General features: G+C 56.7%; 55 protein-coding genes and 2 pseudogenes (1 of these 57 only partly in view). 39 read left to right on the top strand and 18 right to left on the bottom strand.

The window, feature by feature from the left end:
* Positions 1 to 386, bottom strand: the 5' portion of a protein-coding gene (gene colR / locus J2Y56_RS05890) for a two-component system response regulator ColR (RefSeq protein WP_007948597.1). It extends 298 nt beyond the left edge of the window; 386 of the gene's 684 nt are visible here — the first part of the coding sequence; it begins with the start codon at positions 384 to 386; the stop codon falls past the left edge of the window.
* Between the two features lie 219 nt (positions 387 to 605).
* On the opposite strand from colR, the gene J2Y56_RS05885 reads away from it, so the two are divergent.
* Positions 606 to 1,349, top strand: coding sequence for a phosphatase PAP2 family protein (locus tag J2Y56_RS05885; protein ID WP_007948595.1), 744 nt, complete (start codon positions 606 to 608; stop codon positions 1,347 to 1,349).
* 344 nt (positions 1,350 to 1,693) lie between these two features.
* On the opposite strand, the gene groL is transcribed toward J2Y56_RS05885, so the two are convergent.
* The 4 genes from groL to J2Y56_RS05865 form a co-directional block, all read right to left on the bottom strand.
* Entirely contained in the window at positions 1,694 to 3,334 is a 1,641-nt protein-coding gene (groL, locus tag J2Y56_RS05880; protein ID WP_310337240.1) for a chaperonin GroEL, read from the bottom strand.
* Positions 3,335 to 3,383: 49 nt separating this feature from the next.
* Positions 3,384 to 3,677, bottom strand: coding sequence for a co-chaperone GroES (locus J2Y56_RS05875; protein WP_019827816.1), 294 nt, complete (start codon positions 3,675 to 3,677; stop codon positions 3,384 to 3,386).
* Between the two features lie 247 nt (positions 3,678 to 3,924).
* The gene (locus J2Y56_RS05870) at positions 3,925 to 4,401 is read right to left on the bottom strand and encodes an FxsA family protein (protein WP_150779438.1); all 477 of its coding nucleotides are present in this window, start codon (positions 4,399 to 4,401) and stop codon (positions 3,925 to 3,927) included.
* A 66-nt stretch (positions 4,402 to 4,467) separates the two neighbouring features.
* Positions 4,468 to 5,199 carry a HugZ family protein gene (locus J2Y56_RS05865; protein ID WP_007948591.1) on the bottom strand — a complete coding sequence of 244 codons (732 nt, stop codon included), beginning with the start codon at positions 5,197 to 5,199 and terminating at the stop codon, positions 4,468 to 4,470.
* Positions 5,200 to 5,365: 166 nt separating this feature from the next.
* On the opposite strand from J2Y56_RS05865, the gene J2Y56_RS05860 reads away from it, so the two are divergent.
* Positions 5,366 to 6,124 (top strand): SDR family oxidoreductase, encoded by a 759-nt coding sequence (locus J2Y56_RS05860; protein ID WP_033049695.1) that lies wholly within the window; start codon positions 5,366 to 5,368, stop codon positions 6,122 to 6,124.
* A 135-nt stretch (positions 6,125 to 6,259) separates the two neighbouring features.
* Here the strand turns inward: J2Y56_RS05860 and apbC are convergent, their stop codons facing one another.
* The gene (apbC, locus tag J2Y56_RS05855; RefSeq protein ID WP_310349189.1) at positions 6,260 to 7,354 is read right to left on the bottom strand and encodes an iron-sulfur cluster carrier protein ApbC; all 1,095 of its coding nucleotides are present in this window, start codon (positions 7,352 to 7,354) and stop codon (positions 6,260 to 6,262) included.
* 331 nt (positions 7,355 to 7,685) lie between these two features.
* Here apbC and metG point away from each other — a divergent pair, with 331 nt between their 5' ends.
* From metG to J2Y56_RS05815, 8 genes are all read left to right on the top strand, one after another.
* Positions 7,686 to 9,737: a methionine--tRNA ligase gene (metG, locus tag J2Y56_RS05850; RefSeq protein ID WP_007943583.1), complete on the top strand. Its 2,052-nt coding sequence runs from the start codon at positions 7,686 to 7,688 to the stop codon at positions 9,735 to 9,737.
* Between the two features lie 143 nt (positions 9,738 to 9,880).
* On the top strand, positions 9,881 to 10,450 hold the full coding sequence (locus J2Y56_RS05845; RefSeq protein WP_310349186.1) for an Rnf-Nqr domain containing protein: 570 nt from the start codon (positions 9,881 to 9,883) through the stop codon (positions 10,448 to 10,450).
* On the top strand, positions 10,447 to 11,661 hold the full coding sequence (gene rsxB, locus J2Y56_RS05840) for an electron transport complex subunit RsxB (protein ID WP_310349183.1): 1,215 nt from the start codon (positions 10,447 to 10,449) through the stop codon (positions 11,659 to 11,661). Before J2Y56_RS05845 ends, rsxB begins: the two co-directional genes overlap by 4 nt.
* Positions 11,648 to 12,634, top strand: a complete 987-nt coding sequence (locus tag J2Y56_RS05835; protein WP_310349180.1) for an RnfABCDGE type electron transport complex subunit D — start codon at positions 11,648 to 11,650, stop codon at positions 12,632 to 12,634. The genes rsxB and J2Y56_RS05835 overlap by 14 nt, the downstream gene beginning before the upstream one ends.
* On the top strand, positions 12,631 to 13,242 hold the full coding sequence (locus tag J2Y56_RS05830) for an RnfABCDGE type electron transport complex subunit G (protein WP_310349178.1): 612 nt from the start codon (positions 12,631 to 12,633) through the stop codon (positions 13,240 to 13,242). Before J2Y56_RS05835 ends, J2Y56_RS05830 begins: the two co-directional genes overlap by 4 nt.
* Positions 13,235 to 13,744, top strand: a complete 510-nt coding sequence (locus tag J2Y56_RS05825; RefSeq protein WP_310349175.1) for an Rnf-Nqr domain containing protein — start codon at positions 13,235 to 13,237, stop codon at positions 13,742 to 13,744. The genes J2Y56_RS05830 and J2Y56_RS05825 overlap by 8 nt, the downstream gene beginning before the upstream one ends.
* Before the next feature lie 29 nt (positions 13,745 to 13,773).
* Positions 13,774 to 14,412: an endonuclease III gene (gene nth, locus J2Y56_RS05820; RefSeq protein WP_007943576.1), complete on the top strand. Its 639-nt coding sequence runs from the start codon at positions 13,774 to 13,776 to the stop codon at positions 14,410 to 14,412.
* Between the two features lie 107 nt (positions 14,413 to 14,519).
* Positions 14,520 to 14,699 (top strand): PA3496 family putative envelope integrity protein, encoded by a 180-nt coding sequence (locus tag J2Y56_RS05815; RefSeq protein ID WP_007898493.1) that lies wholly within the window; start codon positions 14,520 to 14,522, stop codon positions 14,697 to 14,699.
* Between the two features lie 82 nt (positions 14,700 to 14,781).
* Here J2Y56_RS05815 and J2Y56_RS05810 read toward each other — a convergent pair whose 3' ends face one another.
* Positions 14,782 to 15,408: a response regulator transcription factor gene (locus tag J2Y56_RS05810; protein ID WP_007943575.1), complete on the bottom strand. Its 627-nt coding sequence runs from the start codon at positions 15,406 to 15,408 to the stop codon at positions 14,782 to 14,784.
* Positions 15,409 to 15,916: 508 nt separating this feature from the next.
* Here J2Y56_RS05810 and J2Y56_RS05805 point away from each other — a divergent pair.
* Entirely contained in the window at positions 15,917 to 16,498 is a 582-nt protein-coding gene (locus tag J2Y56_RS05805; RefSeq protein WP_310337253.1) for a hypothetical protein, read from the top strand.
* Positions 16,499 to 16,676: 178 nt separating this feature from the next.
* Here the strand turns inward: J2Y56_RS05805 and J2Y56_RS05800 are convergent, their stop codons facing one another.
* Together J2Y56_RS05800 and J2Y56_RS05795 are read right to left on the bottom strand one after the other, a co-directional pair.
* Positions 16,677 to 17,894, bottom strand: coding sequence for an argininosuccinate synthase (locus J2Y56_RS05800; protein WP_007943572.1), 1,218 nt, complete (start codon positions 17,892 to 17,894; stop codon positions 16,677 to 16,679).
* A 129-nt stretch (positions 17,895 to 18,023) separates the two neighbouring features.
* Entirely contained in the window at positions 18,024 to 18,929 is a 906-nt protein-coding gene (locus J2Y56_RS05795) for an OmpA family protein (RefSeq protein WP_310349172.1), read from the bottom strand.
* Between the two features lie 159 nt (positions 18,930 to 19,088).
* Here J2Y56_RS05795 and pyrC point away from each other — a divergent pair, with 159 nt between their 5' ends.
* Positions 19,089 to 20,135, top strand: coding sequence for a dihydroorotase (gene pyrC / locus J2Y56_RS05790; protein ID WP_310337256.1), 1,047 nt, complete (start codon positions 19,089 to 19,091; stop codon positions 20,133 to 20,135).
* Positions 20,132 to 20,806, top strand: a complete 675-nt coding sequence (rnt, locus tag J2Y56_RS05785; RefSeq protein ID WP_310349169.1) for a ribonuclease T — start codon at positions 20,132 to 20,134, stop codon at positions 20,804 to 20,806. Before pyrC ends, rnt begins: the two co-directional genes overlap by 4 nt.
* 74 nt (positions 20,807 to 20,880) lie before the next feature.
* On the opposite strand, the gene J2Y56_RS05780 is transcribed toward rnt, so the two are convergent.
* Complete coding sequence (locus J2Y56_RS05780; protein ID WP_007943568.1) at positions 20,881 to 21,483, bottom strand: peroxiredoxin; 603 nt, start codon at positions 21,481 to 21,483, stop codon at positions 20,881 to 20,883.
* Between the two features lie 313 nt (positions 21,484 to 21,796).
* On the opposite strand from J2Y56_RS05780, the gene J2Y56_RS05775 reads away from it, so the two are divergent.
* Both J2Y56_RS05775 and bfr read left to right on the top strand, forming a co-directional pair.
* The gene (locus J2Y56_RS05775) at positions 21,797 to 22,018 is read left to right on the top strand and encodes a bacterioferritin-associated ferredoxin (protein WP_310349166.1); all 222 of its coding nucleotides are present in this window, start codon (positions 21,797 to 21,799) and stop codon (positions 22,016 to 22,018) included.
* A 198-nt stretch (positions 22,019 to 22,216) separates the two neighbouring features.
* Positions 22,217 to 22,690 (top strand): bacterioferritin, encoded by a 474-nt coding sequence (gene bfr, locus J2Y56_RS05770; protein WP_007943566.1) that lies wholly within the window; start codon positions 22,217 to 22,219, stop codon positions 22,688 to 22,690.
* Between the two features lie 192 nt (positions 22,691 to 22,882).
* Here bfr and grxD read toward each other — a convergent pair whose 3' ends face one another.
* The 3 genes from grxD to J2Y56_RS05755 form a co-directional block, all read right to left on the bottom strand.
* Positions 22,883 to 23,224 (bottom strand): Grx4 family monothiol glutaredoxin, encoded by a 342-nt coding sequence (gene grxD / locus J2Y56_RS05765; protein WP_007943565.1) that lies wholly within the window; start codon positions 23,222 to 23,224, stop codon positions 22,883 to 22,885.
* Between the two features lie 97 nt (positions 23,225 to 23,321).
* A complete protein-coding gene (locus J2Y56_RS05760) occupies positions 23,322 to 25,427 on the bottom strand; it encodes a molybdopterin oxidoreductase family protein (RefSeq protein WP_007943563.1) in 2,106 nt (701 codons plus the stop codon).
* Positions 25,428 to 25,569: 142 nt separating this feature from the next.
* A complete protein-coding gene (locus J2Y56_RS05755) occupies positions 25,570 to 25,776 on the bottom strand; it encodes a hypothetical protein (RefSeq protein WP_007943562.1) in 207 nt (68 codons plus the stop codon).
* Between the two features lie 512 nt (positions 25,777 to 26,288).
* On the opposite strand from J2Y56_RS05755, the gene argF reads away from it, so the two are divergent.
* Entirely contained in the window at positions 26,289 to 27,209 is a 921-nt protein-coding gene (argF, locus tag J2Y56_RS05750) for an ornithine carbamoyltransferase (RefSeq protein WP_310337283.1), read from the top strand.
* Positions 27,206 to 28,315, top strand: coding sequence for an ABC transporter ATP-binding protein (locus tag J2Y56_RS05745; protein ID WP_310337264.1), 1,110 nt, complete (start codon positions 27,206 to 27,208; stop codon positions 28,313 to 28,315). The genes argF and J2Y56_RS05745 overlap by 4 nt, the downstream gene beginning before the upstream one ends.
* 132 nt (positions 28,316 to 28,447) lie before the next feature.
* Here J2Y56_RS05745 and ybaK read toward each other — a convergent pair whose 3' ends face one another.
* Complete coding sequence (ybaK, locus tag J2Y56_RS05740; RefSeq protein ID WP_007943558.1) at positions 28,448 to 28,918, bottom strand: Cys-tRNA(Pro) deacylase; 471 nt, start codon at positions 28,916 to 28,918, stop codon at positions 28,448 to 28,450.
* A gap of 59 nt (positions 28,919 to 28,977) precedes the next feature.
* Here ybaK and J2Y56_RS28430 point away from each other — a divergent pair.
* The 19 genes and pseudogenes from J2Y56_RS28430 to J2Y56_RS05645 form a co-directional block, all read left to right on the top strand.
* Positions 28,978 to 29,278: pseudogene (locus tag J2Y56_RS28430) on the top strand (hypothetical protein); the annotation flags it as partial.
* A 68-nt stretch (positions 29,279 to 29,346) separates the two neighbouring features.
* A complete protein-coding gene (glpK, locus tag J2Y56_RS05730; protein WP_310349163.1) occupies positions 29,347 to 30,852 on the top strand; it encodes a glycerol kinase GlpK in 1,506 nt (501 codons plus the stop codon).
* A 95-nt stretch (positions 30,853 to 30,947) separates the two neighbouring features.
* Positions 30,948 to 31,703 carry a DeoR family transcriptional regulator gene (locus J2Y56_RS05725; protein WP_007943555.1) on the top strand — a complete coding sequence of 252 codons (756 nt, stop codon included), beginning with the start codon at positions 30,948 to 30,950 and terminating at the stop codon, positions 31,701 to 31,703.
* A gap of 281 nt (positions 31,704 to 31,984) precedes the next feature.
* Positions 31,985 to 33,523, top strand: coding sequence for a glycerol-3-phosphate dehydrogenase (gene glpD / locus J2Y56_RS05720; protein WP_310349161.1), 1,539 nt, complete (start codon positions 31,985 to 31,987; stop codon positions 33,521 to 33,523).
* 445 nt (positions 33,524 to 33,968) lie between these two features.
* Positions 33,969 to 34,883, top strand: a complete 915-nt coding sequence (locus tag J2Y56_RS05715) for a glutamate/aspartate ABC transporter substrate-binding protein (RefSeq protein ID WP_007943551.1) — start codon at positions 33,969 to 33,971, stop codon at positions 34,881 to 34,883.
* A 194-nt stretch (positions 34,884 to 35,077) separates the two neighbouring features.
* The gene (locus tag J2Y56_RS05710) at positions 35,078 to 35,824 is read left to right on the top strand and encodes an amino acid ABC transporter permease (RefSeq protein WP_007943550.1); all 747 of its coding nucleotides are present in this window, start codon (positions 35,078 to 35,080) and stop codon (positions 35,822 to 35,824) included.
* Entirely contained in the window at positions 35,824 to 36,495 is a 672-nt protein-coding gene (locus tag J2Y56_RS05705) for an amino acid ABC transporter permease (protein WP_033048849.1), read from the top strand. The genes J2Y56_RS05710 and J2Y56_RS05705 overlap by 1 nt, the downstream gene beginning before the upstream one ends.
* The gene (locus tag J2Y56_RS05700) at positions 36,492 to 37,226 is read left to right on the top strand and encodes an amino acid ABC transporter ATP-binding protein (RefSeq protein ID WP_007943546.1); all 735 of its coding nucleotides are present in this window, start codon (positions 36,492 to 36,494) and stop codon (positions 37,224 to 37,226) included. Before J2Y56_RS05705 ends, J2Y56_RS05700 begins: the two co-directional genes overlap by 4 nt.
* A 161-nt stretch (positions 37,227 to 37,387) precedes the next feature.
* Positions 37,388 to 39,289: a sensor histidine kinase gene (locus tag J2Y56_RS05695; RefSeq protein WP_310349157.1), complete on the top strand. Its 1,902-nt coding sequence runs from the start codon at positions 37,388 to 37,390 to the stop codon at positions 39,287 to 39,289.
* Positions 39,286 to 40,614 carry a sigma-54 dependent transcriptional regulator gene (locus J2Y56_RS05690; protein ID WP_310337272.1) on the top strand — a complete coding sequence of 443 codons (1,329 nt, stop codon included), beginning with the start codon at positions 39,286 to 39,288 and terminating at the stop codon, positions 40,612 to 40,614. The genes J2Y56_RS05695 and J2Y56_RS05690 overlap by 4 nt, the downstream gene beginning before the upstream one ends.
* An 8-nt stretch (positions 40,615 to 40,622) precedes the next feature.
* Entirely contained in the window at positions 40,623 to 40,952 is a 330-nt protein-coding gene (locus J2Y56_RS05685; protein WP_177323446.1) for a GlpM family protein, read from the top strand.
* Between the two features lie 241 nt (positions 40,953 to 41,193).
* Positions 41,194 to 43,266 (top strand): type VI secretion system tip protein VgrG, encoded by a 2,073-nt coding sequence (locus tag J2Y56_RS05680; RefSeq protein WP_310349154.1) that lies wholly within the window; start codon positions 41,194 to 41,196, stop codon positions 43,264 to 43,266.
* The gene (locus tag J2Y56_RS05675; RefSeq protein ID WP_310349151.1) at positions 43,263 to 44,117 is read left to right on the top strand and encodes a DUF4123 domain-containing protein; all 855 of its coding nucleotides are present in this window, start codon (positions 43,263 to 43,265) and stop codon (positions 44,115 to 44,117) included. Before J2Y56_RS05680 ends, J2Y56_RS05675 begins: the two co-directional genes overlap by 4 nt.
* The gene (locus J2Y56_RS05670; RefSeq protein ID WP_310349149.1) at positions 44,114 to 44,887 is read left to right on the top strand and encodes a hypothetical protein; all 774 of its coding nucleotides are present in this window, start codon (positions 44,114 to 44,116) and stop codon (positions 44,885 to 44,887) included. The genes J2Y56_RS05675 and J2Y56_RS05670 overlap by 4 nt, the downstream gene beginning before the upstream one ends.
* Before the next feature lie 10 nt (positions 44,888 to 44,897).
* Positions 44,898 to 45,692 carry a hypothetical protein gene (locus tag J2Y56_RS05665; protein WP_310349147.1) on the top strand — a complete coding sequence of 265 codons (795 nt, stop codon included), beginning with the start codon at positions 44,898 to 44,900 and terminating at the stop codon, positions 45,690 to 45,692.
* A gap of 10 nt (positions 45,693 to 45,702) precedes the next feature.
* On the top strand, positions 45,703 to 46,497 hold the full coding sequence (locus J2Y56_RS05660) for a hypothetical protein (protein ID WP_310349197.1): 795 nt from the start codon (positions 45,703 to 45,705) through the stop codon (positions 46,495 to 46,497).
* Between the two features lie 12 nt (positions 46,498 to 46,509).
* The gene (locus J2Y56_RS05655) at positions 46,510 to 47,304 is read left to right on the top strand and encodes a hypothetical protein (protein WP_405046843.1); all 795 of its coding nucleotides are present in this window, start codon (positions 46,510 to 46,512) and stop codon (positions 47,302 to 47,304) included.
* Positions 47,305 to 47,316: 12 nt separating this feature from the next.
* Positions 47,317 to 49,179 (top strand): annotated as a pseudogene (locus tag J2Y56_RS05650) (lipase family protein); the annotation flags it as partial.
* A 351-nt stretch (positions 49,180 to 49,530) separates the two neighbouring features.
* On the top strand, positions 49,531 to 49,740 hold the full coding sequence (locus J2Y56_RS05645) for a hypothetical protein (protein WP_060543699.1): 210 nt from the start codon (positions 49,531 to 49,533) through the stop codon (positions 49,738 to 49,740).
* A 353-nt stretch (positions 49,741 to 50,093) separates the two neighbouring features.
* Here J2Y56_RS05645 and istB read toward each other — a convergent pair whose 3' ends face one another.
* The 3 genes from istB to J2Y56_RS05630 form a co-directional block, all read right to left on the bottom strand.
* On the bottom strand, positions 50,094 to 50,837 hold the full coding sequence (gene istB / locus J2Y56_RS05640; protein WP_060543700.1) for an IS21-like element helper ATPase IstB: 744 nt from the start codon (positions 50,835 to 50,837) through the stop codon (positions 50,094 to 50,096).
* A complete protein-coding gene (gene istA, locus J2Y56_RS05635) occupies positions 50,834 to 52,384 on the bottom strand; it encodes an IS21 family transposase (RefSeq protein ID WP_060543701.1) in 1,551 nt (516 codons plus the stop codon). Before istA ends, istB begins: the two co-directional genes overlap by 4 nt.
* Before the next feature lie 259 nt (positions 52,385 to 52,643).
* Entirely contained in the window at positions 52,644 to 52,931 is a 288-nt protein-coding gene (locus tag J2Y56_RS05630; RefSeq protein WP_060543702.1) for a hypothetical protein, read from the bottom strand.
* A gap of 112 nt (positions 52,932 to 53,043) precedes the next feature.
* Between J2Y56_RS05630 and J2Y56_RS05625 the strand changes: the two genes are divergently transcribed.
* Entirely contained in the window at positions 53,044 to 54,084 is a 1,041-nt protein-coding gene (locus tag J2Y56_RS05625) for a hypothetical protein (protein WP_060543703.1), read from the top strand.
* A 345-nt stretch (positions 54,085 to 54,429) separates the two neighbouring features.
* Here J2Y56_RS05625 and J2Y56_RS05620 read toward each other — a convergent pair whose 3' ends face one another.
* Positions 54,430 to 54,660 carry a helix-turn-helix domain-containing protein gene (locus J2Y56_RS05620; RefSeq protein ID WP_082457623.1) on the bottom strand — a complete coding sequence of 77 codons (231 nt, stop codon included), beginning with the start codon at positions 54,658 to 54,660 and terminating at the stop codon, positions 54,430 to 54,432.
* Positions 54,661 to 54,768: 108 nt separating this feature from the next.
* On the opposite strand from J2Y56_RS05620, the gene J2Y56_RS05615 reads away from it, so the two are divergent.
* The gene (locus tag J2Y56_RS05615; RefSeq protein ID WP_060543704.1) at positions 54,769 to 55,353 is read left to right on the top strand and encodes a hypothetical protein; all 585 of its coding nucleotides are present in this window, start codon (positions 54,769 to 54,771) and stop codon (positions 55,351 to 55,353) included.
* Positions 55,353 to 56,738, top strand: coding sequence for a DEAD/DEAH box helicase (locus J2Y56_RS05610; RefSeq protein WP_060543869.1), 1,386 nt, complete (start codon positions 55,353 to 55,355; stop codon positions 56,736 to 56,738). Before J2Y56_RS05615 ends, J2Y56_RS05610 begins: the two co-directional genes overlap by 1 nt.
* The last annotated feature ends 1 nt before the right edge of the window (position 56,739 follow it).

The following is a 56,739-nucleotide window of genomic DNA, read 5'->3' as shown; positions in this document are numbered from 1 at the left end:
TGCAACGTGCGACGACCGCCACCTTGAGTGCGGCGCATCACCGCCTCGATCCGCGCAGCCAATTCAGACAGGGCAAAAGGTTTGATCAGGTAATCATCAGCACCGGACTTGAAACCCTGCAGCCGGTCATCCAGTTGATCGCGGGCGGTGAGCATGATGACCGGCGTATCGCGGCGGGCGTCTTCGCGCAGGCGTTTGCACAGGGTGTAACCGTCGATGCCAGGCAGCATGATGTCGAGCACGATCAAGTCGTAATGCTCGGTGGCCGCAAGGTGCAGGCCGGACAGACCGTCTTGTGCACAATCCACGGTATAGCCTTTGAGGCCCAGATAATCAGCCAGGTTGGCCAGGATATCGCGGTTGTCTTCAACCAATAGAATTCGCATGGGCACTCCTCGGTACACAGTAACGGCCGTCTTGGCCCGCGCAGCTTAAGGCCAAGTGTGGCTCAGGGATAGGGCTGTATGCAGCGGTCAAACCGCGAAAAAAGCCTATGAAAGCTTTAACATCTTTTTCACCATTGATTCACACACTGGCGACAGCAGCGGGAGCAGACTCCGCGCGGATGCGCCTTCATGAATGACTTCACCGACCAAGGAAATGCCATGGCTTCGACCGCTGCCCGCCCCGCCTCCAGACCGCTCAACTTCTGGGTGTGCCTGGGTGTCCCCGCCGTCGCGGCGATCATTCTGGTGCTGCTCGAACTGACATCCCTGGACATGGACCTCGCCAAGCTGTTCTACGATCCAGTGGCAGGAGATTTCATCGGACGCCACAGTTACTTCCTGGAAGACATCCTGCATGACCGCGCCAAGCAGTTAGTCATCGCGTTCTCGGTATTTGCCGTCCTCGGCTTCGCCGGCTCGTTTTTCGTGACCCGACTCAAGCCGTTCAAACGGGAGCTGGGCTGCCTGGTGCTTTCGCTGGGCCTGGCAACCTCCTTTGTCACCCCCATGAAAGCCGTGACAGCCGTGCAATGCCCATGGAGCCTTGAGCAATTCGGTGGCCACGAGACCTACAGCGAATTGTTGAGCCCTCGCCCCCACACGGATAAACCTGGCCGTTGCTGGCCTGGCGGTCACGCCGCCACCGGTTTCACGCTGTTCGCCCTGTTCTTCGTGTTGCGTGACCGCCGCCCGCGCATGGCTCGCGCGGCGTTAGTCTTCGCCTTCGCCCTGGGCTCGGTGTTCTCGATTGGCCGGATGATGCAGGGGGCGCACTTCTTTTCGCACAACGTCTGGACCGCGATTTTTTGCTGGCTGATTTGTCTGGGGTCTTATTACTACGTTCTTTACCGACCTGCGACCAAAGCTGAATCAGTGGTCAAGGCAAAACAGGTTAGCGCCTGAAACACATATTTACTGTGGGAGCGAGCCTGCTCGCGATAGCGGTCTGCCATTCAACCATGACGTCGGCTCACAAGACGCCATCGTCGGAACGCCGCCCGGAGCCGGCTCACTCCTACACGATCCAGAGTCGCTTCATCGTTTGAGTCATGCCCTGAAGCAGTTGGCGCCTGAACTGACGCCATCACGGGCAAGCCCGGCTCCCAAAGGTTTAACCCGGTCAACTGCGGGAGCGTGGCTTGCCCGCGATGGCAGCGACTCGGTCTCCTGACTTACCCGAATGAGGGCAATAAAAAACCCCGCCTGCATTCGCAGGCGGGGTTTTTTAGTACAGGGGTAAGGCTCGCTTACATCATGCCGCCCATGCCGCCCATACCGCCCATGTCTGGCATGCCGCCAGCTGGAGCGTCTTCCTTGATCTCGGCGATCATGGCTTCGGTGGTGATCATCAGGCTGGCAATCGACGAAGCCGCTTGCAGAGCCGAACGAGTCACTTTAGCCGGGTCCAGGATACCCATTTCGATCATGTCGCCGTACTCGCCGGTGGCAGCGTTGTAACCGAAGTTACCCGAACCCTGCTTGACCTTGTCGACGACAACGCTTGGCTCGTCGCCGGAGTTGGCAACGATCTGACGCAGTGGCGCTTCAACCGCGCGACGTAGCAACTGGATGCCAACGTTCTGGTCATCGTTGTCGCCTTTCAGCTCGGAGATTGCCTGCAGAGCGCGAACCAGTGCCACGCCGCCGCCAGGTACCACGCCTTCTTCAACGGCTGCACGGGTAGCGTGCAGGGCGTCTTCAACGCGGGCTTTCTTCTCTTTCATTTCAACTTCGGAACCGGCGCCAACCTTGATCACTGCAACGCCGCCGGACAGTTTTGCCAGACGCTCTTGCAGTTTTTCACGGTCGTAGTCGGACGAAGTGTCGGCCACTTGCTGACGGATTTGCAGAACGCGAGCCTGGATATCAGCTTCAACGCCGGCGCCGTCGATCACGGTGGTGTTTTCTTTCGACAGGATGACGCGCTTGGCATTACCCAGGTGTTCCAGGGTAGTGCTTTCCAGGCTCAGACCGATCTCTTCGGAGATAACGGTACCGCCAGTCAGAACAGCGATGTCCTGCAGCATGGCCTTGCGACGGTCGCCGAAGCCCGGAGCCTTGACGGCTGCGACTTTAACGATGCCACGCATGTTGTTCACAACCAGAGTCGCCAGGGCTTCGCCTTCAACGTCTTCGGCCACGATCAGCAGTGGACGGCCGGCTTTGGCAACGGCTTCCAGTACTGGCAGCATTTCGCGGATGTTCGAGATCTTTTTGTCGACCAGCAGGATCAGCGGACCGTCCAGCTCGGCAGTCATGGTCTCTGGCTTGTTGACGAAGTACGGGGACAGGTAGCCACGGTCGAACTGCATGCCTTCAACAACCGACAGTTCGTTTTCCAGGCCCGAGCCTTCTTCAACGGTGATCACGCCTTCTTTACCGACTTTTTCCATGGCTTCGGCAATGATGTCGCCGATGGAGCTGTCGGAGTTGGCCGAGATGGTGCCGACCTGAGCGATAGCCTTGGTGTCAGCGCAAGGCTTGGACAGGGCTTTGAGCTCTTTGACAATAGCGATGGTCGCTTTGTCGATGCCGCGCTTCAGGTCCATCGGGTTCATGCCGGCAGCGACGGCTTTCAGGCCTTCGTTGACGATCGATTGAGCCAGAACGGTAGCGGTGGTGGTGCCGTCGCCTGCGTCATCGTTGGCACGGGAGGCAACGTCTTTGACCAGCTGCGCGCCCATGTTTTCGAAGCGATCTTTCAGCTCGATTTCTTTGGCAACGGACACGCCGTCCTTGGTGATGGTCGGAGCGCCGAAGCTCTTCTCGATGATCACGTTACGGCCTTTAGGGCCCAGGGTCGCTTTTACCGCGTCAGCCAGGACGTTTACACCGGCGAGCATTTTCTTGCGGGCGGAATCGCCGAATTTAACTTCTTTAGCAGCCATGATCGATATTCCTTAAATACTTTGTAGTAGCGGGAAAATGAGCGGGGAATCAGCCTTCGATAACAGCGAGAATCTCGTTCTCAGCCATTACCAGCAGGTCTTCGCCATCAACTTTCACGGTGTTGCTGCCGGAGTAAGGACCGAACACAACCTTGTCGCCCACTTTAACGGCCAGTGCACGCACTTCACCGTTGTCCAGCACGCGGCCAGTGCCGACTGCCAGAATTTCACCGCTGTTGGCTTTTTCAGCAGCCGAACCTGGCAGGACGATACCGCCAGCGGTTTTCTTTTCTTCTTCGCTGCGACGGATGACGACGCGGTCATGCAGAGGACGAAGCTTCATTGTCGATCTCTCCTAATTGTGGTTTTCATCGGCCGGTGTGGTCCCGGCGGGTTTAACAAATCCGGCGGTGCCGGTTGCGGCTCGACAAGCGAGACGCGGAAGTCTGTCTGGCATGATTGCCAGAAACCTTGCGGTGACCGTTACATAAGGGCGCACAAGCTTATTACAAGGGCGGGGATCGAATTTTTTTACATCGATGCCCCAAAAACAAACACGGCACCCGAAGGTGCCGTGCAGGTGAAACGATTTACTTGGAGTCGCGGTGCTCGAACTCGCCTTCGATCACATTGGGTTCACGGCCCAGCGGCTCGCGCGGAACGGGCCCGCCACGCGATTGCAGGTCCTCGGCGAATGCACGCTGACGGATCGCGGCCTCTTCGGCACGCTGGCGCATTTTATTGGCCAGCAGTCGGCGAGAGATCGGCAGCAGCATGATCAGGCCCAGCACATCACTGACGAAGCCCGGCAGGATCAACAGCCCCCCCGCCAGGGCTAGCATCAGGCCTTCCAGCATGGTCTGGGCCGGCAGCTCGCCGCGGTTCAGACTTTCACGGGCACGCAGCGCAGTGGCCAGACCGGCGATACGCAGCACGAACACGCCGAACATCGAGCCGAGAATAATCAGTAGCAGGGCCGGGAAAAAACCGATGCTCCCACTGACTTTGACGAATACGAACAGTTCCAACACCGGGAACAGTAAAAAGAGCAACAAAAAAGGGCGCATCAAATGGTTCCTCAACGCAAGAGTGCCTTGCCAGTCTTCCCTAAATGACGTCGCCGTTTCGAGAATTCAAGCGTCGGCGACTTCATTTATGGGCCAATGCTCGGCGTGAGCCAGAGAAACCAAGGCTTCCCGGACTTGTGTCGGCGTATTACAAGCAGCTTGAAAGGGCAGCCAGTATAGCGCCTGGCCGATACGCAAATGCATGCCTTCGGTGTCGATGCCGGCCAGTTGCGCCGGTTCGGTTTTCGGCAGTCCCGCCAGTTCGACGTAGTGCGCGATGGCTTTGGCGTGATCGGCATTCATGTGCTCGACCATGCTCGCTTCAGCCTTGCCGGCAAACGGGTTGGCCAATGTCAGATGATCGACCCAGTGAATCGCGCCGAAGCCGCCGATATAGCGGTGACGTACGGGTTTGAGTACCCAGAAATCGAAATCGTGAGCCTTGTGGTAGCTCTGCGAATCAGGGAAATAGCGGTAGTAACGCTGTGCCGCCGCGTCGATGGCGGCCTCGTCCACGAGCTGTTCTGCTTCGGCAAGGTAAGTCAGGCGACCAACGGCTTGTACATCGTCGGCCTCGCGTTCGCCCACGAACAGAGAGCATTTCGAATCTTTTTGCAGGTTGTGGGTGTGCTGAGCGATGCGGCTGATAAGGATCAGCGGCCGGCCCTGTTCATCCAGACAGTAAGGGACCACAGAGCCAAACGGGTAACCCGGCATCGACTTGGAATGGGTCGAGAGCACCCCTCGGTATTCCTTGAGAAGCAATTTTCGGGCATTCTTCGCCGCTTCTACGCTCAATTTATGACTCCTTAAATAGAATCCGTCGAAAAAACGGACAGGCGGCTGGGGATAAGTATTCAGCGCGCCATTCGGGCAGTTCTCATGTGCAGCCAGGCTCCATCCGGCGCAGATCGAGAGGCCCTCTCCAAGGAAAACCACTCTGACCTGCTATTGGGGCATGCGAATGCAACTCACTGACAAAGTAATCATTATCACTGGCGGTTGCCAGGGTTTAGGCCGATCCATGGCCGAGTATTTCGCCGCCAAAGGCGCGAAACTGGCACTGGTGGACCTGAACCAGGAAAAGCTCGACGACGCCGTCGCGGCTTGCAAGGCCAAGGGCGCCGAGGCGCGCAGCTACCTGTGCAACGTCGCCAATGAAGAGCAAGTGACCCACATGGTCGCCCAGGTCGCCGAAGATTTCGGCGCGATCCATGGCCTGATCAACAACGCCGGTATCCTGCGCGACGGTCTGCTGTTGAAGGTCAAGGACGGCGAAATGACCAAGATGACCCTGGCCCAATGGCAGGCGGTCATCGACGTCAACCTGACCGGCGTGTTCCTGTGCACCCGTGAAGTGGCCGCCAAAATGGTCGAGCTGGAAAATCACGGCGCGATCATCAATATCTCCTCGATCTCCCGCGCTGGCAACGTCGGTCAGACCAACTACTCGGCCGCCAAGGCCGGTGTCGCTGCGGCCACCGTAACCTGGGCCAAGGAACTGGCGCGTTACGGCATCCGTGTGGCGGGCATTGCACCGGGCTTTATCGAAACCGAGATGACACTGGGGATGAAGCCTGAAGCACTGGACAAGATGACGGCCGGTATTCCGCTCAAGCGCATGGGTAAACCGGAAGAGATCGCCCATTCGGCGGCGTACATTTTCGAGAACGACTACTACACCGGCCGGATCCTGGAGATGGATGGCGGGTTGAGGATCTAAGAAACACCCAAAACCCTGTAGCAGCTGCCGAGGCACGAGGCTGCGTTGCGTGTCCGCAGGACCGCCCTCGGGGGCTGCTGCGCAGCCCAACGCAGCCTCGTGCCTCGGCAGCTGCTACAACATCTATTCAGCGCATCAATCGTCGCTGATGGTGATGTTCGGCATCGCCGGCGACACCGCCTCCTGCAACACGATCCGCGCGCCAACATGGCGGGCCAGTTCCTGGTACACCATCGCAATCTGGCTGTCCGGCTCGGCGATCACCGTTGGCTTGCCGCCATCGGCCTGCTCGCGGATGATCATCGACAGTGGCAACGAAGCCAACAGTTCGACGCCATACTGGTTGGCCAGCTTCACCCCACCGCCTTCACCGAACAAATGCTCGGCATGCCCGCAGTTGGAGCAGATGTGCACGGCCATGTTTTCCACCACGCCCAGCACCGGGATGTTGACCTTGCGGAACATCTCCACGCCCTTGCGCGCGTCCAGCAATGCCAGATCTTGCGGGGTCGTCACGATCACCGCGCCGGCCACCGGGACTTTCTGTGCCAGTGTCAGCTGAATGTCACCGGTGCCTGGCGGCATGTCGATGACCAGGTAATCCAGATCGCCCCAGGCGGTTTGGGTCACGAGTTGCAACAGTGCACCGGACACCATCGGCCCGCGCCAAACCATCGGGGTATTGTCGTCGGTCAGGAAGGCCATCGACATCACTTCAACGCCATGGGACTCGATCGGCACGAACCACTTCTGATCCTTGACCTTTGGTCGGGTGCCTTCCGGGATGCCAAACATGATGCCCTGGCTCGGACCGTAGATGTCCGCGTCGAGAATCCCGACCTTGGCACCTTCACGGGCCAGCGCCAGCGCCAGGTTCGCGGCGGTGGTGGACTTGCCTACGCCGCCCTTGCCGGATGCCACGGCCACCACGTTTTTCACGTTCGCCAGCCCCTGGATTTGCGCCTGAGCCTTGTGCGCGGCAATCACGCTGGTGATGTCGACGCGGGCGGTCGTCACGCCGTCCAGGCCTTCAATGGCCATTTGCAGCATTTGTGACCAGCCGCTTTTGAACAGACCGGCGGCGTACCCCAGCTCCAGCTGGACGCTGACGCGATCGCCCTGGATCTGGATATCGCGCACGCATCCGGCGCTGACCGGGTCCTGGTTCAGGTAAGGGTCGGTGTATTGGCGAAGGACGGCTTCCACCGCTGCGCGATTGACGGCGCTCATGGGCAACTCCGATAGCAAGACAGGAAAATCAGGCGGGTATCCTAACCGTTCTATGGCGTGTTCGGCATGCTTTCAGAATGTGACAAACACCCCATGGTTGAATGCGACCTGTAGCAGCTGGCGAAGCCTGCGTTCGGCTGCGAAGCAGTCGCCAATCCGGTCATCTCGCATTCACTTGAAACACCGCAGTGTCCGGATTCACGACGGCTTCGCCGCCGAACGCAGCCTTCGGCAGCTGCTACAAGGGTCCGCGGTGCCGGCCTTGGGGGTGAAAAATATGCGCCAGCGCTTTATAGTGGCCGACCTCCGTTTCATCAAGTAGCCGAGCCCCATGTCCGAGCCACGCAAGATCCTCGTCACCAGCGCCCTGCCCTATGCCAATGGTTCGATCCATCTTGGCCACATGCTGGAATACATCCAGACCGATATGTGGGTGCGCTTCCAGAAGCACCGCGGCAATCAATGCATTTATGTCTGCGCCGACGACGCCCACGGTTCGGCGATCATGCTGCGCGCGGAAAAGGAAGGCATCACCCCGGAACAACTGATCGCCAACGTCCAGGCTGAACACAGCGCCGACTTTGCCGAGTTCCTGGTGGACTTCGATAACTTCCACTCCACTCACGCCGAAGAAAACCGTGAGCTGTCGAGCCAGATCTACCTGAAGCTGCGCGACGCCGGGCACATTGCCCAGCGCTCGATCACGCAGTACTTCGACCCGGAAAAGAAAATGTTCCTGGCCGACCGCTTCATCAAGGGCACCTGCCCGAAATGTGGCACCGAAGACCAGTACGGCGACAACTGCGAAAAATGCGGTGCGACCTATGCCCCAACCGATCTGAAGGATCCGAAGTCGGCGATCTCTGGCGCCACGCCGGTGCTCAAGGATTCCCAGCACTTCTTCTTCAAACTGCCGGACTTCCAGGAGATGCTGCAAACCTGGACCCGCAGCGGCACCCTGCAAGACGCCGTGGCCAACAAGATCGCCGAATGGCTGGATGCCGGCTTGCAACAGTGGGACATCTCCCGCGATGCGCCGTACTTCGGTTTCGAGATTCCAGACGAGCCAGGCAAATATTTCTATGTGTGGCTGGATGCGCCAATCGGCTACATGGCCAGCTTCAAGAACCTGTGCGACCGCACCCCGGAGCTGGACTTCGACGCGTTCTGGGGCAAGGATTCCACGGCCGAGCTGTACCATTTCATCGGCAAGGACATCGTCAACTTCCACGCCCTGTTCTGGCCAGCCATGCTCGAAGGCGCCGGTTTCCGTAAACCGACCGGCATCAACGTACACGGCTACCTGACCGTCAACGGTCAGAAAATGTCCAAGTCGCGCGGCACCTTCATCAAGGCCCGGACGTATCTGGATCACCTGTCGCCGGAATACCTGCGCTACTACTACGCGGCCAAACTGAGCCGTGGCGTCGACGACCTCGATCTGAACCTCGAAGACTTCGTGCAGAAGGTCAACTCGGACCTGGTCGGCAAAGTCGTCAACATTGCCAGTCGCTGCGCCGGTTTCATCCATAAAGGCAACGCCGGTGTGCTGGTGGCGGGGAATGCCGCGCCAGAGCTGACCGATGCGTTCCTCGCTGCTGCGCCAAGCATCGCCGAGGCTTACGAAGCTCGCGACTTCGCCCGCGCCATGCGTGAAATCATGGGCCTGGCCGACCGTGCCAACGCCTGGATCGCCGACAAGGCACCGTGGTCGCTGAACAAACAGGAAGGCAAGCAGGATGAAGTCCAGGCTATCTGCGCCCTGGGCGTCAACCTGTTCCGCCAGCTGGTGATCTTCCTCAAGCCCGTGCTGCCGCTACTGGCCGCCGACGCCGAGGCGTTCCTGAACGTCGCGCCGCTGACCTGGAATGACCACGCGACCTTGCTCAGCAACCATCAGCTGAACGAGTTCAAGCCGTTGATGACTCGTATCGACCCGGTAAAAGTACAAGCCATGAGCGACGCATCCAAAGAAGACCTGACCGCCAGCGCAACCGACACCGGCGAAGCCGCACCGGCCGGCAACGGCGAACTGGCCAAGGATCCCCTGTCGCCAGAAATCGAGTTCGACGCCTTTGCTGCGGTCGACCTGCGCGTCGCGCTGATTCTCAAGGCCGAGCACGTGGAAGGCGCTGACAAGCTGCTGCGCCTGACCCTGGACATCGGTGACGAGCAACGCAACGTGTTCTCCGGGATCAAGAGCGCTTATCCGGATCCGTCCAAGCTCGATGGTCGCCTGACCATGATGATCGCCAACCTCAAGCCGCGGAAAATGAAATTTGGCATCTCCGAAGGCATGGTGATGGCGGCTGGCCCTGGTGGTGAAGAAATCTACTTGCTGAGCCCTGATAGCGGCGCCAAGCCGGGTCAGCGTATCAAGTAAGTTTGTGCGGTAAATCGATCCCACAGTCGTGCCAGACGCGACTGTGGGATTTTCATATCTGGCCCACCCTCCGTCCTTGCCGGATAATGCCTAAGCTTTTTAGACCGCTGCGTTAAAAAGCCCCTGTTCTTGCCGGCACGATCATGACCGAGATGCTTCTTACGCTTATCAGCGCTGCCCTGATCAACAACGTCGTGTTGTACTGGCCGCTGGCCGCCGATTCGCTGCTGGGTAACGAACATCGTCAAGTCCATGCCTTGGGTATCGCGACGACGTGCCTGATGTGGATGGTCGGCACGTTGGGTTACGCGGCTGACCATTGGCTGCTGGCCCCTCTGGAATTGACGTCGCTGCGTCTGTTCGTGTTCTTGCCATTAAGCGTCTTGTTGATTGCGCCGTTGTTGAAAGGGCTGTCGCAGGCACTGCCAACGCTTAAGTTCGACGGTCTCTGGCCACTGCTTTTGGGCAACGCGGGTGTGCTCGGGTTGACGCTGCTCAACGCTCAGGACGACAAAGGATTCTTTCACGCCACCTTCCTGAGCCTCGGCGCCGGGCTAGGGTTTTGGCTGGTGCTGAGCCTGTTCAGCGATTTGCGCCAACGCACACTCGATAACGATATCCCCCTGCCCTTTCGTGGCCTGCCGATCGAGTTGATCGGTGCCGGATTGATCGCGGTGGCATTTCTCGGATTTAGCGGACTGATCAAAACATGAGTCTGATTCAACGCATCGACGCCCTCTTGCCGCAGACTCAATGCGGCAAATGTGGCCATCCCGGATGCAAGCCCTACGCCGAAGGCATCGCCAGCGGCGAGCCGATCAACAAGTGCCCGCCCGGCGGCAGCGAAACCATCGCGGCCCTGGCCGATCTGCTGAAAGTGCCGGTGCTCGAACTGGACATCAGTCGCGGCTCGGCCCCGGCGCAAATCGCTTACATTCGCGAAGCCGAATGCATCGGTTGCACCAAATGCATCCAGGCCTGCCCGGTGGATGCCATCGTCGGTGCTGCCAAGTTGATGCACACGGTGATCATCGACGAATGCACCGGTTGTGATCTTTGTGTCGCGCCCTGCCCGGTGGACTGCATCGAGATGCGACCGCTACCGCTGACCACGGTGCTGCCAATTGTCGGAGGCCTGGCCTTCAGCCTTGAGGAGCAGCGGGCTCGCGCCGCCAAACGCAACCATGCCCGGCGCCGATTTGAACAGCGCAATGCCCGCTTGCAGCGTGAGGAACAACAGAAACTCGCTGAGCGCCAGGCTCGCGCCCAACGCAGCGTAGTGCCCGCTGAAATGGCTACGCTCGACCCGGTACAGGCAGCGCTTGAACGCGTGCGTGCACAAAAAGCGGCGAGCGCCGATGCGGCGTTGAAAAAGGCCAAGATCGATCTGGCGATGAGTCGGGCGCAACTGAACAAGTCGCTAAAGGCCTTCGGGCATCCACCGACCTTCGAGCAGCAGTCGCAACTGATCGTACTTCAGCAACAATTTGAAGCCGCCGAACAGACCTTGGCGCAATTGGAAAGCAGTTCATCGCCAGCCCCGACACCGGTTGCACCGGCGAAGGACGCCGAATTGAAACGGGCGAAGATCCAGTTGGCGATGCGCCGCGCCGAACTCAAGAAAGCCCAGACCAACGACGCACCGGCCGAACAGATCGAAGCCCTGCAACGCGCACTCAACGAGTCGGAACAAGCCTTGCACGTCGCTGAGGCGGCGAGTGAACAGCCACTGCCGGACCTGACACGAGTGGAAAAGCGCCCCATCGACAGCCAGCTTCGACAGCTAAAAACCGAATTGGCCTACGCCCGTGCCGACGTCAGCAAACTTGAACGAGGTGCAGACACCCCAGGCGAATTGATCGACAAGGCCCGCGCGCGCTTGCTGGAAGCCCAGCGCCAGGTGGATGCCTATGTCGCCCCTTGAGCCGGTGGACGAACGCCTCCAGCAGGCCATGAAACTGGTGTTGCTGGCCACCGTGCCGGGAATGCTGACGCTCTTCTGGCTGTATGGCTGGGGCGTATTGATCAACCTGCTGCTGGCGACCGTTACCGCGCTGGCGGTTGAAGGCGCTGTGTTGCGACTGCGCCAGTGCCCGCTCCAACCGACGTTGAGTGACGGCAGTGCACTGGTCAGTGCGACGTTACTGGCACTGGCGTTGCCACCCTACTGCCCATGGTGGCTGACGGTCTGTGCAGCGGCGTTCGCGCTGCTCGGCAAACAACTGTACGGCGGCGTTGGCAAGAATCCGTTCAACCCGGCGATGCTCGGTTTCGCCCTGGTGCTGGTGGCCTTTCCCCAACCAATGACGCACTGGCCGTCCTCCCACGGCATGGACTTGCTCGGTGGCCTGCAACAGGTTTTTGGATTCAACCTCGGCGCTACACCAGATGCCTGGGCACAGGCCACCGCGCTGGACAGCCTGCGAATCAACAAAAGCCTGACCATGGATGAACTCTTTGCTGGCAACCCGGCGTTCGGCCATTTTGGTGGACGCCGCGTGGAGTGGGTCAACCTGGCCTTTCTGGCCGGTGGCGCATTTCTCCTGCAACAGCGAGTGTTCAGCTGGCATGCGCCGGTCGGCTTGCTTGCCAGTCTGTTTGTCATGAGCCTGCTGTGCTGGAACGGCTCGGGCTCCGACTCCCATGGCTCCCCCCTGTTTCATCTGCTGACCGGCGCCACCATGCTGGGGGCTTTTTTCATTGTCACGGAACCGGTGTCCGGTGCGAAAAGTGCTGGCGCCCGGTTGCTCTTTGGTATTGGTGTGGGCGTGTTGACTTACTTGATACGGACATGGGGCGGCTATCCGGATGGTTTGGCATTTGCCGTGCTGCTGATGAACCTTTGTGTGCCAGCACTGGAGCGCTTTGTCGCGTCCAGGCAAGAAGTGACCCCATGAGCCGAGCCTCAAGCGTGGTGATTCTGGTGCTGTTGGCCGGGCTGGGAATCGGCGCGACCTACCTCGTGCAACGCATCAGCGCCCCCCGCATTGCGGCTGAACAACGGCTGATCGACAGCCGCAACCTGCTGGACCTGCTACCACCGGCAACTTACGACAATCAACCGCTGGAACAGCCACTCGCCCTCGCCAACATCACCTTGCCCAACAGCACGCTGCCGGGCGGCTACCTGGCGACCAAGGCCGGCCAACCGAGCGCGGTATTGCTGCGCAGCCAGACCATGGGCTACGAAGGCTCAATCGAACTGCTGATTGCCATCGATCCCAACGGCAAGTTGTTGGGCGTCAAAACCCTCAAGCAATCGGAAACTCCGGGACTGGGTGGCAAAATCGCCGAATGGCCCAATACCTGGCTCCAGGGATTTGCCGGCAAGTCTCGAAGCGACCCCGGCGACTCAGGCTGGGCTCTGAAAAAGGATCAGGGGCAATTCGATCAGGTGGCGGGTGCAACCAGCACTTCAAGGGCGGTGATCAGTGCCATTCACGACGCGTTACGCTACTTCGATGAACACCGGCAACAATTGATCGGGAGTAGCACCCATGACTAGGTCCCAGGCCCTGCAAAATTCGCTGATGCTTGCGCCCCTGATTGGCGCGACGACCTCCTGGGTGGCGGCGCTGGGAATGTGGCTGATGTTCATCGTGGTGATCAGTGCTTATGGCGCTGGCATGTGGGCCTTGCGATCCCGGCTGGTTCCGTCCGCCCGCTTGCTCGCCTGCCTCCTGCTGGCCGCCACACTCACCAGCTGCGCGCAAATGGCCGCACAAGTCTGGTCCCTTCAATGGCACCAACCGGTAGCGCTTTACGCAGGGTTGATCGCCCTGCAATGCGTTGTGCTGGAGTACAACGGTTTCTTTCAGAGCCCACGCCTGGACCGCTTGCGCCTGTGCGCCCTGTTTGGCGCGTTGATGGTCGGCCTGGGCCTGCTGCGCGAACTGGCTGGCAACGGTGGCTTGCACTTCGCCACGCTGGCCCCCGGCGGGTTCATTCTGCTGGGATTATTGATCGCGGCACGACAGGCCTGGGCCCGTTCGACGCCCTCACAATGATTGACTGTTTTTCAGGAAACGCATCGCCCATGAATGCCGCAAAACGCTTGGAAATTTTCCGCCGGTTTCACGAAGACAACCCGGAACCGAAGACTGAACTGGCCTATTCATCGCCATTCGAATTGCTGATTGCCGTGATTCTTTCCGCCCAGTCGACCGATGTCGGCGTCAACAAGGCCACCGCCAAACTCTATCCCGTGGCCAATACACCGGCGGCGATCCATGCGCTGGGTGTCGAGGGGCTGTCGGAATACATCAAGACAATCGGCCTGTTTAACAGCAAAGCGAAAAACGTGATCGAAACCTGTCGCCTGTTGGTGGAGCGCCATGGCGGCGAAGTCCCGCAAACCCGCGAAGAACTGGAAGCGCTACCCGGCGTCGGCCGCAAGACAGCGAACGTGGTGCTCAATACCGCCTTTCGCCAACTGACCATGGCGGTGGACACCCATATTTTCCGGGTCAGCAACCGTACCGGTATTGCTCCCGGCAAAAATGTGGTCGAGGTGGAGCAAAAACTGATGAAGTTTGTACCCAAGCAATACTTGCTCGACTCCCATCACTGGCTGATCCTTCATGGGCGCTATGTGTGCCTGGCTCGCAAGCCCCGCTGCGGCAGTTGCCGGATCGAGGATTTGTGCGAATACAAGCAAAAGACCTCCGACGATTGAGGCTCTATTAGATTTAACGATCCATCGATTGAAAAAATCTTTTTTACCCGCCGGTCGATTGTCGATATAAGGAGCGCCAAAGGCAGTCTTAGCCTGGAGTTGACCTTATGAGCACTGGCAAAGAGCAATTGGACGTAGAAGACGACTTCACACCCGTTGAGGCCGATGACGCTGAACCGGTGGTTGAAGTGGCAAAGACCAACCTGAGCAAACGCCGCACCATCGACAATCTGCTGGAGGAGCGCCGACTGCAAAAGCAATTGGCCGATTACGATTTTGACCTTTAACACCTGAAAGCCTCCCGAAACGGAGGCTTTTTACTAAGTGCCGATTCCTGATGAACGCCGCCACATTAGCCAGCAGTGGCACTTATACCAGACCATTGCGTTGAGCCAGTTCGATCAGATCGACCAGTGAGCGAGCATTGAGCTTCAACAACAGGCGCGTTTTGTAAGTGCTGACGGTTTTATTGCTGAGGAACATTCCATCGGCAATTTCCTTATTGGTCTTTCCTCTGGCCAGCTGCTGTAACACCATCATTTCACGTCCGGACAGACGATCCACCATATCGGCTTCACTGGCATTGCCAAGACTCGACCGTACGGTATGCAAGGCTTGATTAGGAAAGTAACTGTAGCCTGATAGAACGGCTTTTATCGCACTGAGCAGCTCAGTGAGATCCTGCTGTTTGCAAACATACCCTGCTGCCCCTGACTGCATGCAACGCATGGAAAAATGTCCGGGGGCTTGTGATGTCAGTATTAACACTTTAAGTGGCATCGCCGTCGATGTCAGTCGCGCTATGACCTCCAGCCCATCCAGCTTCGGTATTCCAATATCCAGAATGACGATATCGGGCATAAGTTCGCGAGCCAGTTGTAATGCGTCCACGCCGTTATCTGTTTCAGCAATGACTTCGTAGCCATGGCGCTCCATTAGCATACGTACCGCAAGACGAATGACGGGGTGATCATCCACGATCAGCACTTTATTCATGGGCAAGTCCAATTTTCGCTGTTCGAATTTTTAGAGCCCGCACAATAGCCTAGTCGTTTCATCCATGGCATGCCGCCCCCCTCAACGACCCACACCGAGAGACATACCCTACAAACAAGAAGGATAATTCTTACAAGAATTGCACAAATACTGTGTGTCTTAAATTTTACCTGCCCATCAACGCGTCGCTCTTTGAGTTTTTTGTATCTGCATCCTAAAAACACGGGGGCAGAACGGTGAACGGGCAACCCGACAATCACCAGCGATTGAGCTACGCTTAAAAATCAACATCGAGCAACACTCCTGCATTAAAAACCAACAGAACTTTTCTTAAACATGAACAACAGTCATACCTGCTCTTTCATTAATCCGGCTACTATCACACTCACTGGCAATCAAACTAAAAGGAAACCTGAAAAACCATCAACCCAACATAAGAAAACTAAAAAATACGCGGACAACCTCAACTAACCAATCGAGAAAAGATATTCTTTCATGAGCAGAAAACATGATAAAACTCAAATCAAGAATCACCAACCCCATGACAATCATTGCGGCATTTGCAGCACTATCTGAAACCTCAGCGGCTATTTCGCTTCCCTTTCTCGATAATGACGAGCGCAAGATTTACATCTGGTTCCTTATCAGCTTCCCCTTTTATTTGCTTTTTTTATTCTTCGCCACACTCAACTTCAACTACCGATCGCTGTACGCGCCCTCTGATTTTGAGAAGGGAAAACATTTCATAAAGGTGATGGCCAACGCTGATCAATCGGATAGTTGCGCACCGGCCGAATCTAACGGGTACGGAGTGGAACATCAGATACGATTGCCGCCATTGCTAAAGGATCTGCACATCGTCGATGTACGAAGGATGAGCAAAAAAATCGAGTTCAACACCTTGATCGAGAAATTCCGGTCAACTCATGCACCTTCTGCCCGGTTGATCGTATTTCTGACGTGTACCGATTCAGAGGCACTACTGAAAGAAAGCGCGCTCAAGCATTCAAGGCTCGCAAGGAAACGCAGCAACACAGCGTTCTGGGTCGCCTATAACGTGAGCTCACAAGGTGTGACGACTATGGCTTGAATTCCCGATAGCCGAAGAGGACTACTCTCCAGGTTTCACAAGAGAGCAAAAAATCAGAAGGACTCGTACGAGTTACAAGAAGTACGCTGAAAACAACGCGCGACAGGAAAAACTTCCCTTTTCAGATGTGTGGCCTTGTCACCGACAAGGCCACACCTCTATGACTGCTTCAACGGGCTCAGAACAACTTCCGGCCTTTGTTCGCAGCAATGCGCATACGCAAAGCGTTGAGCTTGATGAAGCCCGCCGCGTCGGCCTGATTGTAAGCGCCGCCGTCTTCTTCGAAGGTTGCGATGTTGGCATCAAACAACGATTCGTCGGACTTGCGACCCGTAACGATCACATTGCCCTTGTACAGCTTCAGGCGAACAACGCCGTTCACGTGGGCCTGGGACGCGTCGATCATTTGTTGCAGCATCAGACGCTCAGGGCTCCACCAGTAACCGGTGTAGATCAGGCTGGCGTATTTCGGCATCAGCTCGTCTTTGAGATGAGCTACTTCGCGGTCCAGCGTGATCGATTCGATCGCACGGTGAGCGCGCAGCATGATGGTGCCGCCTGGTGTTTCGTAGCAGCCACGGGACTTCATGCCCACGTAACGGTTCTCGACGATGTCGAGACGACCGATACCGTGTTCACCACCGATACGGTTCAGGGTCGCCAGCACGGTGGCCGGGGTCATTTCGACGCCGTCCAGTGCAACGATGTCGCCGTTACGGTAGGTCAATTCCAGGTATTGCGGCTTGTCTGGAGCGTTCTCCGGGGAGACGGTCCATTTCCACATGTCTTCTTCGTGCTCGGTCCAGGTGTCTTCCAGCACGCCGCCTTCATAGGAGATGTGCAGCAGGTTGGCATCCATCGAGTACGGGGATTTTTTCTTGCCGTGACGCTCGATCGGGATGTTGTGCTTTTCAGCGTAATCCATCAGCTTTTCACGGGACAGCAGGTCCCATTCGCGCCACGGTGCGATCACTTTCACACCTGGTTTCAAGGCATACGCGCCCAGTTCGAAACGAACCTGGTCGTTGCCCTTGCCGGTGGCGCCGTGGGAAATGGCGTCAGCGCCGGTTTCGTTGGCGATTTCGATGAGGCGTTTGGCGATCAACGGACGAGCGATGGAAGTACCCAGCAGGTACTCGCCTTCGTAAACGGTGTTGGCGCGGAACATTGGGTAAACGAAATCACGCACGAATTCTTCGCGCAAGTCGTCGATGTAGATCTCTTTGACGCCCATGGCCTGCGCCTTGGCGCGCGCAGGTTCGACCTCTTCGCCCTGACCCAGGTCAGCGGTGAACGTCACCACTTCACAGTTATATGTATCCTGCAGCCACTTGAGGATCACCGAAGTGTCCAGGCCGCCGGAATACGCCAGAACGACCTTGTTTACGTCCGCCATGCCATCACTCCACGGGGTTCTACGGAAAGCCGGGAAGTCTACCGGTCCAACGCGATAATTTACAGAGGCGCGACAGCTTATGACGACGAAGCGACAGAATCTGTCGAGAGCGCGACGATGACCGGCGAGTCAGGAAGTTGCCGGGGCACTGCCCGTAGCGATTTGAGGCGCAACTTGCTCGGTCGGCGCCACACGCTCCAGTCGCACCGCCACCCGACGATTTTTCGCGCGATTGCCAGCATTGGTATTCGGCGCCACGGGGTAGCGCTCACCATGAAAGCGCAGGGTGATCTGCGACTCCTGAATGCCGTTAGCCTTGAAGTAGTCCATCACCGCCAAGGCACGGCGACGTGACAGCTCGCGGTTGGTCAGGCGATTGCCGCTGTTGTCGGAGTGCCCGTCGAGCTCGATATGATTCACCGACGGGTCAGCCTTCATGAACTCCAGCATCACGTGTAACTGAGCCTTGGCCTGCGGGTCAAGATCAATGCTTTCACCCGGGAAGCCGATTTCGGACTTTTTAACCTGTTCGAAATTCTTCGGCAGCAGTTTCGCCACGCAGCTCTGATAGTCGCTGAAGGCCTTGTTGAACTTGACCGGCAACAGACGTACTTCCGACACCCGGCCATCGCCGGACGTATGCCGGATCACCGGGCTGCGGCCATCGATCAATCCGCTGATCAAGCGCCCGGCCTGAGCTTGCGAACTGTTGAACAGCACATTGCCGCTGCCGATCCTGATGGAACCCAGGTTGATATCACCCCTTCCCGGCTGCCACGGTGCGGCGGCGGCCAGCAAAGTCGCCGAACCACCACCGATCATCGCGTTATAGGCATTGAGCCGAAACGTCGCCTGCTCCCCGGCACGGCGCACAAACTCACCAGAGCCGAAATCGGTAACCGGCTGAGTCAGGCGGCATTCGAACTTGTCACCTGCGACCGTCCACTCGATGCTCTCCAGAGGTGTCTGGAAAGTGAGCGCCATCGCAGGAAGGCTGGCAAACACACTGAGCAAGGCTAAATAACGCTGGCGCACGGGAGGCTCCACTGGCTTCTACGACAAAAAGACCGACACACGCATGTTTACGGCATACCTCATACATATCGGTACGTTCCCGCAAAACTTGATAGCGAGTGCCTGCCAGTGTCTTTTCCGGTAGCATTCCCCCTAGTTTGACCCGCCTGGAATTCCCTCATGTCCGACCGCCTGACCCTGCTGCGTCCCGACGACTGGCACATTCATCTTCGCGATGGTGCCGTGTTGACCAATACCGTTGCGGATGTTGCGCGCACCTTTGGTCGCGCCATCATCATGCCCAACCTGGTACCTCCGGTGCGTAACGCCGCTGAAGCCGACGGCTATCGCCAGCGGATTCTCGCTGCACGCCCGGCTGGCAGTCGCTTCGAACCGTTGATGGTGCTGTACCTGACCGACCGTACCCAGCCTGAAGAAATTCGCGAGGCCAAGGCCAGCGGCTTCGTGTACGCCGCCAAGCTGTACCCGGCCGGCGCGACCACCAACTCGGATTCTGGCGTCACCAGCATCGACAAAATCTTCCCCGCGCTTGAGGCCATGGCTGACGTCGGGATGCCATTGCTGGTTCACGGTGAAGTCACCCGTGGTGATGTCGATGTGTTCGACCGCGAAAAAATCTTCATCGATGAGCACATGCGTCGTGTGGTCGAGCGTTTCCCGACGCTCAAAGTGGTGTTCGAGCACATCACCACCGCCGATGCCGTGCAGTTCGTCAACGAGGCTTCGGCCAACGTCGGCGCGACCATCACTGCGCATCACCTGCTGTACAACCGCAACCACATGCTGGTGGGCGGGATTCGGCCGCACTTCTATTGCCTGCCGATTCTCAAGCGCAATACGCACCAGGAAGCCTTGCTCGACGCTGCCACCAGCGGCAGCGAAAAATTCTTCCTGGGCACCGACTCGGCCCCCCACGCCCAGCACGCCAAGGAAGCCGCGTGCGGCTGCGCTGGTTGCTACACCGCTTATGCGGCCATCGAGATGTATGCCGAAGCGTTCGAGCAACGCAACGCGCTGGACAAGCTCGAAGCGTTCGCCAGCCTCAACGGCCCGCGCTTCTATGGCCTGCCAGCGAACACCGACCGCATTACCCTGGTCCGCGATGAGTGGACCGCCCCAACCAGCCTGCCGTTTGGCGAGCTGACCGTTATCCCGCTGCGCGCCGGTGAAAAACTGCGCTGGCGCCTGCTGGAGGAACACGCGTGAGTGAAGACCATTTCGACGACGAACAGGACGGTCAAGGCGGAGGCGGTCCTCGTCATCCAATGGCTGCCAGATTCCGTGGCTACCTGCCGGTTGTCGTCGACGTAGAAACCGGTGGTTTCAACTCGGCCACCGATGCCCTGCTGGAAATTGCGGCGACCACCATCGCAATGGACGAGAAAGGGTTTGTGTACCCCGATCACACCTACTTCTTCCGTGTAGAGCCTTTTGAAGGCGCGAACATCGAAGCGGCTGCGCTGGAATTCACCGGGATCAAACTCGATCACCCGCTGCGCATGGCGGTGAGCGAAGAAGCGGCCCTGACCGATATTTTCCGTGGCATCCGCAAAGCCCTGAAAGCCAACAGTTGCAAACGGGCGATTCTGGTCGGCCACAACAGCAGCTTCGACCTGGGCTTCCTCAATGCAGCGGTCGCACGCCTGGACATGAAACGTAACCCGTTTCATCCGTTCTCCAGCTTCGACACCGCGACCCTTGCCGGCCTGGCTTACGGTCAAACCGTGCTGGCCAAGGCCTGTCAGGCCGCCGATATCGACTTCGACGGTCGCGAGGCTCACTCGGCTCGTTATGACACCGAGAAGACGGCCGAGCTGTTCTGCGGCATCGTCAATCGCTGGAAACAAATGGGCGGCTGGGAAGACTTCAACGACTGATCCTGTTGATTTATCCCGCCCATAAAAAAACCGGCCTCATCAGAGGCCGGTTTTTTATTGCCTGACGCCTGGGCTTACAGCGCCGCAGCGTTCTCGGTCAGGTAAGCCGCAACGCCTTCAGTCGAAGCGGTCATGCCTTTGTCGCCTTTTTTCCAGTTGGCAGGGCAAACTTCACCGTGCTCTTCGTGGAATTGCAGAGCGTCGACCAGACGGACCAGCTCTTCAATGTTACGGCCCAGCGGCAGGTCGTTGATGATCTGCGAACGGACAACGCCTTTGTCGTCGATCAGGAACGCGCCACGGAAAGCCACGCCGCCTTCGGACTCAACGTCGTAGGCCTTGGCGATTTCGTGCTTGATGTCGGCAGCCATGGTGTAACGAACTTCGCCGATACCACCATTGTTTACCGGGGTGTTACGCCAGGCGTTGTGGGTGAAGTGCGAGTCGATCGAAACGGCGATCACTTCAACGTTGCGCGACTTGAAGTCAGACATGCGGTTGTCCAGAGCGATCAGCTCGGACGGGCAAACGAAGGTGAAGTCCAGTGGGTAGAAGAACACCAGGCCGTATTTGCCTTTGATGGCCGACGACAGGGTGAAGCTGTCTACGATTTCGCCATTGCCCAGCACAGCTGGAACGGTGAAGTCCGGGGCTTGTTTGCCTACGAGTACGCTCATTGGATATCTCCTGGTCTATTAACGTGAAGAACTGGATACGCATCAGCCTGCCACCCTCAGGCGACAGCCCTGTGACACGATCCGCTTCGAAGGACCGACCATCATACACGGCGTTTTTGAGCTGTCCTCAACGGTTTTTTGCAGGAGGGTTAAATTTACCGTCATGACCATTACTGGCAGATTGCCCGGATGAAAACCGTTCGTCGGTCACGTCCGCTTATAACGCGAAGCTTTCAGAAAGCACTTTGACAATCATTCTCGTTAACATTAAGATCCATCGCAATTGAGTCACCACCAGCGACGGTTTTCTCTTATGTATGTCTGCCTCTGCACTGGCGTCACCGACGGTCAAATCCGCGATGCAATCATCTATGAAGGTTGCTGCAGCTATAAGGAAGTCCGTCAGGCCACCGGCGTAGCCAGCCAATGCGGCAAATGCGCCTGTCTTGCAAAGGAAGTGGTTCGCGAAACCCTGACCAAATTGCAATCGGCCCAGGCAGCCATTCCGTTCCCTGTAGAATTTACTGCCGCTTAATTACCCTGTTTCAAAGAACCGGACTTGATGTCCGGTTTTTTTATGCCTGAAAATCAACTGCTTACGCTCTAGACGCGGAACACAAACATTCTTATTCCGATTAATTTTCATATAAGTTTCAATAACTTAGGTTTGACACTATTACATACGCGGCTCAAACTCAGCGTTATAGACAGCTACTTAGGGCAGGACCCCATCATGAAAGGCGACGTTACAGTCATCCAGCATCTCAACAAGATCCTTGCCAATGAGCTGGTCGCGATCAATCAATACTTTCTGCATGCCCGCATGTATGAAGATTGGGGCCTGAACAAGCTCGGCAAGCACGAGTACCACGAATCTATCGACGAGATGAAGCACGCCGACAAGCTGATCAAGCGCATCCTGTTCCTTGAAGGCCTGCCGAACGTCCAGGACCTGGGCAAGCTGCAGATCGGCGAACACACCCAGGAAATGCTTGAGTGCGACCTGCGTATCGAGCGCACCGGCCATGCCGATCTGAAAGTCGCTATCGCTCATTGCGAAACGGTCGGCGACTTCGGTAGCCGTGACCTGCTCGAAGACATTCTTGAGTCCGAAGAAGAACATATCGACTGGCTGGAAACCCAACTGGGCCTGATCGATAAAGTCGGTCTTGAGAACTATCTGCAATCGCAGATGGGCGAAGAGTAGGAGCTGTGTAGGAGCTGTCGAGTGCAACGAGGCTGCGATCCGGCGATAGCCGCGTCGACATCGCACCAACTTACACAAGCGCAACAAAAAGCCCCGCCCCTCTATATCAAGGGGCGGGGCTTTTTATTTGCTGGAGATCAAAAGATCGCAGCCTCGTTTCACTCGACAGCTCCTACAGGGGAGCCGATCGACTTACGCTTCAGTCTTGTTTGCAGCAGCCGCTTCAACAGCCGCTTTGATCGTGGTCTGCAACGAACCGTCAGCAGCCATCTCGGTCATGATGTCGCTACCGCCGACCAGCTCACCACCGACCCACAGTTGCGGGAAGGTTGGCCAGTTAGCGTATTTTGGCAGGTTGGCGCGGATTTCCGGGTTCTGGAGGATGTCCACGTACGCAAACTTTTCACCACATGCCATCACGGCCTGCGCGGCTTTCGCAGAGAAGCCACACTGCGGGGCATTCGGCGAACCTTTCATGTAAAGCAGAATGGTGTTGTTAGCAATCTGCTCTTTAATCGTTTCGATGATATCCATGGAGCACCTCGGCTGAACTTTCCGACTCAGAGGTCGGCTCGGTGGCGCATTGTAACGGAAACCCGAGCGCCATGCTCGGTCTGCCCGACAGACACGATCACGCCGCCACTACCGTCACCGGCACGCCGTTCAACGCCGCATTCCCCGACAACTCGTCAAGCTGACACTCGTCCGTCAGGTCGTTGGCGCTGGAACCCGGCTGGCCACTGGCAATCGTCATCTGCACACCCGGCCGCGCATGACCCCAACCGTGCGGCAGACTGACCACGCCTTTCATCATGTCCAGGCTGGCGAGCACTTCCACTTCGATCATGCCAACCCGCGAACTCACCCGCACTCGCTGGCCATCGTTGAGTCCGCGACTGGCGAGGTCGTCCGGGTGCATCAGCAATTGATGGCGCGGCTTGCCCTTCACCAGACGGTGATAGTTGTGCATCCACGAGTTGTTGCTGCGCACATGACGGCGGCCAATCATCAGCAACTGATCTGCGGCCGGTGCCTCTAGAGCAGCGAAGCGCGCAAGGTCGGCAATAATCTCCGGCGGTGCAGCCTGCACGTGCTGATTGGCGGTTTTGAGGCGCGGCGCGAGGTTGGATTTCAGTGCGCCCAGGTCGACACCATGAGGATGATCGAACAAGGTTGCCAACGACAGTCTGTGTTCCGAAGCGTCGCCGTAGAGCCCCATCCGCAAGCCAAGATCGATCATTTGCGCCGGCGCGATGGTCGGCTTCAATTCCTTGCCGGTCCTGGCGGCAAACGCCTTGGCCAGGCCGACGAAGATCTCCCAGTCATGCAGGGCACCTTCAGGCTTGGCCAGAATTGCACGGTTGAAGCGTGTCACGTTACGCACGGCGAACATGTTGAACGTGGTGTCGTAGTGATCGTTTTCCAGTGCCGAAGTCGACGGCAGAATCAGGTCGGCATAGCGCGTGGTTTCGTTGATGTACAGGTCGACGCTGACCATGAACTCCAGGCCATCCAGCGCCTGCTCCAGTTGCCGGCCATTGGGTGTGGATAACACCGGATTGCCGGCTACGGTGATCAGTGCGCGCACCTGCCCTTCCCCTTCCGTGAGCATCTCTTCGGCCAAGGCCGACACCGGCAACTCACCGCCGTATTCCGGACGACCGGACACGCGGCTTTGCCAGCGATTGAAATGCCCACCCGAGGTGGACGCCACCAAGTCCACTGCCGGTTCGGTGCACAGCGCGCCACCGACCTGATCAAGGTTGCCTGTGACCAGATTGATCAGTTGCACCAGCCAATGGCACAGCGTACCGAACGCTTGGGTCGAGACGCCCATGCGGCCATAACACACCGCTGTCGGCGCAGCCGCGAAATCCCGGGCCAGTTGGCGGATCTGTTCGGCCGGCACCGCGCACAACGGGCTCATGGCTTCGGCGGTGAACGTGGCGATGGCCTGACGCACATCATCCAGACCGTCAACCGGCAGATGGCTGTCACGGGTCAGGTTTTCAGCCAACAAGGTATTGAGCAGCCCGAACAACAACGCCGCATCGCCACCGGGGCGTACGAACAGATGTTGATCGGCCATCGCCGCGGTTTCGCTGCGGCGCGGATCGACCACCACCACTTTGCCGCCCCGGGCCTGAATCGCTTTCAAGCGTTTTTCCACATCCGGCACGGTCATGATGCTGCCGTTGGACGCCAGCGGGTTACCACCCAGGATCAGCATGAAATCGGTGTGATCGATGTCCGGGATCGGCAACAAAAAACCATGGCCGTACATCAGATGACTGGTCAGGTGATGCGGCAGCTGGTCAACCGAAGTCGCGGAAAAGCGGTTGCGGGTTTTCAGCAGGCCGAGGAAGTAATTGCTGTGGGTCATCAACCCGTAGTTATGCACGCTGGGATTGCCTTGGTACACCGCCACCGCGTTCTGCCCGTTCCGCTCCTGAATCGCCGCCAGGCGTTCGGCGACAAGGTTGAAGGCGTCTTCCCACGCGATTGGCTGCCATTCGCTGCCCACTCGCAACATGGGCTGACGCAGACGATCCGGATCGTTCTGAATATCTTGCAGCGCCACCGCCTTGGGGCAGATGTGCCCGCGGCTGAACGTATCCAGCGAATCGCCCTTGATCGAGGTGATTTGCACAGCACCGTCGACCTCGGAGGTTTCGATGGTCAGGCCGCAAATGGCTTCACACAAGTGGCAGGCACGGTGATGGAGAGTCTTGGTCATGGCCAGTCTCTGTCTTGTTCTGGGCGGGCATTAGCGGCCGCGGGAACAAAACTATGGCGCCAGACCCGCTGCTGCGCCAGCGACGTTCGTCTTGTGAATCGGCGACCATCAGGCCAGCCGATGGCTGCGAAACTGGGTCGAATCAATCTGCACTCGTATCTTCCTTGAAATTCTTCACGCCGATAAAAGCACCGACGATGGCCCCCACCACTGCGCTAGGGAGCCCGGGATAAATTCTGCTGGCGATAATCGCGAAGCCCATGACCGTGGAAAGCACCGCCATATCAAAAGCCGGAGAAACTCGACGAAGACGCGTCAGGCCTGCATATCCGTTTTTTTCGATCGACATACAGGGATCCCTCCTTGGGGTGTTTGGACTTGATTCAGTCGACACCACGCAATGAGGCAGAGGATACCTGAGCATGGCCAGATACCGGTTTGTAAACCGTAACAGCAAACAACGCCAACCTCGAATAACCAGGACTTTTCGGCCCGCAGCCCCCGAACAGACGCGCGCGCTATGTTCGTGCCTGAACCCAGCCTTTATTGCAAACCAGCTCGGTCACAGTGTACAAATGCTGCTCTCGACCTTCGCGGAATGGATCATTTCCACCTTTGATTGAGCCGAGTTTAACCCGCTGTAATTTCACTGTTTTGGCCCATGTTTGGCCCACACGTCTGACAGAAGACGAGAAAAGCCTTACGAAACAAGCCTCCTATTGGTAAGACGCGACATTTAATTATAAGATCGCGCCTTTCCCTATTTCGTCGCCCCGTGCGGCTTACGCCGCAGGTCTCGCCCGTTGTTCCGTTAAACAAGGCTTTGAGCATCTGCGGTTTGTAGCAAAAAGGTAGTCAATGATGAGCGCAAGGCACTTTCTCTCCCTGATGGATTGCACGCCCGAAGAGCTGGTCAGCGTGATCCGTCGAGGCGTTGAGCTCAAGGACCTGCGTAACCGCGGCGTACTGTTCGAGCCTCTGAAAAACCGCGTACTGGGGATGATTTTCGATAAGTCCTCGACCCGCACCCGGATCTCCTTCGAAGCCGGCATGATCCAGCTCGGCGGCCAGGCGATCTTCCTGTCGTCGCGCGACACGCAACTGGGCCGTGGCGAGCCGATCGGCGACAGCGCGATCGTCATGTCGAGCATGCTCGATGCGGTGATGATCCGAACCTTTGCCCACAGCACCCTGACCGAATTCGCCGCCAACTCCCGTGTGCCAGTGATCAACGGCCTGTCCGACGACCTGCACCCGTGCCAGTTGCTGGCCGACATGCAAACCTTCCTCGAACATCGCGGTTCGATCCAGGGCAAGACCGTGGCCTGGATCGGCGACGGCAACAACATGTGCAACAGCTATATAGAAGCGGCGATCCAGTTCGACTTCCAGCTGCGCGTTGCCTGTCCTGAAGGTTATGAACCCAACCCCGAGTTCGTGGCCAGAGCCGAAGATCGGGTGACCATCGTCCGCGATCCAAAGGACGCTGTGCGCGGCGCCCACCTGGTGAGCACCGATGTCTGGACCTCCATGGGCCAGGAAGAAGAAACCGCCAAGCGCTTGAAGCTGTTCGCGCCCTACCAGGTCAATCGCGCGCTGCTGGACCTGGCTGCAGATGATGTGCTGTTCATGCACTGCCTGCCCGCCCATCGCGGTGAAGAAATCAGCGTCGATCTACTCGACGACAAACGCTCAGTCGCTTGGGATCAAGCCGAAAACCGGCTTCATGCACAAAAGGCCCTGCTCGAATTTCTCGTCCCGCCTTCGTATCACCACGCATGAGCCAGCCATTACTGCTGAACCTGCGCAACCTCGCCTGCGGCTATCAAGACCAGCGGGTCGTACAAAACCTCAACCTGCATTTGAATGCCGGTGATATCGGTTGCCTGCTCGGCTCCTCGGGTTGCGGCAAGACCACAACGCTACGGGCGATTGCCGGTTTCGAACCGGTGCACGAAGGTGAAATCACCTTGGCGGGCGAGACGCTTTCCCGCGCCGGTTTCACCCTTGCCCCGGAGAAACGCCGGATCGGCATGGTGTTCCAGGACTACGCGCTGTTTCCGCATTTGAGCGTGGCCGACAACATCGCCTTCGGCATCCGCAAGCACCCGCAAAAAGATCGCGTGATCGAAGAGCTGCTGGAACTGGTCAACCTGAAAAACCTCGGCAAGCGCTTCCCGCATGAACTGTCCGGCGGTCAGCAGCAACGTGTGGCCCTGGCCCGTGCCCTGGCACCGGAACCGCAACTGCTGCTGCTCGACGAACCGTTTTCCAACCTCGATGGCGAGTTGCGGCGCAAGCTCAGCCATGAAGTACGCGACATTCTCAAGGCCCGTGGCACCAGCGCGATTCTGGTGACCCACGACCAGGAAGAAGCCTTCGCGGTCAGCGACCATGTAGGGGTGTTCAAGGAAGGTCGCCTGGAACAGTGGGATACGCCCTACAACCTGTATCACGAACCGCTGACACCGTTTGTAGCCAGCTTCATCGGCCAGGGCTATTTCATCCGTGGCCAGTTGAGCAGCCCGGAGTCGGTGCAGACCGAGTTGGGCGAGTTGCGCGGCAATCGTGCCTACACCTGGCCGGTCGGTAGTGCAGTGGATGTGTTGCTGCGTCCGGACGATATCGTTTATGCACCGGACAGTGCATTGAAGGCGCGGATTGTCGGCAAGTCGTTCCAGGGCGCATCGACGTTGTACCGGTTGCAGATGCCGACCGGGGCGCAACTGGAGTCGATTTTCCCGAGCCATGTGGATCGGCAGGTCGGTGCTGACGTCGGCATTCGTGTAGCGGCTGAACACCTGGTGTTGTTTCAGGCATCAGGAAGCACTGCCGCGCAGATTCCTGCCGTCGAGTCCGGCGTGCGCCGCTACAGCACTGCCAACTGATACACGCGGACCAAATGTGGGAGTGAGACCGGCTTGCCGGTCTCACTCCTACAGTGGTTTTGCGCCAGCCGAACATCAGCGTTCCGCTTGCAACGAGCGGCGCACTCCCGTCAATCTTTCCCCGCCTCTAATTCAAGCGCGGCCAATGTCGGCGAACTTGGCCTGCGTGTGTTCAGCCAAAACCGCCGGCGCCAATTCCACTTCCAGACCACGCCGACCGGCACTGACAAAAATGCTGGCAAAAGGCTGAGCCGAATGGTCGATAAAAGTGCGCAAACGCTTTTTCTGCCCCAGCGGGCTAATGCCGCCCAACAAATAGCCGGTGGATCGTTGCGCGGCGGCCGGATCGGCCATTTCGACTTTTTTCACACCCGCCGCATGAGCCAGGTGCTTCAAGTCCAGAGTTCCGCCAACCGGTACCACCGCCACCAGTAATTCGCCTTTTTCGCTGGCCGCCAACAACGTCTTGAACACTTGAGCCGGGTCGAGCCCCAGTTTCTCGGCAGCCTCCAATCCATAGGACGCGGCCTTGGGATCATGTTCGTAACTGTGCACGCGATGTTCGGCTCGAACTTTTTTCAACAAATCCAATGCGGGGGTCATGACAGCTCCAGACTGGGCGGCGGTAGAAAAATCTTGCGCTCGATTCTAGGCCATTCCTCGCCCAAGTGGCGGGCGCGTTCTGTGACGCGTTTTTGGTTTACACGCAGTACAGCAATCTATTCTTCGACTTCGAACAAACTCATCATATGTTGATTGCGGTGATTGGCAGCTCTATGGGGCCGCTGACCGGTTTAGCGAGGAACCCGGCACGAGATTTCGGGCCGAAGCTGATGACTTTCTTCGCCGGCTGAAATGAAACTTCGTTCTCTGGCGGGGTTGATTGCCCGTCATCTGCCCAGCGCCACACCTGCTACAAAGGACGTAACACCGGCCATTGTCGGCAAACCAAGAACTTCTTGATACCGTAGGCGCGTGATCCTGTGGTGCGCGCCTGACTTCACTTCCTTATTTCGTCCAAGGCAATCGACATGACCGATACTCAGAAGAAGAACTACATCGTTGCCCTCGATCAGGGTACGACCAGCTCCCGCGCAATCGTTTTCGATCGCGACGCGAATGTGGTCAGCACCGCCCAGCGCGAATTCGCCCAGCATTACCCGCAAGCCGGCTGGGTTGAACATGACCCGATGGAAATCTTCGCTACCCAAAGCGCCGTGATGGTCGAGGCCCTGGCGCAAGCCGGCCTGCATCACGACCAGGTCGCGGCCATCGGCATCACCAACCAGCGCGAAACCACCGTCGTCTGGGACAAGACTACCGGCCGCCCGATCTACAACGCGATCGTCTGGCAGTGCCGCCGCAGCACCGAGATCTGTGAGCAGCTCAAGCGCGACGGTCACGAGCAATACATCAGCGACACCACGGGGCTGGTCACCGACCCGTATTTCTCCGGCACCAAGCTCAAGTGGATCCTCGACAACGTCGAAGGCAGTCGCGAGCGTGCGCGCAACGGCGAAATCCTGTTCGGCACCGTCGACAGCTGGCTGATCTGGAAATATACCGGCGGCAAAGTCCACATCACCGATTACACCAACGCCTCGCGCACCATGCTCTTCAACATCCACACCCTGGAGTGGGACGCGAAGATGCTGGAGATCCTGGATATTCCACGCGAGATGCTGCCGCAAGTGAAGTCGTCGTCGGAAATCTACGGCCACACCAAAAGCGGCATCGCCATCGGCGGTATCGCCGGTGACCAGCAGGCTGCCCTGTTCGGCCAGATGTGCGTCGAGCCCGGCCAGGCGAAAAACACCTACGGCACCGGCTGCTTCCTGCTGATGAACACCGGCAACAAAGCGGTGAAGTCCAGGCACGGCATGCTGACCACCATCGCGTGCGGCCCGCGCGGCGAAGTGGCCTACGCCCTGGAAGGCGCGGTGTTCAACGGCGGCTCCACGGTTCAATGGCTGCGTGACGAACTGAAGATCATCAACGACGCCCATGACACCGAATATTTCGCCAACAAAGTGAAGGACAGCAACGGCGTGTACCTGGTGCCGGCCTTCACTGGCCTGGGGGCTCCGTACTGGGACCCGTATGCACGTGGCGCGCTGTTCGGCCTGACTCGCGGCGTACGCGTGGATCACATCATTCGTGCCGCGCTGGAATCGATTGCCTACCAGACTCGCGATGTGCTCGACGCCATGCAACAGGATTCCGGCGAACGCCTGAAATCCCTGCGCGTGGATGGCGGCGCGGTGGCGAACAACTTCCTGATGCAGTTCCAGGCCGACATCCTCGGCACTCGGGTCGAGCGCCCGCAAATGCGTGAAACCACCGCACTCGGCGCCGCGTACCTGGCGGGCCTGGCGTGCGGCTTCTGGGGCAGCCTGGAAGAACTGCGTGGCAAAGCGGTGATCGAGCGCGAATTCGAACCGACTCTGGACGAAACCGCCAAGGAAAAACTCTACGCAGGCTGGAAAAAAGCGGTCAGCCGCACCCGCGACTGGGAACCCCATGAAGGCGCTGAATAAGCCGACAACAGGTTGCGAATAGGGTTGTAACTGGTCGGGAGCAGATTCCTGCGGCATCATGGGCAAATTTTGCACGGCAGCCCAAAGGAAGCCCCATGAATCTGCCTCCCCGTCAGCAGCAAATCCTCGAACTGGTTCGCGAACGCGGCTACGTCAGTATCGAAGAAATGGCCACGCTGTTCGTCGTTACCCCGCAGACCATCCGCCGCGATATCAATCAGCTCGCGGAAGCCAATCTATTGCGTCGTTACCACGGCGGCGCGGCTTACGACTCCAGTGTCGAAAACACCGCCTACGCCATGCGTGCCGACCAGATGCGCGATGAGAAACAGCGTATCGGTGAAGCCATTGCCGCACAGATCCCCGATCACGCCTCGCTGTTCATCAATATCGGCACCACCACCGAATCGATTGCCCGGGCGCTGCTCAATCACAATCACCTGAAAATCATCACCAACAACCTGCACGTAGCTTCGATGCTCAGCGCCAAGGACGACTTCGACGTGCTGCTGACTGGCGGCAACGTGCGACGTGATGGTGGTGTGGTCGGTCAGGCTAGCGTCGATTTTATCAACCAGTTCAAAGTCGACTTCGCACTGGTGGGCATCAGTGGCATCGATGAAGACGGCAGCCTGCTGGACTTCGATTATCAGGAAGTACGCGTATCGCAGGCAATCATTGCCAACGCACGGCAAGTGATTCTGGCGGCGGACTCCAGCAAATTCGGGCGCAACGCCATGATTCGCCTGGGGCCGATCAGCCTGATCGACTGTTTGGTCACCGATCAGCCACCTGTGCCAGCGTTGGCGCAGTTGTTGAGTCAGCACAAGATCAGACTCGAAGTCGTTTAAGCCCCCTCCGCACAGATCGTTCCCACGCTCTGCGTGGGAATGCCGCCAGGGACGCTCCGCGTCCCGTCTCAAAGCCTACGCAGAGCGTCTATTGATGCATTCCCACGCGGAGCGTGGGAACGATCTGTGCGCGAATGTTCGTAAATTTTCCTTTAACCACCCTTCGATGAGTTTTTTTAATCGAAGTTAACTGGCTGCGGGCGTATTTATGGGCTACCATTTTCGAAAATGAACATTAATGTTCGAATTCAAATACATAAAATAAGCACCGAGGCTAGCCGATGCCCACTTCCACCTTGCGTACGCCCCCTCTCGCTGAGGTTTACGATATCGCCGTCATCGGTGGCGGGATCAATGGCGTGGGGATCGCAGCAGATGCCGCCGGCCGCGGTCTTTCGGTGTTCCTTTGTGAAAAGGATGACCTGGCCAGCCACACGTCTTCGGCCAGCAGCAAGCTGATCCACGGTGGCCTGCGCTACCTCGAACATTACGAATTCCGCTTGGTGCGCGAAGCCTTGGCCGAGCGCGAAGTGCTGTTGGCCAAGGCGCCGCACATCGTCAAGCAAATGCGCTTCGTCCTGCCGCACCGCCCGCACCTGCGTCCGGCGTGGATGATCCGCGCCGGCCTGTTTCTGTATGACAACCTCGGCAAACGGGAAAAACTGGCAGGCTCAAAAAGCCTGAAGTTCGGCCCGGACAGTGCGCTGAAAAGCGAAATCACCAAAGGCTTCGAATACTCCGATTGCTGGGTCGATGACGCGCGCCTTGTAGTCTTGAATGCCATGGCCGCCCGCGAAAAAGGCGCCCATGTTCACACCCAGACCCACTGCGTCTGCGCTCGTCGCACCAAGGGTTTGTGGCACCTGCACCTGGAACGCGCCGATGGCAGCCTGTTTTCGATCCGCGCCAAGGCACTGGTCAACGCGGCCGGCCCATGGGTCGCCAAGTTCATTCGTGACGACCTGAGGATGGAATCGCCGTACGGCATTCGCCTGATCCAGGGCAGCCACCTGATCGTGCCGAAGCTGTACGAAGGTGAACACGCGCACATTCTGCAAAACGAAGATCAGCGTATTGTCTTCACCATTCCGTACCTGAACCACTTCACCTTGATCGGCACCACGGACCGCGAGTACACCGGCGATCCGGCTAAAGTGGCAATCACCGATGGCGAAACCGATTACCTGCTGAACGTAGTCAACGCCCACTTCAAAAAGCAGGTCAACCGCGACGACATCCTGCACAGTTATTCCGGCGTTCGCCCGCTGTGCAACGACGAGTCCGACAACCCGTCGGCCGTCACCCGCGACTACACCCTGGCGCTATCGGGCACCGGTGAAGAAGCGCCATTGCTCTCGGTGTTTGGCGGCAAGCTGACCACTTACCGAAAACTGGCCGAGTCGGCGCTGGCGCAACTGGCACCGTACTTCACCCACATCAAGCCAAGCTGGACTGCGAGCGCCACGCTGCCGGGCGGCGAAGACATGACCACCCCGCAAGCCTTGTGTGCCTTGATCCGCGACCAGTTCGACTGGGTGCCAACCGAAATCGCCCGCCGCTGGGCCACTACCTACGGCAATCGCACCTGGCGCATGCTCGAAGGCGTGCAGAACCTCAGCGATATGGGTGAACACATCGGTGGTGGGCTCTACACCCGTGAAGTCGATTACCTGTGCAGCAATGAATGGGCAACCACCGCGCACGACGTATTGTGGCGTCGCAGCAAGCTGGGGTTGTTCACCACCGCGGCCGAACAGCAGAATCTGGCGGATTACCTGAGCAGGGTTGAACAGAACCGCAGCAAGATCGAAGCGGCCTGATCGGGAATACTGTTAAAGCAAAAGCCCCTGAATCGAGAGATTCAGGGGCTTTTGCATTCTGAATACACCACAGATCCCTTTGGGAGCCGGGCTTGCCCGCGATGGGGCAGTCACATTCACCATTGATGCTGGCTGTAATACCGCCATCGCGCGCAAGCCCGGCTCCCACAGGGTTATGTGTACGGCATCTACATTCGGTTTTCCGAACGCGACCCGCCAGTCGATTCGGTTAACCGGATTATTCCTCGCGAAAAACACCGTCATAAATATTAAATACCTTTATAAAACAACAAGTTGAGATAGTCAGCCTGGCCTGGCACGAGTCATGCTCTACACTCTTTGACGAACAGCCTTCGCGCCATCCCTCCAGGGACCGCCGGGCTTTCGAAGCACAAAAGGGCCGATAAACTGGCTCCATAAAAAAAACAATGTCGAGGACAATTTGATGCGCATCGTTCCCCATATCCTGGGCGCAGCCATTGCTGCCGCTCTGATCAGCACTCCGGTTTTCGCTGCCGAACTCACCGGCACCCTGAAAAAGATCAAAGAGTCCGGTGTCATCACCCTCGGGCATCGTGACGCTTCCATTCCGTTTTCGTACATCGCGGACGCTTCCGGCAAGCCGGTTGGCTACTCCCACGATCTGCAACTGAAAATCGTCGAAGCCATCAAGAAAGACCTCGACATGCCGAACCTCCAGGTCAAATACAACCTGGTGACCTCGCAAACCCGTATCCCGCTGGTGCAGAACGGCACCGTGGACGTCGAGTGCGGCTCCACCACCAACAACGTAGAGCGTCAGCAGCAAGTTGACTTCTCCGTTGGCATCTTCGAAATCGGCACCCGTCTGCTGTCCAAGAAAGATTCGCCTTACAAAGACTTCACCGACCTCAAGGGCAAGAACGTCGTGACCACCGCCGGCACCACGTCCGAGCGTCTGCTCAAGTCGATGAACGCCGACAAGCAAATGGGTATGAACGTCATCTCCGCCAAAGACCACGGCGAGTCCTTCCAGATGCTGGAATCGGGCCGCGCTGTCGCTTTCATGATGGACGACGCCTTGCTGGCGGGCGAAGCAGCCAAGGCCAAGAAAGCCGATGACTGGGCCGTGACCGGCACGCCGCAATCCTACGAAATCTACGGCTGCATGGTTCGCAAGGGCGACGAGCCGTTCAAGAAAGCGGTGGATGACGCCATCATCGCCACTTACAAGTCGGGCGAGATCAACAAGATCTACGAAAAATGGTTCATGGCGCCAATCCCGCCTAAAGGCCTGAACCTGAACTTCCCGATGAGCGACGAACTCAAGGCCCTGATCGCCAATCCGACCGATAAAGCGGCTGACGACAAGAAATCCTGATTTCTGACTAACCTTGTCTCCTGAGAGGGCCGCTGCCCTTTCAGGGGTTTGTCACTCCCTGCTGGCATTTTTGGAAACACTCGAACCGGTGGTTGGCGAGCCGGACGTGTGTGCCTGACTATTATGGTCGGGTCGGGAACGGAGCTTCCCCCAAGCGGGCACTTGTACTTTGATCGATCTGAGGGGAGACCCTAATGAATTACAACTGGGACTGGGGCGTGTTCTTCAAGTCCACCGGCGTTGGCAGCGAGACCTATCTCGACTGGTACATCTCCGGTTTGGGCTGGACCATTGCCATCGCCATCGTGGCTTGGATCATTGCCCTGACTCTGGGCTCGATCCTGGGCGTCATGCGCACTGTACCGAATCGCATCGTATCGGGCATCGCGACCTGCTACGTCGAACTTTTCCGTAACGTACCGCTGCTGGTTCAGCTGTTCATCTGGTACTTCCTGGTGCCCGACCTGCTGCCTCAAAACCTGCAGGACTGGTACAAACAGGACCTGAGCCCGGTCACCTCGGCCTTCCTGAGTGTCGTCGTCTGCCTGGGTCTGTTCACCACCGCTCGCGTTTGCGAACAAGTGCGCACCGGCATCCAGGCCTTGCCAAAAGGCCAGGAATCCGCCGCTCGCGCCATGGGCTTCAAGCTGCCACAGATCTATTGGAACGTGCTGCTGCCCCAAGCCTACCGGATCATCATTCCGCCGCTTACCTCGGAATTTCTCAACGTGTTCAAGAACACGTCCGTGGCCTCGCTGATCGGCCTGATGGAATTGCTCGCGCAAACCAAGCAGACGGCCGAGTTCTCCGCCAACCTGTTCGAAGCGTTCACCCTGGCAACCCTGATCTACTTCACCCTGAACATGAGCCTGATGCTGCTGATGCGCCTGGTCGAGAAGAAAGTGGCCGTACCGGGCCTGATCTCCGTAGGGGGTAAATGATGGAATTCGACTTCTCGGGAATCATCCCTTCCCTGCCGGGCTTGTGGAACGGCATGGTCATGACCCTCAAGCTGATGGTCATGGGCGTGGTCGGCGGTATTATCCTCGGCACGATCCTGGCCCTGTGCCGCCTGTCCCACAGCAAACTGCTGTCGAACCTTGCCGGCGCCTACGTCAACTACTTCCGTTCGATCCCGCTGCTGCTGGTGATCACCTGGTTCTATCTGGCGGTGCCGTTCGTGCTGCGCTGGATCACCGGCGAAGACACCCCGATTGGCGCCTTCGCTTCGTGCATCGTGGCCTTCATGATGTTTGAAGCGGCGTACTTCTGCGAAATCGTCCGCGCCGGTGTGCAGTCGATTCCCAAGGGTCAGATGGGCGCAGCCCAGGCCTTGGGCATGACCTATGGCCAGATGATGCGTCTGATCATCCTGCCGCAGGCGTTCCGCAAGATGACCCCGCTGTTGCTGCAACAGAGCATTATCCTGTTCCAGGATACCTCGCTGGTTTACGCGGTCGGCCTGGTGGACTTCCTCAACGCTTCGCGTGCCAGCGGCGACATCATTGGCCGCTCCAATGAGTTCCTGATCTTCGCAGGTCTCGTGTACTTCACAATCAGCTTTGCCGCCTCGCTGCTGGTCAAGCGTCTGCAAAAAAGGTTTGCCGTATGATCTCTATCAAGAACATCAACAAGTGGTATGGCGACTTCCAGGTACTGACTGATTGCAGTACCGATGTCAAAAAAGGCGAAGTGATCGTGGTGTGCGGGCCATCCGGTTCCGGTAAATCCACCCTGATCAAGTGCGTCAACGCCCTGGAACCGTTCCAGAAAGGCGACATCGTGGTCGATGGCACCTCGATTGCCGACCCGAAGACCAACCTGCCGAAATTGCGTTCGCGCGTGGGCATGGTGTTCCAGCATTTCGAACTGTTCCCGCACCTGACCATCACCGAAAACCTGACGATCGCACAGATCAAGGTATTGGGCCGCAGCAAGGAAGAAGCCACCAAGAAAGGCCTGCAACTGCTTGAGCGCGTCGGGCTGTCTGCCCACGCTCACAAGCATCCGGGCCAGCTTTCGGGTGGCCAGCAACAGCGTGTGGCGATTGCCCGCGCGCTGGCGATGGACCCGATCGTCATGCTGTTCGACGAACCGACCTCGGCGCTGGACCCGGAAATGGTCAACGAAGTGCTCGACGTGATGGTTCAACTGGCCCACGAAGGCATGACCATGATGTGCGTGACCCACGAAATGGGCTTCGCCCGTAAAGTGGCGGACCGGGTGATCTTCATGGACGCGGGGAAAATCATCGAGGACTGCCCGAAGGAGGAGTTCTTCGGCGACATCAGCGCCCGTGCCGAGCGCACACAGCACTTCCTCAACAAGATTCTGCAGCACTAAGCCCTGCCACCGCTCCCCCTGTGGGAGCGAGCCTGCTCGCGATAGCGGTCTGTCAGTCAAATCTGCTGTCACTGACACACCGCTATCGCGAGCAGGCTCGCTCCCACAAGGGACAGTGGTAAATGTCTAGCAAGTGTTGTGGTTGACCCAAGGCATCTGTGATGAAATGCGACCCCACTCTCTATCGCGCAGCAACGCCATCACTAGCCGTGAAACCCCGTCTGATTCGCCAGTTGTTCCTGCCGCCGCTGATCATCGCCCTGATGATCGGACTGGGTTACGTCGGCTTCTGCGTCAGTGAACACTACGGCATCCGCAGCCTCAGCGAGAACGGCCAGCGTCAGCTGGAACTCCACGCCCGCGCTGTCGAGAGCGAGATCAGCAAATACACCTACCTGCCCAGCCTGCTGGAACTCGAATCCAGCGTTTCGGCACTGCTGGCCGACCCGTCGCCGGAACACCGGCAAACGGTCAATGATTACCTTGAAGGCCTGAACCGGCGCAGCCGCAGTCGGGCTATCTACGTGATGGACACCACCGGTCGTGTCCTGGCCACCAGTAACTGGCGCGATGTCGACAGCTACCTCGGTGAAGACCTGTCCTTCCGCGCCTATTTCCAGAACGCCATTCGCGGCCAGCCCGGACGTTTCTACGGCATCGGCAGCACCAACGGCGAACCCGGTTACTACCTGGCCCACGGCCTGGAAGAACACGGCAAAATCATCGGCGTCGCAGTGGTCAAAATCCGCCTCGAAGCCCTGGAAGAACGTTGGCAGCGGGCGCGTCTCGAAGCCTTCGTCAGCGACGAAAACGGCATCATCATTCTGTCCAGTGATCCGGCGCTGCGCCTCAAGTCGGTCGTGCCGTTGAGCGACGAAACCAAAGAAAAACTCGCCCGTAGCCTCCAGTACTACTGGTTTCCGCTGAATGAACTGCAACCGCTGGCCCGTGAAACCCTGGCCGAGGGCGTGGAGAAGCTGACCTTCCCCGCCAACAGCGAAGTGGAGGCAGACGATGAGGACATCAGCTACCTGGCCCAGACCCGGCCCTTGAGCGATACCCCGTGGAATTTCACCCTGCTCACGCCGCTTCAGGATTTGCGCCGCGAAGCGATCAACCAAGGGATTCTGGTGGCGGTGGCGTTCGCGCTCGTGGCGTTCCTGCTGATCGCCTGGAACGAGCGGCGCAAGGTCGTCGCTACCCGCCTCGCTGCCCGGGAAGCCTTGCAGGAAGCCAACAATCAATTGGAACGTCGGATAACCGAACGCACCACCGACCTGCGCGCCAGCAACGAACGGCTCAAAGGCCAGATCCGCGAGCGCCGGCACGCGGAAGAGACGCTGCGCCGCGCTCAGGATGAGCTGGTACAGGCCGGAAAACTGGCCGCCATCGGCCAGATGTCCACCAGCATCGCCCACGAATTGAACCAACCGCTGGCCGCGCTGCGCACCTTGTCCGGTAACACCGTGCGCTTCCTTGAACGTGGCCAGCTGGACGTGGCCAGCACCAACCTCAATACCATCAACGAACTGATCGACCGAATGGGCCGGATCACCGCCAGCCTGCGCTCCTTCGCGCGTCGCGGTGATGACAAAGGCCAGGCCAGCCTCGGCAAAGCCGTAGACGCCGCCTTGCAATTGCTCGGCAGTCGGGTGGAAAGCGCGCACCTGCAATTGCATCGCGATTTCACAGATGTGCAAGTACAGATCGACCAGACCCGCCTTGAACAGATTCTGGTCAACCTGATTGGCAACGCCCTTGACGCCATGCAGGCCCAACCGCTGCCGGAGCTGTGGCTGGAAGGTGACGTGTTCGACGGCAAATACCGCCTGTGCGTGCGCGACAACGGCCATGGTATCGACGCCGAAGCGCGCAAGCATCTGTTCGAACCGTTCTTCACCACCAAACCCGGCGCACAAGGCCTGGGCCTCGGCCTGACCCTGTCCGCCAGTCTGGCCGCCGCCACCGGCGGGCACCTGGGTGTCGAACACCCGGCCAGCGGTGGTACCACCTTCGTCCTCAGTTTACCGTTGGTAAGCCCCACTCCCGCCGAGCCAATATGAACAACGACCTTAGTGTGCTGATCGTCGAAGACGATCCTCATGTGCTGCTCGGCTGCCAACAGGCGCTGACCCTGGAAGACATTCCCTGCGTCGGCGTGGGCAGCGCCGAAGAAGCCCTGGAGCGGGTCGGCGACAATTTCGCCGGCATCGTCATCAGCGACATTCGCCTGCCGGGCATCGATGGCCTGGAACTGCTGACCCGGCTCAAGGCCCGCGATCGCAGCCTGCCGGTGGTGCTGATTACCGGTCACGGCGACATCTCCATGGCGGTCGGCGCGATGCAAAAAGGCGCCTATGACTTCATGGAGAAACCCTTCTCCCCCGAACGCTTGGTGGACGTGGCACGCCGAGCGCTGGAACAACGCAGCCTCGCCCGCGAAGTCTCGTCATTGCGCCGGCAACTGGCCGAGCGTGACTCCCTCGAAGGCCGCATCATCGGCCGCTCGCCGGCCATGCAAAACCTGCGGGAACTGATCGCCAACGTCGCCGACACCTCGGCCAACGTGTTGATCGAAGGCGAGACCGGCACCGGTAAAGAACTGGTCGCGCGTTGCCTGCATGATTTCAGTCGGCGCCACACCAAACAATTTGTCGCGCTGAACTGCGGCGGTCTGCCGGAAAACCTGTTCGAAAGCGAAATTTTCGGCCACGAAGCCAACGCTTTCACCGGCGCCGGCAAACGTCGGATCGGCAAGATCGAACACGCCGACGGCGGCACGCTGTTCCTGGATGAAGTGGAAAGCATGCCGCTGCCGTTGCAGATCAAACTGCTGCGAGTGTTGCAGGAGCGCACCCTCGAACGCCTCGGCTCGAATCAGAGCGTGGCGGTGGATTGCCGGGTGATCGCGGCCACCAAGTCCGACCTGGCCGAAACCAGCAAGGCCGGCGAATTCCGCAGCGACCTGTATTACCGCTTGAACGTGGTGACCCTGGAACTGCCGCCGCTGCGCGAACGTCGCGAAGACATCCTGCAACTGTTCGAGCACTTCTTGCAGCAGTCGTCCCTGCGCTTTGATCGCACCGTGCCGGAGCTGGATAACCAGACTTTGTCGAACCTGATGAGCCACGACTGGCCGGGCAATGTGCGCGAATTGCGCAACGTCGCCGAACGCTTCGCCCTCGGCCTGCCGGCCTTCAAGAAGTCCGGTACCAGTGGCAGCAATCAGGGGCTGGCGTTCGCCGAAGCGGTGGAAGCCTTCGAACGCAATTTGCTCAGCGACGCCTTGCAGCGCAGCGGCGGCAACCTGACCCAGGCCAGCCTGGAACTGAGCATGGCCAAGACCACGCTGTTCGACAAAGTTAAAAAGTACGGGCTGAGCCACTGATGGATTTGATTCTGAAAGCGGCGTTGGGCGCGGCGGTGGTGCTGATTCTGGCGGCACTGGCCAAGACCAGAAATTACTACATCGCCGGGCTGGTGCCGTTATTTCCGACATTCGCGCTGATTGCGCATTTCATCGTCGGCAAAGGGCGTTCAGTGGAGGACTTGAAGACCACCATCGTGTTTGGCATGTGGTCGATCATTCCTTACTTCGTTTACCTGGCGACCTTGTATGTGATGGTCGACCGCATGCGACTGGAGGCGTCGCTCGCCGTGGCGGCGGTGGGGTGGTTGATCGCAGCGACCATCCTCGTCAGCGTTTGGGTTCGACTCCAGGCCTGACTACCCACAAGGGATCTGCCACCGGCTCAGTACCGTGATCCAACTGTTCTGCGCCGCTGCCACATCCAAGGTGTGTAACTGCATTTTGGGAAGCGTCTGACATCATTCCGTTTGCTCCCTTGATAGCGTGGCATTAAACCCGGCTTCAGGACGTTTAGTTGTGACTGGCCATGGAAGGTCTTTTACACACTGAGCATCAACGTCCCCAAGCCTGTACCACGCACAGGACAAGGAGTCATGGATGTTCGACGCTAACCCCCACGCTCGTTTCAGCCTTTCGATCAGCGATTTCGAGCACGACCTGCAGGTGCTCTCGTTCACCGGCAAGGAATTCATCAGCCAGCCTTACGCCTTTGATATCGAACTGGTCAGTGAAAGACGGGATTTCACCGCGAAAATCCTGCAACACAAACGCGCCTTTCTGGCATTCAACAACAGCGGCGCCGGCATTCATGGGCAGGTGTACGGTTTTGCCCGAGTCAGCCCGGGTAAACGCCTGACCCGTTATCGCATGACCTTGGTGCCACAATTGGCCTATCTGTCGCAGCGCACCAACCAGCGGATTTTCCAACAACTGTCAGTCCCGCAGATCATCAAGCGGCTACTCGCGGAACACGGGATCCTCGAAGATGCCTGCCTGTTCCAGTTTGGCACGACCTATGCGCCACGTGACTTCTGCGTGCAGTACGGTGAATCGGATCTGCACTTCATACAGCGCCTGTGCGAGGAAGAAGGGCTGCATTACCACTTCCGGCATCGCCGCGATCAGCATGTGCTGGTGTTTGGTGACGACCAGACCGTGTTTCCCCGGCTCGACGGTGCAACGTCTTACAGGCAGGACAGCGGCCTGGTCGCGCAAGAACCGGTGATCAATCACTTTGACGTATGGGAGCAGACCCGCCCCAATAAAAGCGCTCGCCGCGCCTACGACTTCGAGAAAGCCCGTATTCAGCTCGAGTCCAGCCATCGGCCGCCCCTCGATAATGCCCAACCGGATCTGGAAATTTACGATTACCCTGGCGGCTTTACCCAAGGTGAACAGGGCAAACGCCTGACTCGTCGTGCGCTGGAAGGCCATCGTGCCGATTGCAACGTAGCGCAGGGAAAAAGCGATCAGGCGTCGCTGGTCTCCGGGCATTTTTTGCAACTGTCCGAACACCCCTTCGAAGAATGGAACCAGCTGTGGTTGCTGACCGAGGTTCAACACGAAGGCCGAATGCCCCAGGTCCTCGAAGAGAGCGCGGCAAGCACCATCGTCGAAGGCGAAGAAGGCTTTCAAGGCTATCGCAACCAATTCGTCGCCCCCCCCTGGGAAGTGTTCTACCGCCCACCCCGGACCCACGACAAACCAAGAATGTTCGGCAGTCAAACTGCCTTGGTTACCGGCCCCGAAGGTGAGGAGATCCACTGCGATAAATATGGTCGGGTGAAGGTGCAGTTTTTCTGGGATCGCGAAGGCCGTAACGACGACAAAAGCAGTTTCTGGGTGCGGGTGGCCACCGGTTGGGCCGGCAACGCGTATGGCAGTGGCACTGTCCCGCGAGTGGGCATGGAGGTGCTGATCAGTTTTCTCGAAGGCGACCCGGATCAACCGGTGATCAGCGGATGTTTTGTCAACAGCGCGAACCCGGCGCCCTACGAGTTACCCAAGCACAAAACCCGCAGCGTGTTTCGCTCTCGCAGTTCGCCCGACAGCACCGGGTTCAACGAACTGCACCTGGAAGACCGTACCGGCCAGGAGTTGATTTACCTGCGCGCCCAGCGGGATATGGAGCAGAAGATTGAAAACGACAGCCGTCTGGAAGTGGGCAACGAACGTCGGGAAACCGTCAACGGCAACAGCTTCACCGTACTCAAAGCCGAAGAACATCGAACCATTACCGGGGACCGGCAAACACAGCTCATGGCCAGCGACTACCTGCAGGTCACCGGTAACAGCCACACCCGAGTCGATGAAACGCTGGTGACCAGAGCGGGCCGTAAATTTGTTATCGAGGCGGGTGATTTTCTGGTTATTAAAGCGGGCGCGGGTATCAGTATCAGCACCGGCAGCGAACACTTTGTGATGGGCCCCGGAGGAATTTTCAGCAGCAGCGAAATCCAGATTGGCGGTACTCCCGTGCCGGGCTCTGACGCATCGTTACCGATGCCGGGATCAATTGATGCCTTGTCCGCGCCACCCGAACTGCCCCCAATAATCGCGCCGTCCCAGAGGGAGCTAATGGTGGTCAGCAACGCGCTGGGGGCAGATTTTTGTCCCATCTGCGAAGCCTGCCGGGATGGCCTCTGCCTGACGCAAGGAGCAGCCGCATGATGGATGCACTCCCCCACCAGTGGATGACCGAACAGCGGCGCTTTGGCCATGAAATATGTCTGGTGCTGGACTCAGCGAATGAGCGCGAAACGCGCCGGTTATTGCTGAACTCCAGCCAGTTTGAACAGTATTTGGGCGTCTACAGCGGCACCCACATCACTGCCCTGGCTGACGCCGGCCCGTTCATTTTCACCCTGGACCAGCCCGGCGACCGCCGTATTGACGAACTGCTCGAGCACCCGCAGCGAAACTGGGGCTGGCTGGCCAGCCTGCCAAAAAGTGACCTGCGCAAACTGGTGAGTCACTGGCACGAGCGGCTGATCATCGGCACGCGTCCCCATCAGGCGCTGTATCGCTTTCACGACAATCGAGTATTGGCTCGCGCGCTTGAACATTTGCCCGTCGAGGCCTACCCGGCCTATCTCGGGCCGGCGATCAGTGTGTGCTACTGGAACGGTACAGCCTGGAAAACCGTCTTCAACCCTGCCCCCGGCACCTATCCAGTGCCCGATGAACCTCTTTGGTTACACACACCGATCCCACCTCCGCAGGCCAAGGAAATTCGCCGGCTCAATGCCCATCGTTACTTTTTGGCAGAGCATCTGAAAGCCTACGTCAGACTCGCCGAGCTGCATGACCCTGACACCTGGTTACGCGACCGCTTGGCCTTGGCGGATGCATGGGGCTGGCTGGAGCCAGAGCAATTGGAATTTCTGCTGACCCAGAGCCTGCAGGCGCCCGCCTTCACACTGGCGCCGCACTGGCAGGTGCGTCCTGATGAGAGCGCGACGGAACACTTTGAACGTGTGCGTCAGGCAGCGGCATTTTGGCAAGGTGAAACCTCGTTATGAAGCGTGCATTACGAAACGCAGGCCTGGGCGGTTGCCTCGCTTTAACTGCAGGCTGTGCCACCAGCCAGCCAAACACATTCACCTTCACCGCCGATTTACCGCCCAATTTTTCTTATGTTGCAGTGGTGTATTACGTGCCAGCCAAGGGTGAAACCTGCACCGTTGAAACAAAGGACAATTTGGCGCCTGTGTTCAACAACGCGTGGCGAACGGAATACAAACCCGACTCTGAAATCACTATTCGCAGAACCCGAAACGGCTGCCCATTGGTGGTAAGTCGCATCGAACTGGATATCAATGCGACCTATGGAAAAACCCGGGGTGATTTTGGCGGGGATTCCGCAGGGGTCGTCATTCGCGATGAATTGGACCCGCAGTACAAACGTGCATTCAACGAGGCGGGTGTAAGTACCTTCTTCGGTGAATGCCAATGGCTTTTTCGCACTGCAGGGACAAACCGACGCATCGTAAAAATTCTTGATTGCAAAAAAACCAATGCGCAGGGGGAACCGGGGCGGGGTCGACCGTTTTCGGCGTACACCCTCGATCAGCTGTCGGGGAAAACCGTGAGGATGCGCATCAAGTCGGCAGATGAGGAAAGGCCAGCCATTGGAGATACGTGGGTCAAAGTGCCGAACGGTTGGAAGCGATGCATGGGTGATAACTTTGACGACCAATACGCGTTTTGCTTTGGCAACTACAAGGACTTCAGCGGTTTTCAAATGCCTGACGGCCGGCAATGCACCATTTACCCAGGCTGCACGGAATAAGGACATCCCCATGACAACGTCGTATCCGCTGGTGAAGTTGCTGTTTAAAAGCCCTGTTTTGGGCTGTTGTCTCGCCTTAACCGCAGGCTGTGCCACCAGCCAGCCGAACACATTCACCTTCACCGCCGATTTACCGCCCGACTTCGCATACCGGGCCATTGCCGTGTATGTGCCCGCCAAAGGCGAAACCTGCACCGTGCCGGGTGGGAGAGATACAGAAGTCGGGGTCAACATGCAATGGCGTGAAAACTACCAGCCGAATGCAGAAATCGCCCTGCGCAGAACGGTCAGTGGGTGCCCGCTGGTCATTAGCCGCATCAAGCTGGATATCAATGCGACCTATGGCAAAACCCGGAGAGATTTTGGCGGGGATTCCGCAGGGGTCGTCATTCGCGATGAATTGGACCCGCAGTACAAACGTGCTTTCAACGAAGCGGGGGAAAGTACCTTTTCCGGTGAATGCCAGTGGCTGTTCCGCACTTCGGGCAAGCCGCGCATCCTCAGAAAAATCCTCGATTGCAAAAAAACCGATGCGCAGGGCGAACCGGGGCGGGGTCGTCCGTTTTCGGCGTACACCCTCGATCAATTGCCGGGGAAAACCGTGAGGATGCGCATTAAGTTGGCGGATGAGGAAAAGCCTGGTTGGGGAGACACGTGGGTCAAAGTGCCAAATGGCTGGAAGCGTTGCATGGGCAAAGGCTTTGAGGATCAGCGTGCTTACTGCAACGGCAATTACACCGACTTCAGCGGTTTTCAAATGCCTGACGGCCGGCAATGCACCATTTATCCAGGCTGCACTGAATAAGGACATCCCCATGACAACGTCGTATCCGCTGGTGAAGTTGCTGTGTAAAAGCCCTGTTTTGGGTTGTTGTCTCGCATTAACCGCAGGCTGCGCCACCAGCCAGCCAAACACGTTCACCTTCACCGCCGATTTACCAGCCGACTTCGCTTACCAGGCGATTGCCGTGTATGTGCCCGCAAAAGGCGAAACCTGCACAGTGCCGGGCGGGAGAAATACGGAAGTCGGGTACAACATGAAATGGCGTGAAAACTACCAGCCGAATGCTGAAATTGCCCTGCGTCGAACGGTCAGTGGGTGTCCGCTGGTCATCAGCCGCATCAAGCTGGATATCAATGCGACCTATGGAAAAACCCGGGGTGATTTTGGAGGGGATTCCGCTGGGGTCGTCATTCGCGATGAATTGGCCCCGCAGTACAAACGTGCCTTCAACGAGGCTGGTGAAAGTACCTTCTTCGGTGAATGCCAATGGCTGTTCCGCACTTCGGGCAAGCCACGCATCCTCAGAAAAATCCTTGATTGCAAAAAAACCGATGCACAGGGCGAACCGGGGCGCGGTCGTCCGTTTTCGGCGTACACCCTCGATCAGTTGCCGGGGAAAACCGTGAGGATGCGCATCAAGTTGGCGGATGAGGAACGGCCTGCCATTGGGAATACATGGGTAAAAGTGCCGAACGGTTGGAAGCGATGCATGGGCGATAACTTTCAAGACCAATACGCGTTTTGCTTTGGCAACTACAAGGACTTCAGTGGTTTTCAAATGCCTGACGGCCGGCAATGCACCATTTACCCAGGCTGTACGGAATAAGGACATCCCCCCATGACAACGTCGTGTCCGCTGGTGAAGTTGCTGTTTAAAAGCCCTGTTTTGGGCTGTTGTCTTGCATTAAGCGCAGGCTGCGCCACCAGCCAGCCGAACACATTCACCTTCACCGCCGATTTGCCAGCCGACTTCGCCTACCAGGCGATTGCCGTGTATGTGCCCGCAAAAGGCGAAACCTGCACAGTGCCGGACGGGAGAAATACGGAAGTCGGGTACAACATGAAATGGCGTGAAAACTACCAGCCGACTGCTGAAATTGCCCTGCGTCGAACGGTCAGTGGGTGTCCGCTGGTCATCAGCCGCATCAAGCTGGATATCAATGCGACCTATGGAAAAACCCGAGGTGATTTTGGCGGGGATTCCGCAGGGGTCGTCATTCGCGATGATTTGGGTCCGCAGTACAAACGTACCTTCAACGAGGCGGGTGTAAGTACCTTCTTCAGTGAATGCCAATGGCTATTTCGCACCGCGGGAACAAACCGACGCATCGTAAAAATTCTAGATTGCAAAAAAACCGATGCACAGGGCAAACCGGGGCGGGGTCGTCCGTTTTCGGCGTACACCCTCGATCAGTTGCCGGGGAAAACCGTGAGGATGCGCATCAAGTTGGCGGATGAGGAACGGCCTGCCATTGGGAATACATGGATAAAAGTGCCAAACGGCTGGAAGCGATGCATGGGCGATAACTTTGAAGACCAATACGCGTTTTGCTTTGGCAACTACAAGGACTTCAGCGGTTTTCAAATGCCCGATGGAAAGCAATGCACCATTTACCCAGGCTGCACTGAATAAGGAGAATTCGACATGACGTCATTGGAAAAAGAGCTGGAATCGCGGCTAAGCAGCCGCGTATTGGCATGCCCCGCACAGGGTCGATGGAGCAGCTTTCAGTTAGTCGACGAGTTCGGCTCTGGCGAACCCTAGGCCGGGTTGGCCTACGTCGTAACTGACTCGGAAGGGCAAGAATACAACGGTGTGTTGGATATAACGGGCACAGGCAAAGTGGATAACCACTTTGCCGGCCCTATCTCGCTACTCCTTGACCAAAAATACCAGGGGCGTGAAAAGAGCTATGAATTTTTACAGACAAGACCCCATTACCCCTTAGAAATAACCGAATTCCAGGTCCGCGCCGAGCAAACCCGCTATCTGAACCAAAACTCCACTCGCACCAAAGAAAACCCTGCACAAGCCTGCGCGGATGAGTTTTTTCAGGTGGAAGTGCGCCATCTGGTCAAGCATGTCTCGCACCTGCCTCCTGAGGTTTATCGCCATTACCCACACGGTACGGGGCGGGAGAAACTCATGGGTAAACATGGCGCGCTTGGCATTGCCCTGTTGCCGTTGCAACACACCGTGCTGGAAGTGCGCCCGCTGCGGGCCTTGCGCCCCATGCTCTCGACCGACCCTGAATTTTGTGCGCTCAACCTTTACCAACTCGCGCTAATGGCCACTTTGAGCTATTGCCCCTTTGGTCAGCAGCCCGATGAACAACCCGTCAGGACCAGAACCGTTAGCTTCCCCCTGCAACCCAGCGTCGGCAACTGGTTCGGGGATGCACTGGCAAAATTTGATGAACTTGGGCAAGTCGATGCGACGCAGACAAGAGCTTATTACCCACTGTACGAGGATGTACCGTACTCCAAGCGACTGGAGATCGTGCCGTTCGCCCCCGATCTCTATACGGCAAACGACCCGGAACTGGGTGAAGATCAGGAACACCCTGCCAAGATTCATTTCCTCGACGACAGGAAGCTGGGCGCAGATTCGACTGATACTCAGGCCTTCATTACCCACTACGACGAACTGATCCTGATCGCAGTACGTGGCACCTATGAAATCGTCGCGGATGGCCTGCGCGACGCCGATGCATTCCAAGTGCCATTTGAAGACACCGACAGCAAAGTGCACCGAGGTTTTTACCAGGCAGCGCAGAAAGCCTACGACTTCGCTGTGAAATACCTCGATAAATTTTATGCCGGACAAAAACTACTGATCTGCGGCCACAGCCTCGGTGGCGCAGTGGCTTTGTTACTCTCCGAAATGCTGCGTCGCAGGCCGGAAGGCTACAAAATCCAGCTCTACACCTACGGCGCCCCCCGCGCCGGTGATGCCAATTTCGCCAAAGGTGCCGCAGACTTGGTGCATTACCGAATGGTCAACCACAACGACCCGGTGCCAAGCGTGCCCGGCACCTGGATGAACACCAAGGCTGGCGTTTTCGGGGCGGGGGCAGCGCTGACCTTCGTCAATGTGCCTGCTGGCCTTTCCGTATTTGTAGCCGGCATCACTAACTGGACAGGCGAACCCTACGACCACCACGGCACCCTGCGTCACGCGATGCCGGTGCAGTTCAGCCGCAAGGAAATGTCCATGATCCTGTGGGAGCCCGGCTGCGACACCATTACTCAGCACGCCGCCTGTTCGGTGGCCATCCAGCAAAAAAACGGCCTCCCGAATCGACCTTCGCTGCTGACTCAACTGTTTAATGCCGGTAACCACTCGATGGTCGGCAGCTACATTCCCGTCTGTTGGGCCTCATTCAAGCGCTCACAGGAAGCACTAACGTCAAAACGCGCCCTGGTCACCGACATGGAGTGTGAATGGATAGAGCAGGCACTCCAACGTATTACCACCCAGTTGCGTTCCAGGCGAGATCATTTATCGAACCAAACCATGATGGGAAATTGCACTCCACTTGACCACCTATTTGCATTGCATCTGACCAGTCAATTGCATTCGACTTGACCACCCGTTTGCAATCGACTTGACCAGTCAATTGCATTCGACTTGACCAAGATGATTTAAATTGAGGTCTCACCAACTACGGGCCGGCTGGCAGAAAATTTTTGCCTCAACCTCCCTGACTATCGCCCCCTAAGTTCTGATGGGGGCCGCATGAGAGAGCTGGAGATAGCACCTGGATTACGCACCTGAGCTCCGTTGGGGCTAGCATTGAGGAAGACAATCGAAGTATCCGTCTTCAGGTCGATCATCTGTGGCAAGGATCATTCATCGATGGGCATCGAGCAGACAAGAACGTTGATCAGCACCCGCAGCGAAGAAAACGCCAATCGACTATTGACGGCAGGATGGACTCTGTTACTTGTGGCAGACCGCTGCGAGGGTGAGCACCAATGGCTGGTCTATCAGTTCGCGTGGCAGCGTGAGGGTGAGCCAGTGGAGATCACGTTTACTGGCGTCGAGCCTGGCCCAGAAGCTTTCTAAAATTGATCCGCCTGTTGTTGTTCATGGCGTACGAAGCGGAGCCACCAATCTTATTCACGAGTTGTTAATTCGTAAATGCCGAAGGTGGTCCAGTTAAGCAGCGTAGCGCAACAGTTGCCGTAGTGGCCTCCGTCGCATAACGTACGTTGACTCCAAGGAATGCTACCAAAGCAGCTGATACATTGTGCAGTGGGCGCGTGAACGCCTCACCGCATAGATAGTGCTAACAAACAATTAGTTACACGCCGATTGACCGAGCGTTTGCATTCGATTTGACCAGGTATATTGGATATAACCAGTGCCTGCCATTGACGCGCGCACCACCCGCACCAGCCACTTGCCTGGCGAAAAGCTCAGCGCTTGCGGCTTTTGATTTTGCGCATAGACTCCCCTTTGAGCTGGATAACATGAGATTTATGCACGATTCGATCAAGGATAGCGTCCGCAATCGTTGGGTCAGTAAACAAGTCATACCAACTCTCCTTTGGATACTGGCTGGTAATAAGCAACGAGCCGTTTTGAGACTGTTGATCAATGACATCCAGAAGGAAGGGACCAAGCTGCGCATCAATTCCACCGATACCAAGATCATCAATGATCAAGAGCTCGGTTCGGATCAATTGTCGACGAAGTTTGGGGAGTGTGTGATCCGCATAAGAAAGAGATATTTCTTCGAATAGACTTGTTGCTGTACGATACAGAGTATGTGAGCCAAGTCGGCAAGCCTGATTTCCAAAGGCACAAGCCAGCCAGGTTTTCCCAGTACCTGTTGCACCGGTGATGATTATGTTTTGTCGACGCCGTAGCCACTCGCATTCACCTAAGGTCATGACTACGTTGCGATCCAACCCGCGATTGGCTTTAAACTCGATATTTTCAAGGGTCGCTTCTGACTCACGCAGCTTGGCCGCCTTTAGCAAACGCTCAATCTTTCTGGTCTCGCGCTGACATGTCTCTGCCTCCATCATCAAACCAAGCCTCGTATCGAAAGGCTGTTTAAGCAGAGTAGGTTCTTCAAGCTGACGCTCATAAGCGATCGCCATTCCCGTTAACCCAAGATCCAGCAGTCCCTGAGCGGTGTTCAATGCTTGTTTCATACCGGTTCATCTCCCTGTACGGAGTAGTATTTGGCACCGCGAATATTTGAGTGCTCAATTAGCGGCGTTGAAACTTTGAACACAGGACGCCGGTCAGACCCGTTACGTAAAATTGACCGGAGTCGTTCCGTGCTCAAAATGTTAAGCGAGTTTGCATAGGCACAAGCCGACTCCAATCGAGACGCTTCAATTTGTCCTTTGCGCACGTCGCGTCTGAGCGCGACTACAGCCCGAAGCCCTGTGGCGAAGTCCCTTCTGTCATCGAGATTCTTTTTAGCGAAAAACAAAGTTTCTGAGCCGATACTCTGTGCCCAAGCCAATAACATCTCTGGTTGTGAATCCTGAAAGTGTTTGTGGTTACGAGGCAAATGCTCTCGTAATGTGCTGACTCCTCGACTGTGTTCCACACGATGTGTGCTGATGATTTGCCGTTGGAAACTGACGTCAAGCCACTCATCGTTTACGCGTAGATCTACAATTTGGTTAGCAAAATGAAAAGGGACCGAATAATGATGCTCGTTGAATTCAACGTGATAATTGCTACCGACCCGGATATGGTAAAACCATTGGCTATAGTTGTAGGCTCTCTCAGGAAGTGGCTGCAAAGCTGGTGACTCAATTTCAAGAAACCGCACCATTCTGCTTTTGGGATATGTTTTAGTAACTCTGTCGTTCAAAGCTCTTGCCCAATAAGTAATTTGCTCATTAAGTTCGTCTAATGAGAAAAATGTACGTTCGCGGAGCCTCGCGAGAACAAATCTTTGTACAATTTGAACACCTATCTCGCCCAGCGATTTGTCTTTAGGCTTGCGAGGCCTCGCAGGGGTGATGGTTATGCCATAATGTTCAGAGAGTTCTGAATATGCGCGATTCAATACAATTTGATCACGAGTTGTTTTGAGCACCGCAGCTTTCAAATTATCGGGGACAACAAATTTTGGTACACCTTCAAAAAACTCTAGGGCTCGCACGTGACAACGTAGCCAGTCCTGAGTTGTCTGACTTGCGACAGCTGTCGCGAATGTATATCCCGAGGCTCCCAGAACAGCGACGAAAACCTGAGAGAAACTGACCGTACCTGTTAATGGATCTGTTATAGGCATCGTGCGTCCGCAAAAGTCGACGAACATTTTGTCACCAGGCAGGTGCACCTGTCTCATGCTGACCTTTTGTGTGCTCAGCCAATTACGATAGAGTCGAGTGAACTGAGCATAGGAAACACCAAAGGGCTCTTCTTCCCTAAACTCCTGCCACAACAGCTCAAGCGTCATGTCAGGCAATCGAAGCTGTTCGTGGACATCCAGCCAAAGTGGACAAGCCTTTCTGTTAGCTGCCCCCTTTGTTTCGCTACACAGACGGGTAACAAGCATCTTATTGTCTAGTTCCCTGAGATTTTCCCAGGTTTCGCCGCTTTGTTTCAGCTGATCCCGAATTGTGCGAACCGTATTGTGAGATACCTTCGCTAGCCTGCCTATGGCCCGGTTGGACAGATTATTATCCTCCGCAAGGCGTAGTACCTCGCGTTGCTTTTCTATTGGTAGCCTCATCGTTGCTCCCCGCGATGGGCGCGTGAACGCCTCACAAATCGCGCCGTGTGGAATTTAAAGATGAACGGGGTTTGGCCGGCTTGACGCCGAACGCAGGGGAACACAGAATGGCAATGTCTTGGACTTGAAACCTGACATCACCTTAAAAAGCCTGGGGCGCCAACCCCGGGCTTTTTTGTGCTCCTGAACTGTCGCTTTACGGTTCAGTCGTCTTTCATGTCGTTACCTCTTTTTCCTATGGCTGATCTTATCGATCGCGTCATTGAGCTTCTATTTGCACTGCCTCGGGCAGCTGTGTCGATGTGAGACGCTGCCTGGCAATCCATGTCGCCACCTCTTTAGATAAGGCAAAGGCCCCGCGCCGGTTTGGTACGTCGAACAGAGGCACCTCGATTCGCCCTCTCTGCTTGGCCTTGCGAAATGCTTCGTGGGACGCGTAGCCCAATTCCCGCCACAACGCGGTACTACCGAGCATGAGTCCGTAGCGCTCTACAAGGTCGTGTTCCAGTTCGGAGGCGAGTGCCTCTATCTCGTTGTGTTCATTCATGACGCGGTTTGTCCCGTGTAGTCACGCTGCATATTAGTAAACGGCTCACTTGCGTTCCAGCCGTAAGTCACCTACATTTTTTACGGTACAGTTTTTCACGAGGCCACAGTAAATGACTGATATTTCTAGAGTAAATGGGGTCGATATCGAGGATACGCAAAAAAAACGGAACAAATTTTATGAAAAAAATTCTACCCCGCGGAGCCCAATTGAAACGATGCGAGTACGCTACTGGTACGAAGGGCTAAAGCAGCGCACTCTCCTATCTTCTGCATATGCATTGGAAAAATACTTTGAGAAGGAGTCGTTTAAACGAAATGGTAATGGGACAATCCGTCATTATCGAAGTAAATGGTCAGGTTATGACAAAGACCTAAACACCCCGAAGTCCGAAACTCTCAAGCGCGTTGAGCTTCTCGCACCTGGTTCAACTCGAGAGTTGGGACATCCACTATGGGAAATAATGCGGTCGGTAGGTAAAAAGAGTGTCGATGCAGATGCATACATGAGAACACTTAGTGTCGACATACAAGCGGTAATTTTTTCGTCAGAATTTTCAGGCTTGTCTGCTTACTCGAAACGAGTGCCTGTTACACAACGACTATTAGAAATGCTTGAGAAGCGAGCCAGTCTCGACTGTGTAGCTTGTCTCATTTGCTTGATACTTGAAGCGACACAGCAAAAGCGCAGTGCAACTGCTGTGAAAGCGGCGCGTGCTTTGCACAATGTACTTCTAATGATTGCAATTGAACTCCAAGCCCGAAAAATTGCGTCTCCATTCTTGGATTGGGTAATTGAGCACATCTTGCCTCTAGGGGTTTTACCTCATCTTAAATTATGGATGATAACTAGCGACTACGTGTTTGCGTCCGCCCATGTAAACGTGATGGTTTATCAGACTGCGTCTCGACAGGGGAAAAGCCTGGATTGGCCTCATCGTGTCAAGGTTATGCAGCGGTTGATTCAAGGGAGAATGGGGTTCGATGTCTACTATGCCATGAGACCTCATTTTGAAATTAGGTCTGACCTTAAAGACATCCCAATTAAGCTGGTCAAGGATTTCGAGCGTGCCTCTAAACTTCGGACCTGGGGCTGGAAATGTATTCTTGAAGGGCGATCAGAACGCGTCCCTCCGAAGGAACTTTTCCAGTAAAGGGGGCCGTACTGAAAGAATACCCACTTCGAAAAACGATGGGGCTTGGCCGGAAGGAGCGAATAAAACATGAAGAGACTTTGTAGTTATCAACGATGCCGGGACACGGCGTTAATTTTTTTGGCCGAACTGGCGTCAGCCCACATTTGAATCGATCAGAGATAATTCAGTTGTACCAATGTATCAAAAGATGGCTGATTTCGCGCTAGGCTTTTGAACCGTTCTGAAGCCCACGATTGGTATCCATTCAGCTTTCGAACTGTGATGCTAGATGTCGAACCAGTTCGGTTGTGCAGTCCGGTGCGCGAGTTGTTTTTCACAAAAGCAGTGGGTCCAGTTGTTTTCTTACAGGTATAAGTCTGAAGTTAGAGGTGGCAATAACGTTGCTGGTTCACACTCCAATATGCCGGCTATTTGGTATAGCTTTTCTATCGTTATATTTACCTCTCCTCGCTCAATACGTCCCATATAGCTACGGTCGACTTTGCAAATGAGTGCCAGATTATCTTGTGAAAGGCCTTTGGCCTTTCTTTCTGCCCGAATGTTTTTGCCCAACACCTTTGCCAGTTGCTGCATAGCCGCCTCAGCCCACTTGAGACGGCACTATCCTGTGTTTGCGGACGAATCGACCACGGACTATAATCCGTATTTTGGCCGTTCCGTGATTCTCCCTCAGGTACCTGTATGAAATCTGATTCTTTCACCTTCGACAGGCAGCTGTATGCCATGCTCCAGCAAGAGGGTTTCGAGCATTTTACGACCCGTGATGTGCGAGATGCCTATGCTAGACACCTCGAAGGAATGAATGTCCGCCTGAGTGACGTACGACGGTATGTCTATAAACAGATTCGACGTATGTTGCACGTAGGCTGGATTGTCCAAGATGAAGATCGCCGTAAGCGCGGACAGGTCTATCACATGCGATCAGTCCCAGATCATTTACGGCTGAATCTCGTCGACTCCGAGTTTGTAAGCAAACCCGCCTGCACAACCAAGGTTAGGAAAGGGCCCGCACGTGACCTTCCAGCCACACCCAAGGCATCGCCAGATACAAATGTGACTCAGCATTTAGAGACCCTGCTTAAGGAGGTCCGACTGGATTTCCTTTCGTCAATGGGGGAAGCGGAACGCTATAAACAGATATTAGAGGAGATGCCACACATTAGAGAGCAAGTAGAGGGTGAGTACCTGCAAGCACGAGATAGAAGCTCACGCCTGTTGGGCCACCTGCGTGCGGTCGAGAAGACATTGAAGACACTCACATCATGATGAATGGATCACTGAGGAATTGGCAAAGTAGGTGCATTGATACGGCTCTGAACCATTATATCTCTAGCCCTCATCTTTTCTGTCAGGCGACGCCGGGCGCTGGGAAGACCCGAATGGCGGCAGAATTGGCAAGCCGTCTTCTGGAGCGCGACAAGATTGATCTGATTCTCTGCTTTGCACCTTCATGCCAGGTAGTAGAGGGTTTCCGGACTACATTTTCTAAAGTGCTCGGTCGGCGTCTGGATGGTTTGTTAGGAGCAATTGGTGCTGCTTGCACCTATCAAGCGATGGAATATCGAGAGGAAGCCTTTTGGAAGCTTTTTGATGAGTATCGAGTTTTTGCTGTTTTCGATGAGATTCATCACTGCGCGGGGCACGACTCACTATCAAGCAATTCGTGGGGGCAACAGATCATTCAGCGTGTACAGGACCGTGCAGCGTTCACTCTGGCGCTATCGGGTACACCTTGGCGCTCCGATCAAAATGTTATTTCTCTGGCACGGTATTCAACCCCGGAAGGTGAGTTGATTTGTGATTACCGCTATGGGCTTAAAGAGGCCATCACCGATCGCGTTTGCCGGTCACCTCGCATCGTTTTAATGGATAACCAAGAGGTACGCCTTATGGAGGACGGGGATAATTACGGTTCGGTTAGGCTGTTTCCTAGCATTGCAAATCTTTTAGACGAATCTCCCGTTTCTTACGAGGACCTGCTTTACCACGATGACATTCTCTGTCAGCTATTGAGCAAGGCATGCGAAAAACTTAACGATGTCAGAAAAGAGAAGCCGGATGCGGCAGGCTTGGTAGTTGCCACAAATATTAAACATGCTCACCAAATAGCTTTAGAGTTAAAGGCAAAGGGCGAAATCTGCTGCGTCGTGACAAACAAAACGCCGGATGCCCAGCAGATAATAAATAGTTTTAGAAATAGTCATTGTCGATGGATAATTTCAGTTGGGATGATTAGTGAGGGTACAGATATTCCTCGGCTTCAGGTCTGCTGTTATCTGAGTCGCATTCGCACCGAACTGCACTTTCGACAAGTACTGGGAAGAGTTCTTCGGCGGATAGGGGAGTCTGATGATCAAGCATGGTTTTATGTTTTAGCCGAGCCATTACTGCAACGCTATGCGCAGCGACTTGCCGATGATCTACCCGAGGATTCAGCAGTCTGTATCCAGGTTAAAGTCCCAGCAAAAGAAGCCCGTGGTGAGGAGTTAAATGTTGAGGATCCTGATGAATATTTCGAGATAAATAGCTCTGGATACTTGGAGTCAAAATATCAGGTTGGTGATTTAACACCTGATGAGTTTCGATTGGAGTCGACCTTCGCCGTAAATTTTTCGCAGCACTTTCGACATCAGTTGCTGAGTGTTTTCTGAT

The organism is Pseudomonas sp. BE134, from assembly GCF_031456105.1.
GTDB lineage: Bacteria > Pseudomonadota > Gammaproteobacteria > Pseudomonadales > Pseudomonadaceae > Aquipseudomonas.
This window is presented reverse-complemented; position numbering and strand designations above follow the sequence as displayed.

Excerpts from the sequence above, each read along its gene's own strand:
- J2Y56_RS05885 (WP_007948595.1), top strand. The coding sequence starts at position 606 with ATGGCTTCGACCGCTGCCCGCCCCGCCTCCAGACCGCTCAACTTCTGG.
- groL (WP_310337240.1), bottom strand. The coding sequence starts at position 3,334 with ATGGCTGCTAAAGAAGTTAAATTCGGCGATTCCGCCCGCAAGAAAATG.
- J2Y56_RS05875 (WP_019827816.1), bottom strand. The coding sequence starts at position 3,677 with ATGAAGCTTCGTCCTCTGCATGACCGCGTCGTCATCCGTCGCAGCGAA.
- J2Y56_RS05870 (WP_150779438.1), bottom strand. The coding sequence starts at position 4,401 with ATGCGCCCTTTTTTGTTGCTCTTTTTACTGTTCCCGGTGTTGGAACTG.
- J2Y56_RS05860 (WP_033049695.1), top strand. The coding sequence starts at position 5,366 with ATGCAACTCACTGACAAAGTAATCATTATCACTGGCGGTTGCCAGGGT.
- apbC (WP_310349189.1), bottom strand. The coding sequence starts at position 7,354 with ATGAGCGCCGTCAATCGCGCAGCGGTGGAAGCCGTCCTTCGCCAATAC.
- metG (WP_007943583.1), top strand. The coding sequence starts at position 7,686 with ATGTCCGAGCCACGCAAGATCCTCGTCACCAGCGCCCTGCCCTATGCC.
- J2Y56_RS05845 (WP_310349186.1), top strand. The coding sequence starts at position 9,881 with ATGACCGAGATGCTTCTTACGCTTATCAGCGCTGCCCTGATCAACAAC.
- rsxB (WP_310349183.1), top strand. The coding sequence starts at position 10,447 with ATGAGTCTGATTCAACGCATCGACGCCCTCTTGCCGCAGACTCAATGC.
- J2Y56_RS05835 (WP_310349180.1), top strand. The coding sequence starts at position 11,648 with ATGTCGCCCCTTGAGCCGGTGGACGAACGCCTCCAGCAGGCCATGAAA.
- J2Y56_RS05830 (WP_310349178.1), top strand. The coding sequence starts at position 12,631 with ATGAGCCGAGCCTCAAGCGTGGTGATTCTGGTGCTGTTGGCCGGGCTG.
- J2Y56_RS05825 (WP_310349175.1), top strand. The coding sequence starts at position 13,235 with ATGACTAGGTCCCAGGCCCTGCAAAATTCGCTGATGCTTGCGCCCCTG.
- nth (WP_007943576.1), top strand. The coding sequence starts at position 13,774 with ATGAATGCCGCAAAACGCTTGGAAATTTTCCGCCGGTTTCACGAAGAC.
- J2Y56_RS05815 (WP_007898493.1), top strand. The coding sequence starts at position 14,520 with ATGAGCACTGGCAAAGAGCAATTGGACGTAGAAGACGACTTCACACCC.
- J2Y56_RS05810 (WP_007943575.1), bottom strand. The coding sequence starts at position 15,408 with ATGAATAAAGTGCTGATCGTGGATGATCACCCCGTCATTCGTCTTGCG.
- J2Y56_RS05805 (WP_310337253.1), top strand. The coding sequence starts at position 15,917 with ATGATAAAACTCAAATCAAGAATCACCAACCCCATGACAATCATTGCG.
- J2Y56_RS05800 (WP_007943572.1), bottom strand. The coding sequence starts at position 17,894 with ATGGCGGACGTAAACAAGGTCGTTCTGGCGTATTCCGGCGGCCTGGAC.
- pyrC (WP_310337256.1), top strand. The coding sequence starts at position 19,089 with ATGTCCGACCGCCTGACCCTGCTGCGTCCCGACGACTGGCACATTCAT.
- J2Y56_RS05780 (WP_007943568.1), bottom strand. The coding sequence starts at position 21,483 with ATGAGCGTACTCGTAGGCAAACAAGCCCCGGACTTCACCGTTCCAGCT.
- J2Y56_RS05775 (WP_310349166.1), top strand. The coding sequence starts at position 21,797 with ATGTATGTCTGCCTCTGCACTGGCGTCACCGACGGTCAAATCCGCGAT.
- bfr (WP_007943566.1), top strand. The coding sequence starts at position 22,217 with ATGAAAGGCGACGTTACAGTCATCCAGCATCTCAACAAGATCCTTGCC.
- grxD (WP_007943565.1), bottom strand. The coding sequence starts at position 23,224 with ATGGATATCATCGAAACGATTAAAGAGCAGATTGCTAACAACACCATT.
- J2Y56_RS05760 (WP_007943563.1), bottom strand. The coding sequence starts at position 25,427 with ATGACCAAGACTCTCCATCACCGTGCCTGCCACTTGTGTGAAGCCATT.
- J2Y56_RS05755 (WP_007943562.1), bottom strand. The coding sequence starts at position 25,776 with ATGTCGATCGAAAAAAACGGATATGCAGGCCTGACGCGTCTTCGTCGA.
- argF (WP_310337283.1), top strand. The coding sequence starts at position 26,289 with ATGAGCGCAAGGCACTTTCTCTCCCTGATGGATTGCACGCCCGAAGAG.
- J2Y56_RS05745 (WP_310337264.1), top strand. The coding sequence starts at position 27,206 with ATGAGCCAGCCATTACTGCTGAACCTGCGCAACCTCGCCTGCGGCTAT.
- ybaK (WP_007943558.1), bottom strand. The coding sequence starts at position 28,918 with ATGACCCCCGCATTGGATTTGTTGAAAAAAGTTCGAGCCGAACATCGC.
- glpK (WP_310349163.1), top strand. The coding sequence starts at position 29,347 with ATGACCGATACTCAGAAGAAGAACTACATCGTTGCCCTCGATCAGGGT.
- J2Y56_RS05725 (WP_007943555.1), top strand. The coding sequence starts at position 30,948 with ATGAATCTGCCTCCCCGTCAGCAGCAAATCCTCGAACTGGTTCGCGAA.
- glpD (WP_310349161.1), top strand. The coding sequence starts at position 31,985 with ATGCCCACTTCCACCTTGCGTACGCCCCCTCTCGCTGAGGTTTACGAT.
- J2Y56_RS05715 (WP_007943551.1), top strand. The coding sequence starts at position 33,969 with ATGCGCATCGTTCCCCATATCCTGGGCGCAGCCATTGCTGCCGCTCTG.
- J2Y56_RS05710 (WP_007943550.1), top strand. The coding sequence starts at position 35,078 with ATGAATTACAACTGGGACTGGGGCGTGTTCTTCAAGTCCACCGGCGTT.
- J2Y56_RS05705 (WP_033048849.1), top strand. The coding sequence starts at position 35,824 with ATGGAATTCGACTTCTCGGGAATCATCCCTTCCCTGCCGGGCTTGTGG.
- J2Y56_RS05700 (WP_007943546.1), top strand. The coding sequence starts at position 36,492 with ATGATCTCTATCAAGAACATCAACAAGTGGTATGGCGACTTCCAGGTA.
- J2Y56_RS05695 (WP_310349157.1), top strand. The coding sequence starts at position 37,388 with ATGAAATGCGACCCCACTCTCTATCGCGCAGCAACGCCATCACTAGCC.
- J2Y56_RS05690 (WP_310337272.1), top strand. The coding sequence starts at position 39,286 with ATGAACAACGACCTTAGTGTGCTGATCGTCGAAGACGATCCTCATGTG.
- J2Y56_RS05680 (WP_310349154.1), top strand. The coding sequence starts at position 41,194 with ATGTTCGACGCTAACCCCCACGCTCGTTTCAGCCTTTCGATCAGCGAT.
- J2Y56_RS05675 (WP_310349151.1), top strand. The coding sequence starts at position 43,263 with ATGATGGATGCACTCCCCCACCAGTGGATGACCGAACAGCGGCGCTTT.
- J2Y56_RS05670 (WP_310349149.1), top strand. The coding sequence starts at position 44,114 with ATGAAGCGTGCATTACGAAACGCAGGCCTGGGCGGTTGCCTCGCTTTA.
- J2Y56_RS05665 (WP_310349147.1), top strand. The coding sequence starts at position 44,898 with ATGACAACGTCGTATCCGCTGGTGAAGTTGCTGTTTAAAAGCCCTGTT.
- J2Y56_RS05660 (WP_310349197.1), top strand. The coding sequence starts at position 45,703 with ATGACAACGTCGTATCCGCTGGTGAAGTTGCTGTGTAAAAGCCCTGTT.
- J2Y56_RS05655 (WP_405046843.1), top strand. The coding sequence starts at position 46,510 with ATGACAACGTCGTGTCCGCTGGTGAAGTTGCTGTTTAAAAGCCCTGTT.
- J2Y56_RS05645 (WP_060543699.1), top strand. The coding sequence starts at position 49,531 with ATGGGCATCGAGCAGACAAGAACGTTGATCAGCACCCGCAGCGAAGAA.
- istB (WP_060543700.1), bottom strand. The coding sequence starts at position 50,837 with ATGAAACAAGCATTGAACACCGCTCAGGGACTGCTGGATCTTGGGTTA.
- istA (WP_060543701.1), bottom strand. The coding sequence starts at position 52,384 with ATGAGGCTACCAATAGAAAAGCAACGCGAGGTACTACGCCTTGCGGAG.
- J2Y56_RS05630 (WP_060543702.1), bottom strand. The coding sequence starts at position 52,931 with ATGAATGAACACAACGAGATAGAGGCACTCGCCTCCGAACTGGAACAC.
- J2Y56_RS05625 (WP_060543703.1), top strand. The coding sequence starts at position 53,044 with ATGACTGATATTTCTAGAGTAAATGGGGTCGATATCGAGGATACGCAA.
- J2Y56_RS05620 (WP_082457623.1), bottom strand. The coding sequence starts at position 54,660 with ATGCAGCAACTGGCAAAGGTGTTGGGCAAAAACATTCGGGCAGAAAGA.
- J2Y56_RS05615 (WP_060543704.1), top strand. The coding sequence starts at position 54,769 with ATGAAATCTGATTCTTTCACCTTCGACAGGCAGCTGTATGCCATGCTC.
- J2Y56_RS05610 (WP_060543869.1), top strand. The coding sequence starts at position 55,353 with ATGAATGGATCACTGAGGAATTGGCAAAGTAGGTGCATTGATACGGCT.